Annotated in this window: 35 protein-coding genes and 1 pseudogene (2 of these 36 cut by a window edge); 16 read left to right on the top strand and 20 right to left on the bottom strand. The window is 57.6% G+C overall.

The window, feature by feature from the left end:
* From xylB to BVK86_RS03045, 11 genes and pseudogenes are all read right to left on the bottom strand, one after another.
* On the bottom strand, positions 1-1,302 hold the 5' portion of the coding sequence (xylB, locus tag BVK86_RS03100; RefSeq protein WP_075945031.1) for a xylulokinase. It extends 195 nt beyond the left edge of the window; 1,302 of the gene's 1,497 nt are visible here — the first part of the coding sequence; it begins with the start codon at positions 1,300-1,302; the stop codon falls past the left edge of the window.
* A 141-nt stretch (positions 1,303-1,443) separates the two neighbouring features.
* The gene (locus BVK86_RS03095) at positions 1,444-2,916 is read right to left on the bottom strand and encodes a mannitol dehydrogenase family protein (protein ID WP_075945030.1); all 1,473 of its coding nucleotides are present in this window, start codon (positions 2,914-2,916) and stop codon (positions 1,444-1,446) included.
* A gap of 16 nt (positions 2,917-2,932) precedes the next feature.
* Complete coding sequence (locus BVK86_RS03090) at positions 2,933-4,036, bottom strand: ABC transporter ATP-binding protein (RefSeq protein ID WP_075945029.1); 1,104 nt, start codon at positions 4,034-4,036, stop codon at positions 2,933-2,935.
* A 33-nt stretch (positions 4,037-4,069) separates the two neighbouring features.
* Positions 4,070-4,900 carry a carbohydrate ABC transporter permease gene (locus BVK86_RS03085; RefSeq protein ID WP_075945028.1) on the bottom strand — a complete coding sequence of 277 codons (831 nt, stop codon included), beginning with the start codon at positions 4,898-4,900 and terminating at the stop codon, positions 4,070-4,072.
* A gap of 8 nt (positions 4,901-4,908) precedes the next feature.
* Positions 4,909-5,835 carry a carbohydrate ABC transporter permease gene (locus BVK86_RS03080; RefSeq protein ID WP_075945308.1) on the bottom strand — a complete coding sequence of 309 codons (927 nt, stop codon included), beginning with the start codon at positions 5,833-5,835 and terminating at the stop codon, positions 4,909-4,911.
* Positions 5,836-5,985: 150 nt separating this feature from the next.
* Positions 5,986-7,296, bottom strand: coding sequence for an ABC transporter substrate-binding protein (locus tag BVK86_RS03075; protein WP_075945027.1), 1,311 nt, complete (start codon positions 7,294-7,296; stop codon positions 5,986-5,988).
* Positions 7,297-7,607: 311 nt separating this feature from the next.
* On the bottom strand, positions 7,608-8,513 hold the full coding sequence (locus BVK86_RS03070; RefSeq protein WP_075945026.1) for an AraC family transcriptional regulator: 906 nt from the start codon (positions 8,511-8,513) through the stop codon (positions 7,608-7,610).
* Positions 8,514-8,605: 92 nt separating this feature from the next.
* A pseudogene (locus tag BVK86_RS03065) lies at positions 8,606-8,812 on the bottom strand (PI-PLC domain-containing protein); the annotation flags it as partial.
* Between the two features lie 183 nt (positions 8,813-8,995).
* Positions 8,996-10,306 (bottom strand): glycosyltransferase, encoded by a 1,311-nt coding sequence (locus BVK86_RS03060; RefSeq protein ID WP_075945025.1) that lies wholly within the window; start codon positions 10,304-10,306, stop codon positions 8,996-8,998.
* 172 nt (positions 10,307-10,478) lie between these two features.
* The gene (locus BVK86_RS03055) at positions 10,479-17,993 is read right to left on the bottom strand and encodes a hypothetical protein (protein WP_139315744.1); all 7,515 of its coding nucleotides are present in this window, start codon (positions 17,991-17,993) and stop codon (positions 10,479-10,481) included.
* Positions 17,994-18,145: 152 nt separating this feature from the next.
* Positions 18,146-18,508 carry a response regulator gene (locus BVK86_RS03045; RefSeq protein ID WP_075945022.1) on the bottom strand — a complete coding sequence of 121 codons (363 nt, stop codon included), beginning with the start codon at positions 18,506-18,508 and terminating at the stop codon, positions 18,146-18,148.
* Positions 18,509-18,769: 261 nt separating this feature from the next.
* Between BVK86_RS03045 and BVK86_RS03040 the strand changes: the two genes are divergently transcribed.
* The 5 genes from BVK86_RS03040 (at position 18,770) to BVK86_RS03020 (ending at position 25,311) form a co-directional block, all read left to right on the top strand.
* Positions 18,770-22,258 (top strand): response regulator, encoded by a 3,489-nt coding sequence (locus tag BVK86_RS03040; RefSeq protein WP_075945021.1) that lies wholly within the window; start codon positions 18,770-18,772, stop codon positions 22,256-22,258.
* Positions 22,258-23,091 (top strand): CheR family methyltransferase, encoded by an 834-nt coding sequence (locus tag BVK86_RS03035; RefSeq protein WP_075945020.1) that lies wholly within the window; start codon positions 22,258-22,260, stop codon positions 23,089-23,091. The genes BVK86_RS03040 and BVK86_RS03035 overlap by 1 nt, the downstream gene beginning before the upstream one ends.
* Positions 23,088-23,681, top strand: a complete 594-nt coding sequence (locus BVK86_RS03030; protein WP_075945019.1) for a chemotaxis protein CheB — start codon at positions 23,088-23,090, stop codon at positions 23,679-23,681. Before BVK86_RS03035 ends, BVK86_RS03030 begins: the two co-directional genes overlap by 4 nt.
* Complete coding sequence (locus tag BVK86_RS03025; RefSeq protein ID WP_075945018.1) at positions 23,675-24,856, top strand: hybrid sensor histidine kinase/response regulator; 1,182 nt, start codon at positions 23,675-23,677, stop codon at positions 24,854-24,856. Before BVK86_RS03030 ends, BVK86_RS03025 begins: the two co-directional genes overlap by 7 nt.
* Positions 24,857-24,933: 77 nt before the next feature.
* On the top strand, positions 24,934-25,311 hold the full coding sequence (locus tag BVK86_RS03020) for a response regulator (RefSeq protein WP_075945017.1): 378 nt from the start codon (positions 24,934-24,936) through the stop codon (positions 25,309-25,311).
* Between the two features lie 79 nt (positions 25,312-25,390).
* On the opposite strand, the gene BVK86_RS03015 is transcribed toward BVK86_RS03020, so the two are convergent.
* The 3 genes from BVK86_RS03015 to BVK86_RS03005 all read right to left on the bottom strand — a co-directional run bounded on the left by BVK86_RS03015 (position 25,391) and on the right by BVK86_RS03005 (position 29,770).
* Entirely contained in the window at positions 25,391-27,058 is a 1,668-nt protein-coding gene (locus tag BVK86_RS03015; protein ID WP_075945016.1) for a response regulator, read from the bottom strand.
* A complete protein-coding gene (locus tag BVK86_RS03010; RefSeq protein ID WP_075945015.1) occupies positions 27,058-28,560 on the bottom strand; it encodes an ATPase domain-containing protein in 1,503 nt (500 codons plus the stop codon). Before BVK86_RS03010 ends, BVK86_RS03015 begins: the two co-directional genes overlap by 1 nt.
* A gap of 154 nt (positions 28,561-28,714) precedes the next feature.
* Positions 28,715-29,770 carry a tetratricopeptide repeat protein gene (locus BVK86_RS03005; protein ID WP_075945014.1) on the bottom strand — a complete coding sequence of 352 codons (1,056 nt, stop codon included), beginning with the start codon at positions 29,768-29,770 and terminating at the stop codon, positions 28,715-28,717.
* Positions 29,771-29,890: 120 nt separating this feature from the next.
* On the opposite strand from BVK86_RS03005, the gene BVK86_RS03000 reads away from it, so the two are divergent.
* The 4 genes from BVK86_RS03000 (at position 29,891) to BVK86_RS02985 (ending at position 37,609) form a co-directional block, all read left to right on the top strand.
* Positions 29,891-34,174, top strand: a complete 4,284-nt coding sequence (locus tag BVK86_RS03000) for a hypothetical protein (protein WP_139315743.1) — start codon at positions 29,891-29,893, stop codon at positions 34,172-34,174.
* Positions 34,175-34,313: 139 nt separating this feature from the next.
* Entirely contained in the window at positions 34,314-36,449 is a 2,136-nt protein-coding gene (locus tag BVK86_RS02995; RefSeq protein ID WP_075945012.1) for an FUSC family protein, read from the top strand.
* Complete coding sequence (locus tag BVK86_RS02990; protein ID WP_075945011.1) at positions 36,439-36,639, top strand: DUF1656 domain-containing protein; 201 nt, start codon at positions 36,439-36,441, stop codon at positions 36,637-36,639. The genes BVK86_RS02995 and BVK86_RS02990 overlap by 11 nt, the downstream gene beginning before the upstream one ends.
* Before the next feature lie 4 nt (positions 36,640-36,643).
* Positions 36,644-37,609: an HlyD family secretion protein gene (locus BVK86_RS02985; protein WP_075945010.1), complete on the top strand. Its 966-nt coding sequence runs from the start codon at positions 36,644-36,646 to the stop codon at positions 37,607-37,609.
* Between the two features lie 121 nt (positions 37,610-37,730).
* Here the strand turns inward: BVK86_RS02985 and BVK86_RS02980 are convergent, their stop codons facing one another.
* The 4 genes from BVK86_RS02980 to BVK86_RS02965 form a co-directional block, all read right to left on the bottom strand.
* Positions 37,731-39,152 carry an efflux transporter outer membrane subunit gene (locus BVK86_RS02980; RefSeq protein ID WP_075945009.1) on the bottom strand — a complete coding sequence of 474 codons (1,422 nt, stop codon included), beginning with the start codon at positions 39,150-39,152 and terminating at the stop codon, positions 37,731-37,733.
* Entirely contained in the window at positions 39,152-42,340 is a 3,189-nt protein-coding gene (locus BVK86_RS02975) for an efflux RND transporter permease subunit (protein WP_075945008.1), read from the bottom strand. Before BVK86_RS02975 ends, BVK86_RS02980 begins: the two co-directional genes overlap by 1 nt.
* A gap of 15 nt (positions 42,341-42,355) precedes the next feature.
* On the bottom strand, positions 42,356-43,609 hold the full coding sequence (gene mexE, locus BVK86_RS02970; RefSeq protein WP_075945007.1) for a multidrug efflux RND transporter periplasmic adaptor subunit MexE: 1,254 nt from the start codon (positions 43,607-43,609) through the stop codon (positions 42,356-42,358).
* A 273-nt stretch (positions 43,610-43,882) separates the two neighbouring features.
* Positions 43,883-44,800: a LysR family transcriptional regulator gene (locus tag BVK86_RS02965; RefSeq protein ID WP_075945006.1), complete on the bottom strand. Its 918-nt coding sequence runs from the start codon at positions 44,798-44,800 to the stop codon at positions 43,883-43,885.
* A 270-nt stretch (positions 44,801-45,070) separates the two neighbouring features.
* Here BVK86_RS02965 and BVK86_RS02960 point away from each other — a divergent pair, with 270 nt between their 5' ends.
* The 4 genes from BVK86_RS02960 to pgm all read left to right on the top strand — a co-directional run bounded on the left by BVK86_RS02960 (position 45,071) and on the right by pgm (position 51,363).
* Positions 45,071-46,093 carry a zinc-dependent alcohol dehydrogenase family protein gene (locus BVK86_RS02960; RefSeq protein WP_075945005.1) on the top strand — a complete coding sequence of 341 codons (1,023 nt, stop codon included), beginning with the start codon at positions 45,071-45,073 and terminating at the stop codon, positions 46,091-46,093.
* A 564-nt stretch (positions 46,094-46,657) separates the two neighbouring features.
* On the top strand, positions 46,658-48,136 hold the full coding sequence (locus BVK86_RS02955; protein WP_075945004.1) for a hypothetical protein: 1,479 nt from the start codon (positions 46,658-46,660) through the stop codon (positions 48,134-48,136).
* A 37-nt stretch (positions 48,137-48,173) separates the two neighbouring features.
* Entirely contained in the window at positions 48,174-49,574 is a 1,401-nt protein-coding gene (locus BVK86_RS02950; RefSeq protein ID WP_075945003.1) for an aminotransferase-like domain-containing protein, read from the top strand.
* 142 nt (positions 49,575-49,716) lie between these two features.
* A complete protein-coding gene (gene pgm, locus BVK86_RS02945; RefSeq protein WP_075945002.1) occupies positions 49,717-51,363 on the top strand; it encodes a phosphoglucomutase (alpha-D-glucose-1,6-bisphosphate-dependent) in 1,647 nt (548 codons plus the stop codon).
* Positions 51,364-51,495: 132 nt separating this feature from the next.
* On the opposite strand, the gene BVK86_RS02940 is transcribed toward pgm, so the two are convergent.
* Positions 51,496-52,191: a pirin family protein gene (locus BVK86_RS02940; protein ID WP_075945001.1), complete on the bottom strand. Its 696-nt coding sequence runs from the start codon at positions 52,189-52,191 to the stop codon at positions 51,496-51,498.
* 277 nt (positions 52,192-52,468) lie between these two features.
* On the opposite strand from BVK86_RS02940, the gene BVK86_RS02935 reads away from it, so the two are divergent.
* Complete coding sequence (locus BVK86_RS02935; RefSeq protein WP_075945000.1) at positions 52,469-54,946, top strand: UvrD-helicase domain-containing protein; 2,478 nt, start codon at positions 52,469-52,471, stop codon at positions 54,944-54,946.
* Between the two features lie 51 nt (positions 54,947-54,997).
* On the opposite strand, the gene BVK86_RS02930 is transcribed toward BVK86_RS02935, so the two are convergent.
* Positions 54,998-55,270: a DUF1652 domain-containing protein gene (locus tag BVK86_RS02930; protein ID WP_034148820.1), complete on the bottom strand. Its 273-nt coding sequence runs from the start codon at positions 55,268-55,270 to the stop codon at positions 54,998-55,000.
* A 263-nt stretch (positions 55,271-55,533) separates the two neighbouring features.
* On the opposite strand from BVK86_RS02930, the gene BVK86_RS02925 reads away from it, so the two are divergent.
* Positions 55,534-56,349, top strand: coding sequence for a helix-turn-helix domain-containing protein (locus BVK86_RS02925; protein ID WP_075944999.1), 816 nt, complete (start codon positions 55,534-55,536; stop codon positions 56,347-56,349).
* Positions 56,350-56,399: 50 nt separating this feature from the next.
* Positions 56,400-57,671, top strand: the 5' portion of a protein-coding gene (locus tag BVK86_RS02920; RefSeq protein WP_075944998.1) for an NAD(P)/FAD-dependent oxidoreductase. Its footprint extends 135 nt past the window's final position; the window shows 1,272 of its 1,407 coding nt (coding positions 1-1,272); the start codon lies at positions 56,400-56,402; its stop codon lies off the right edge, out of view.

Here is a 57,671-nt window from a genome sequence, read left to right as displayed (position 1 = left end):
TTCGCTTTGTTCGGTGCAAATCACTGGCGTGTTCATGATGTCGGCGACCACTTGCCGCCATACCGGACTTTTCGAACCGCCGCCGATCAGGCAGATGCTGCGGCTTTGTAAGCCATTTTGCCGCAACAGGTCCAACCCGAAACGCAATCCGAAAGTTGTGCCTTCGACGACCGCGCGACACAGGTTGGCCTGGGTCAGGTTGGTCATGGTCAGGCCCAGCACGCTGCCGGTGGCGTGGGGCAGGGCGGGGACGCGTTCACCATTGAGAAACGGCAGCATACACACGCCTTCCGCGCCGATGGGGGCTTGGGCAACCAGCGCGTTGAAGCGCTCGATATCGAGGTCGAACAATTCGCGGATAACCCCGGTGGCATTGGTCAGGTTCATGGTGCAGATCAACGGTAGCCAGCCGCCGCTGGAAGAGCAGAACGTGGCGACTGCCGCGTCCGGGCTGACGGTCGGTTGATCGGCATAGGCGTATACCGTGCCGGACGACCCGAGGCTCATGGTAATGGCCCCGGGCCGAATGTTACCGGTGCCGATGGCGCCCATCATGTTGTCGCCGCCACCGCTGGAGACCAGTGCCTTCGGATTGATACCCAACTGTTCGGCGATTGCCGGCAGGATCGTGCCGACGGCCGCGTGCGCGTCGATCAGTTCCGGCAGCGCCGATTGCAGGCGTCCGCCGGGATCGATGTCGCGCAGTATCTGCAAATCCCACTGACGGGTGCGCACGTTGAAATAGCCCGTGCCTGAAGCATCGCCGTACTCGCTGCAACTGCGCCCGGTGAGCCAGAAGTTCAGGTAATCGTGGGGCAGGAGAATGTGGGCAATTCGGGCAAACACCGCAGGATGCTGTTCCTTGGTCCACAACAGTTTGGACACGGTATAGCCCGGTGCGATGACTACGCCCAGACGCTCCAGCGAACCTTTCTCGCCGCCCAGGCGTTCGAGCAGTCGATCATTCTCTGCGCTGGTTTCGGTGTCGCACCAGAGTTTGGCCGGGCGCAGCACCTGGCCCTGATCATCGAGCAGGACCAGGCCATGTTGCTGGCCGGAAACACCGATGCCGAGGATGTCCTGGCCATCGACGTCGGCTGCGAGCAAGGCGCGTCGGGTGGCGAGGGCAAAGGCTTCCAGCCATTGAGTGGTGTCCTGTTCGCGACGGCCGTTGGCGCCGCTGATCATCGTGTGAGAGGCGGCACCGAGGCCCAGCACCTCTCCACTGACGGCGTCGAGGATGATGGCTTTGGTGCCTTGGGTGCCGCAGTCGATGCCTAGGAATAATTGTTGATTTGCCATGGAATGTCCTTGGTGTGTCAGGTCGAAATCGGTGAGTCCATTCGCGAGCAGGCTCGCTCCCACATGGGATCTTGTTTTCGCTCAAGATCTACTGTGGGAGCGAGCCTGCTCGCGAAGGCGGCAGTTGCTTCACCGCAAGTCTCAGGTCAAAACCCGCTCCAGCGTCCGCGTCACACCCACCTCCCGCAAACTGTTGCAGCACCACTCGAACGCCGCGACAAACGCCGCCGAACGCGGGATCGCCGTGCCAAAAATCTCCTCGACCTCCAGCAAACGCTGGGTGATCAACGCATCATCGGCCACCAACGCCTGGCAGAACGCCGCTCGCGGGTCCGGTATCGAATAGGTGTCGCCATTCTCATCCACACCCTTCAAATACAAGGCCCACGCCGCCACTACCAGCGCCGCTCGTTTGGTCTCCCGGCCATCGGCAATCAGGCGGTTAATAGTCGGAATGGTGAACTTGGGAAATTTCGACGAACCGTCCGAGCACACCCGCTCCAGTTGATCGGCAATCGCCTGATTGGAGAAACGCGCCACCAGCGTGTTCTTGTAATCAGTCAGGTCAATGCCCGGCACTGGCGCCAGTTGCGGGGTGACGTCCAGGTCCATGTAGGCGCGCATGTAGCGTACGAACAGCGGGTCGTTCATGGTTTCGTGGACGAAGCGATAGCCCTTCAAAAAACCGAGATAGGTCAGCGCCAGATGGCTGCCGTTGAGCAGCTTGATTTTCATGTCTTCATAAGGCGTGACGTCGTCGGTGAACTGCACACCGACCTGTTCCCAGGCCGGGCGGCCGTTGACGAACTTGTCTTCCAGCACCCACTGTACAAACGGTTCGCAGACCACCGGCCAGGCGTCGTCCACCCCGTGCTTGTCCGCCAGTTGCAGACGATGCTCAGTGCTGGTCATCGGCGTGATGCGGTCGACCATGGCGTTGGGGAAGCTGACATTGCTCGCTATCCAGTCACGCAAGCCAGCGTCACGCAGACCGGCGAAGGCCAGCAACGCCTTGCGGGTGACCGCGCCGTTGTGCGGCAGGTTATCGCACGACATCAAGGTGAACGCAGGCGTACCTGCGGCCCGGCGCCTGGCCAGTGCGGCGCATAGAAAGCCGAACACGGTTTTCGGTGCATCCGGATTGGCCAGATCGTGTTGAATTTGCGGCAAGTGGGCCATGAATTCGCCGTTGCTGTCATCGATGCAATACCCGCCCTCGGTGATCGTCAGGGAAACGATGCGGATCTGCGGTTCGGCGAGTTTGTCGATCAGCGCGGCCGCACCGTCCTCGGCCAGCAACATATTGCGGATGGCACCAATGACCCGGACTTCGGTGTCATCGGTGTCACCCAATTCAAACAGGGTGAACAAGTAATCCTGTTCTTTGAGGTCATCGCGGGCACGACGGTCTTCGGCACGCAGGCCGACCCCGCAGATCGCCCAGTCCAGGCCTTCGCCGGTGTTCATCAGGGCGTCGGTGTAATACGCCTGATGGGCGCGATGAAAACCGCCGACGCCGATGTGGGCGATGCCTTGGCGCGTGTCGCTGAGGGCGTAGGCGGGCAGGATCACTTCGGGGGCGAGGCGGTTGAGGTTTTGTTTATTGAGCTTCATCAAAAGGTCTCGCAAATCAGGCGGCAACGCGCAAAGGACGGGTCAGTGCCACGCCGTCGGCATCGAATAAATGGCAGTGCTCGGGGTCCAGGTGCAGGCTAAGGGTTTCGCCGTAACGGCTCGCCAGGTCGCCGCGCACTCGCATGGTCAGTGCTTCGCCGGAGGCTGTACGCACATGGCAGAAGGTGTCGCTGCCCAGGCGTTCGCTGACGTCGGCGGTGACTTGCAACGCGCAGTCGCCGGGTTTCGCCGGTTCCAGGTGTTCCGGACGAATGCCCAGCGTCACCGCGCCACCGACACTCAGGCTGGCGCCGTTCAGCGGCAGGCTGATGCGGGTACCGGCGTCAAGTTGTACGTCGCAACCCTGGCCGTCGACGCGGGTGATCCGGCCTTTGAGGAAGCCCATTTTCGGCGTGCCGAGGAAACCGGCGACGAACAGGTTGGCCGGCTGGTGATACAGATCCAGCGGCGAGCCGACTTGTTCGATCTTGCCGCCGTTGAGCACCACGACTTTGTCGGCCATGGTCATGGCTTCGACCTGGTCGTGCGTCACGTAGATCATCGTCGCTTGCAGGTCTTTGTGCAGGCGCAGTAACTCCAGACGCATCTGCACCCGCAGCGCCGCGTCAAGGTTGGAGAGCGGTTCGTCGAACAGGAAAATCTTCGGGTTGCGCACGATGGCCCGGCCAATCGCCACGCGTTGGCGCTGGCCTCCGGACAATTGCTTGGGCTTGCGCTCGAGCATCGGCCCCAGTTCAAGGATGCGTGCCGCTTCGCCGACTTTCCTTTCCACCTCTGCCTTGGGCACACCGGCCAGATCAAGGGCGAACGACATGTTCTTGCGCACGCTCATGTGCGGGTACAGCGCGTAGGTCTGGAACACCATCGCCAGGTCACGTTTGGCCGGGCTGACTTCGGTGATGTCGCGGCCGTCGAGTTCGATGGTGCCGCCGCTGACTTCCTCCAGGCCGGCGATCAACCGCAGCAGCGTGGATTTGCCGCAGCCTGAAGGTCCGACGAAGACCACGAATTCCTTGTCGTTCACTTCAAGGTCGATGCCCTTGATGATGGAAAATCCTTCGAAGCCTTTTTGCAGATTCTTGATTTTCAGGTTGGCCATGGTGGCGCTCCTTTTGTACTTGTTCTTTGAGGGCTATTTCACGGCACCGAACGACAGGCCGCGGACCAATTGCTTCTGGCTGATCCATCCAAAGATCAGGATCGGCGCACACGCCAGGGTTGAGACCGCCGACAACTTGGCCCAGAACAACCCCTCGGGACTTGAGTACGAAGCGATCAACGCAGTCAGTGGCGCGGCCTTCGACGAGGTCAGGTTCAGCGACCAGAACGCCTCGTTCCAGCACAGAATCAGCGACAACAGCACCGTGGAGGCCAGGCCACCTTTGGCGATCGGCAGCAGCACCCGGACCATTTCCTGCCACAGCGTGGCGCCATCGAGGCGGGCGGCTTCGAGGATGTCCTTGGGGATGTCTTTGAAGTAGGTGTAAATCATCCAGACCACGATTGGCAGGTTGATCAGGGTGTAGATCACGATCAACGCGATACGCGTGTCGAGCAGGCCGAAACTCTTGGCCAGCAGGTAGATCGGCATCAGTACGCCCACCGGCGGCAACATCTTGGTCGAGAGCATCCACAGCAGCGTGCCTTTGGTGCGCTGGGTTTCGTAGAACGCCATGGAGTAAGCGGCCGGCACCGCGATCAGCAGGCACAGGGCCGTGGCGCTGAAGGAAATCACCACCGAGTTCCAGGCGAAACTGAAGTAATCGCTGCGCTCGTTGATGTGCAGATAGTTTTCCAGTGTCGGTGCGAAAATGAACTGAGGTGGCGTGGCGAATGCGTCGATTTCGGTTTTGAAACTGGTCATCACCATCCAGAAGATCGGGAAGAAAATCACGATCGCAATGGCCCAGGCCAGGGTGCCGAGGAGCAGGCTTTGCACGCGGCGGGATTGTTGAAGAGTCATGGCAGGCCTCAGGCTTTGTCTGTCAGGTTTTTGCCGATCATCCGCACCAGCACGATGGCCGCGATGTTGGCGATCACCACCGCGATCAACCCGCCAGCGGACGCCATGCCGACGTCGAACTGCACCAGCGCCTGGTTGTAGATCAGGTAGGCGAGGTTGGTCGAGGCGTAGCCCGGGCCGCCGTTGGTGGTGGTGAAAATTTCGGCGAACACCGAGAGCAGGAAAATGGTTTCAATCATCACCACCACCGCAATCGGCCGTGCCAGGTGCGGCAGGGTCAGGTGCCAGAAAATCGCGATGGGGCCCGCGCCGTCCAGACGTGCGGCTTCTTTCTGTTCCTGGTCGAGGGACTGCATGGCGGTCATCAGGATCAGGATCGCGAAGGGCAGCCATTGCCAGGAGACAATGATGATGATCGACAGCAACGGGTAGTGCGCCAGCCAGTCCACGGGTTGCGCGCCGAACAGTTTCCAGATATAGGCGAGAATCCCCGACACCGGATGGAAAATCAGGTTTTTCCAGATCAGCGCACCGACCGTGGGCATGATGAAGAACGGCGAGATCAGCATCACCCGCACAATGCCGCGACCGAGAAATTCACTGGCCTCCAGCAGCGCGCTGATCAACACGCCGAACACCACGCTGATCAAGAGCACGCTGCCCACCAGCAACAGCGTATTGGTAGCGCCGGGCAGGAAGCCGGAATCGGTGAGGAAGTAGGTGAAGTTTTCCAGCCCGACGAACTCGTTTTCGCCGGGATTGAGCAAGTTGTAGCGAATGCTCGAGAAATAGACCGTCATGCCCAGCGGTACGATCATCCACAGCAGCAGCAGGGCCACCGAAGGACTGACCAGAAACCAGCCGGGGTTGGTTAACCGGCTTTTGCGCAGCGGTTGGGGAATGTCCATGTGAGCTTTGGCAGTTGAAGTATTCATGGCGTTAAACCAATGGGTACCGGCAATGAAGATCACTGTGGGAGCGAGCCTGCTCGCGAAAGCGATGGATCAGTCACGAAAATGCGTCGGTTGAACCGGCCTCTTCGCGAGCAGGCTCGCTCCCACCGTAGGCGAGAGCGGGGCGATGGGTTACTTGGGATAACCGGCGCGCTTCATCTCACGTTCAGTGGTTTGCTGGGCCGCGGCGAGGGCCTGGTCGACCGTGGTCTGGCCAATGAGAGCTGCCGAGAAGGACTTGCCGACCTGGGTGCCGATGCCCTGGAACTCAGGAATCGTCACCAATTGAATGCCGATGTAAGGCACCGGTTTGGCGCTCGGTTTGCTCGGGTCCGCTGCCTTCAGCGATTCCAGTGTCACCTTGGCAAACGGCGCCGCGCTCATATAGGCATCGCTGTAGGTCGAGGCGCGGGTGCCTGGCGGGACGTTGGCAATGCCGTCTTTCTCGGCGACCAGCGCGCCATATTCCTTGGAAGTGGCCCAGGCACTGAAGGTTTTCGCGGCATCTTTGGCCTTGGAACTGGTCGGGATCGCCAGTGCCCAGGAATACAGCCAGGCCGAGCCTTTGTCGGTGACTTCATGGGGTGCGTAGGTGAAGCCGACGTGGTCGCTGACCTTGCTCTGGGTCTTGTCGGTGACGAACGAACCCGCAACGCTGGCATCGACCCACATCGCACATTTGCCGCTATTGAACAGGGCGAGGTTTTCGTTGAAACCGTTGCTTGACGCACCCGGCGGGCCGAATTTTTTCATGGTGTCGACGTAGAAGTTCAGCGCGTTTTTCCATTCAGGGCCGTTGAACTCCGGTTGCCACTTCTCATCGAACCAACGTGCGCCGTAGGCGTTGGCCACGGTGGTGATCAGCGCCATGTTCTCGCCCCAACCGGCCTTGCCGCGCAGGCAGATGCCGTACTGTTCCTTATCCTTGTGGGTGAGTTTGGCGGCGAACTCGCTGATCTGCGTCCAGGTCGGGCGCTCGGGCATGGTCAGGCCGGCGTCCTTGAACAGGTCGGTGCGGTAGTAGGTAATCGAGCTTTCAGCGTAGAACGGCAGGGCATACAGCGAGCCTTTCACCGAAAGGCCTTCACGTACAGACGGGAACACGTCGTCGAGGTCATAACTGGCGGGCAAATCCTTCATCGGCTCCAGCCAACCCTTGGCGCCCCACAATGCCGCCTCGTACATGCCGATGGTCAGCACGTCGAACTGCCCGCCCTGGGTGGCGATGTCGGTGGTCAGGCGCTGACGCAAGACGTTTTCTTCAAGCACCACCCAGTTGAGCTTGATGTCCGGGTGCTCGGCCTCGAAGGTTTTCGAGAGCTTTTGCATACGGATCATGTCGCTGTTGTTGACGGTGGCGATGGTCAGGGTCTGGGCGCCAAGGCTGACGCTGCTGAGGGTCATGCAGGTGAGGGCAAGCAGAGCTTTTACAGAAGGTTGCATCGTGCACTCCTTTTCTGCACCCGGCGGGTTACAGAAGGACAGTTATTGTTTTTGTGTCTTCCGAAGGCAGGAAGAATCTGTGCTGATTACAGCCTTCAATTGCGGGCGAGACAAATCATCAGTCGCACTTTAATCGATACTTTTTTGCACTGGGGTTTTGGGGTGCAGACGCAGGGAAGGGGTTTTTAGCGCGAAGGCGATATCGAATACGTACAGGTTTGCGGGAGCGAGCTTGCTCGCGATGGCGGCGTATCAGGTTAATGAATGTCGACTGACACGGCCTCATCGCGAGCAAGCTCGCTCCCACAGGCCTAACCCAGGTTTGGTTCGGTCAACCGTTGCACCACCAGTCGCCGGTAATGCGAAGGCGTCATGCCTTTGAGTTGCTGAAAGCGCCGGTTGAAATTGGAAATGTTGTTGAAACCTGACTCGAAGCAAACATCGGTCACCGGTTTATCGCCATCCGCCAACAATTCGCAGGACTTGCTGATACGCAGACGATTGACGAACTCGATAAAGTTGCGTCCGGTCGCCTGCTTGAAGACCCGGCTGAAATAGGTCGGTTTCATGCCCAGATGCTCGGCGACTTCTTCCAGCGTCAAGTCCCGGGCGTAATGGGCAAAAATGTAATCCACCGCGCGGTTAGTGCGGTCGACGTTGTGCTCATCCGCCAGTTGCGGGGTGGTTGCGCCGGACAGCAATTGATAATCATCAGAAGCCGCAAGCAACTCCAGCAAAATGAAAAAGTGCCCGAGGCGGGTGACGCCGCTGCTATCGGCGATGCGTTGCATCAGGTCCATCGCCTTGCGAATCGTATGCTTGCCGCGAAACTCGATGCCGTACTTCGCGCGCTCCAGCAGCGGGGCCAGGGTCTTGAGTTCGGCGAACACCTGATAGCCGCTGTCGAACAACTCGTCGGTGAAGTTGACCAGCATGTCGCGCTTGGGCACGACTTCGTCTTCAGCCACCTGACTGATCCAGTTGTGGGGCAGGTTAGGGCCGGTGAGAAACAGGCTTTCGGGGTAAAAATTGCCAATGTAATCGCCGATGAACACTTTGCCGGAACTGGCGACGATCAGGTGCAGCTCGTATTCCTTGTGGAAATGCCAGCGCACCAGCGGGCAGGGGAAGCCGTGCTGGCGATAGATGATGGACAACCCGTTGTGGTCGTCCATCAACTCATAGGAAGGGTCGGTGACTCTGGCGATTCGGGTCATGGCAGGTCGCTTTTTTGTTTCTGCCTGTTGATCATGCCTCTTTCGACGCCGCAAATACCAGTTTGCAGTGCCCCGCAAACTTACTGCCGGCTTTACGGCTCATACAGGGTGTGGCCGTACACGGCCTTCATACTGGTGGCGCTCCAGCAATAACGTACGATGTCGGACTCGTCGAAAAAGTCGGTGTTTATGATGCTGCAACGGGTGACCCAGCCACCCGTGGTGCTGAACCAATGATTGAGATGACGGGTGATATTCGCGGGACCGCCCAGCAAGGAGTAGCAGGTCGCGGACAGGGACAGCCGTTGTGGTGAAAGTAGAATTGCGGTTGCGGGTTTTGCGTGTAACCGAGACGGATATCGAAAGCCCGGGCGCCGTTTCGGGTTGTTGGTCATGGCGAATCCTTTCGCTGTTCACCCAGCCGTGGGTGAGGGGCAAGTAATGGACTTACCTTATCTGACTTGAAATCACAGTGGCGGTAATTAAATACCGCAGGGTTGCTCGTTATGCCGGTTCTTGGCTTCGATCCATTGCGCCATGTATTGGGTACTTTTGTGATGGTGATGGCGCAACATGCTGCCGGTAAAATTATCCCGTCTGATATTCGCCAGATTTTCCTGGCAATCCTTCAGTTTTTGAATCAACGCCGGACCGTGCAGGGACTGCCGATAGCGATTGGCAAGCAAGGTCTTGCCATGGGTCTGTGCTTCCTGCCATCGCGCCTTGTCGGTGTGGAGCCGCACTGCGTGATCGGCGAATTCGCGAGCGGTATTGACCACTGCGCCAGGCCAGGCTTCCTCGCCGTGCATCGCTTCCGCGCCCACTGGCGTCGTGACGTTGGGCGTGCCACAAAGCATCGCATCGACAATTTTGCCCTTGATACCGGCACCGAAACGTAGTGGTGCCATGCACACGCGCGCGGCCGACATGACCTGCAAGGCATCTTCCGCCCAGTTCATGATGTGAAAGCCTTGGGCCGGATTATGCAGCGCTGTCGCCTTGGGCGGCGTATAGGCGCCATAGATGTGCAACTGAGCGCCGGGCAACTGTTCGCGAATCAGCGGCCAGATCGCGGTTTTCAACCACAGCACCGCATCCCAGTTGGGGGCATGGCGAAAGTTGCCGATATGGAGAAAGTGCGCCCGTTCTTCGAACGGCACGGGCGGACTGTCTGGAAGGTCGACCATGAGCGGACACCAGTGCAGCAGATTGCGCGCAAATCCGAACTGCTCGACCAGCAGTTCGATTTCCACCTCTGAAACCATCAGCGTCAGATCACAGCGATAAAAAGACGCGATCTCGCGTTTGGCGACATCGGTATCGGCCATGTGCTCAAACTCTTCGCGCAACGCCGGGGCGAACAGTTTGCGAAAATCATTGTTGTCGTCACTGGCCTTCAGACGCTCCTTGAGCCGTTGATGACGACTATGCCTGAGGCTTTGCAAGTCGCTACTTTCAAGTACGCGCAAGGCATCGGGGCAGTGTTTTTCCACGCGCCAGCCGAACTGTTCCTCCATCATGAACTGGTCGAACAACACGATGTCCGGTTTCAGTTCGCTGATGAACGTGTCGAAGCTGCTGTTGTTCAGCTCGATAGGTTCTTCGCGAATACCCAATGCCGTCAGGTCTGCGCGCTGTTCACCAAAGCCGGCCGGGCTGCTGAAGGTGATATCCCAGCCTTGCTGCAGGAAAACCTCGAGAATTTGCATCATATGCCCGCTGGCCGCCGAAGAGCGGGGTTCGGGCCAAACGTAGCCGATCACCAGGACTTTGGTTGCGCAGGGATGGACCATGAAGGAGAGTTCCTTGAAACGGGCAAAGAGATGCGGTGGGAAGGGGCATGATTAAAGCATAGGTCAAGTCCGTTTCGCAGGTCGGGTGCAGGCTTTGATGAGGTGCGAGATAAGCGGTGGGCGCCCCAGGGCAGGGCGCCGCGTTACAGACGTGACTCGGGTTGATCTCTCGTCAAGACGGAAATTTATCTCCTTGAATAAGCATATCCAGCCATTGAGGATTGGTCGGGAAGCCCCAGTCTTGCGTCAAAGAAGGTGCAAGCCAGTCGGTCATCAACAGCATTTTTCCGTCCAGTTCCCAAAGGATCATTTGTGCTTCCAGCTTCGTCATATACTCACTCGCCGGGCAACTGATGTCAGCCCATGGGTCCACAACCCAGGCATCTTTGAACTCGGGTTCACTGAAGTCAACGGTTTTGGCGACGGTTCCCCTGGGAACCCCGACCAACGTAAACGTATGCGCCCCCGGCATGTTCCAGATTTCAGCAGTGCCTTGGCTTTCCGTGATGATTTTCTTGGCCGCCCATGCCATTTGGTCGCAGTTCCCCGCACCCGTTCTGAGGATCTGATCAGCATAATTGGGAGCGTTTCTCCGGGTATATTCCCAAATGACCAAAGGACGGGTGAGGACCTGACGTTGCATGTCACTCGGGTCGTTCAGGATGACCTGGTTGGCGGATTTGAGCCCAGTGGCTTCAAATTGCTGATCTACCATGGCTTTTGCTGCATTGGCGTAGATCTTGTTCTGATCAGCAGAAGACAGCAGGCTGAATCCGGAGGGCTTGGCAATCGGCTCGATTTTAATCGTTTGGGCGGCGATCTCGACATTTCCAACGTTTCCCCTGTTCCATACGGCAAGAACAAATTCGCGTTGTTTCTCAGGTGTAAGGAGTGCAACTTTAGCCTTCAACGCCTCGATTTTCTGAGGTGTGAAGCCCTTTTTCAACACCAAGTCCATGTATAGAGAGTCAAGTGGAGGCAGCGCTACGAAGTCATTGTTGATCGGTACGCCTGCCGCCATCAGGATCTGGTCCTTTACAGTGTCATGCGCTTTGATGAGCTCACTGCCCAGGCTACCTCTGTACAGAGTGTCGATTTTCTTGAAAGCGATGTTATCGACAACCGCCGGGTCATAATCGCAGTAGTAGAAAAGGCCTGTGTCTGACTCCACGACCAGATACGGTTTGAGCCCGGTGTTTTTATGATCGTAATTCACCAGGAATGCTCTTGCGTCTCGCTGGTCATCGATGCCATGTACTATTCCGTCAAGCCTGACAACGCGAGTCTTCAAGGCAAGGTCAGCATCAACTTCCTTATTGGGAAGTCCAAAGTTTTTGTCATCAACGATTTTACCTTTGGTGTGGAGTCTGAACTGTAACGGTTCAGTGAGTGGCGAAGGAATCATGACTTGCGTATTGCCATTATTCGCCACAGTGTATAGACGTCGTTCATGGACGACTTTACGCGATGCGCCATTGACTGACAGTGCCGGGAACAGTCGTTTGTGCTGAACGGATTGAAGCCGCTTGAGCGGGCGAGTGTGCTGCTTCACAATTTTTGAAAAACAGAGGTTCCCTGTGCGCTTGGCTATACGACCAAAGCTGCAAACATCTTCAAATCCTTCTGCTTGTTTAAAGTAGGCCGCTGATGAAAGCTCATTGAGCACATCAGGATGTTTTTGATCCAGTCGATAAATTTTGTCTCCGACCACGACATCTGTATGCGACATACGCTGTATCGTATGCGGCTCACGATCGAAAAGTCGGGCGTTGGTATAGGCGGTTGTCCCATCACTGAACGTCGTTCGTTGCAGACCAATAGCGCTATCCGGGCGGAAATTCTTGAGTGCCGGGCCGTGGGCTCGGTTGTTATCAATATCGTAGTCATACCATTTGCCGTCCTTGAACACGGCTGTGACTTTTTCAGTCTGACCTCCGACCGGCGCAGCACCGACAGTTCCCCGGGCAATATCGGCACGTTTTGAGATGATCTGCGGATCAACTGCCTTTGTGGTGCCGTACAGGTTTTTGAGTTGCTCAATTCCGCTGTTGGCTGCGCTATAGGCTCGCGAGCCCAGTTTGCCCACTACATTGGTTCCGACTTTCAACAGATCGCCAACACCGTCAAGCGGATTGGCATTGATCACGATATTGCTGCCAGCAATCCAGGTGATTTTCAGAACTTTAGGAATGAATTTTGCGCCGGACTTTGCGACTTGGGCTATTTTGCCCGCGACGCCGATGCCGGGGATAACAAAACCCGCAGCATCGAGCGTACAGTCAAGTACCGCGTCTCCGGTTTTTCCGCTCTGAATGTTATCAATGCAGGATTTGAAAGGTATCAAACTCTCAAAAAAACGCATGACGGAAGCGGAGTATGCTTGTTGTTCTTCCCACGTTGTCACGCCCTTTGCCAGTTCGCGCAACTGTTCCCGGCCAGTAATAAAGTGCTCATTTACAGCAACGGAGGCGATATGGCTTGTCCAGGAGTGGGGGGCAAAGGCATTGGGCACGACACCGAAGGTGTAGCCAAGTCCCGGCATCTTTGCGCGGAGCGTCTGCGGAATTATTTCGTCGATGATTATCTTCGAAATTTTGCCTTCTCGTGGTGGCGCTCCTTTTTGATAGGCCTCCCAATCAAATGGTAGAAACTTTCCTGCCTCTATAGTGATGGGCTTGCCAGCATTATCTGGATACTTGACTGTTGCAGGCGTTCCCCCAAGTGGGAGCGACTCAGGCAAGTTTGCCCGTTTGCGAATCTGCAGAGACGAAGGGAATACCTCAAAGTAAGTGACCTTGTTCTCGTATTCGGAACGTATCAGGATGCCATGTCGACCTTTATGGTTATCCTTTACCTCGGGGGTCAGGTCTTCGACGATAGCTTCGCTACGCACCGAATAAAATTTTTGCGTTCCATACTCAAGGCTTCGGCGGTCGTCAATCGGCAATTGCGATACGAGGTATTTGAATACCGACTGCGAGCCGGCCAGCAAATCGTCAAAGTATTTATTGAATTCACCCTCAAACAACTGAGCGACATTTTTCAATTGTCCCAGTTTAGACTCTACAGTTGCAGTGGGTATTTCACTGTTAGACGATCTAAATTTACCGGGCTGCAAGTGACCAGTGGTGTATAGATCCAGCATTGAGTACGGCGGTTGGGGCATAGGCGAACCGGTAGAGCTGAAGCACGGCTCTTCGTAGGGCAACCCCTCACCAAAAACACGCGTCAACTCAGCCAATGCCAGCGCTTTTCGGGTGGGGGCTGGTGTTGTCAGAAAATCCCGGGCATGGGCGAGTTCTTCCCTGACGCTCTGGAATTTCTCGCCGGCGATCTTCATCTGCTGCGGTGAGTATGAATCGCTGACGTTTTTTTCGATGACCCCGTTCGCGATAGCCCAGTCGATCAGGGGGTTTACCGAAAGCGATTGAACGGCGATCTCCTGGCCCACGGAAATGGGCTCCAAATCGCCATATTTCATTATGTCCTCAAACTTCATCCCGAATGACGCACCCGGGGACAGTTGCTCTATTCGCGATACAGCGATCCTGAGCATTGTCCAAGTGTGTGTGCCGCAGATCAGGTTATCCGGTATGTTTCGAACCAGAAACTCGGGCGCACTGCCTGCCAATAAGTGATACGCCGCAACAGGCGCTGTTGCGGTGGTGACTTTGCCTTGCGCCACAAGGTACTGCTCGAGTGCCGAGACCACCGCTGAGGGTTTTGCCCCCAGGTTAGCCTGTTGTGTCAAATCGTACCCGGCCACATGGTTGCGCGGCTGGCCCGGAGTGGGATCAAGATCGAGCAGAAGCGCTGCCATCGCCCATTCAGCCGCACTGTCTGCCGTTGGTAGAGCATCGAGTTTCAACGCCAGCGTCTTGCCGAGCGTTTCCGCCTCCTCAGTGTTCAGCGCGAGCTTCAGACCCTGGGCTGGGGTGCTGAATGACGTGTCCTGCAATAGTTTTTCAAGTAGTCCGTTGGCTGCGCTTGTACCCAAAAAGCTGCGCGTTTCGCTGGTGATGATATTTCGTTGAGTGGAGGTCAACGGACGCGGATAAGCAAATGCCCCCCAGAAGTTGCCTGTCTTCGGGCTAGCGGGAATAGCGGTGCTCAGGACTTCAATCAGATTACGTGCCTGGGCGACGTTCGTTGGCACTGTCCAGCCACTGGCACTGATATACCGATGGGCACTGACCATCTTTTGGGCTTCAGCCGGGTGCTTGAGCGCGAACGTTGAATCAAACGACGGCGCCATCAAAACATCATCGAGTTTTACGCTGGCGTCATCGGACTTTCCCTGAATGAGGCTGTTCAAGGCCGTCACCAAGCGATGATGGCTGTAAATATCCCCGAGATGTTGTTTTTGGCTTTCAACTGTAGCTTCGGATCTAAGCTCTGCGGGTCTGAAAGGGTCATCAGCCGGGAGGGGGAAAAACGCCCCGTTTGCGTTCAGCTCACTGGCGCGCGACTGCGCAGTGGCCATGTCCGTCAGTTCGGTTTCTCCATGAAACGCCGCAACTAGCGTGAATGGCACGGCCCCTGCGGGAAGGGGGTACGCCACGGTGTGATGCGTGGGGCTGATGACATTGGCTGCCCTGAGTATCGGCCCAGATACGCGGGCCCAGCCGGAATTGTCCGTCAGGGTGAATTTCGTTCGTTGCCCATTGGTCATGCCGGACAGGCTATTGGTGTCGAGGTGAACCTTCACCGTCGCCAGCTCCAGCCCGACCTTGGCAGCCCAGTCTTGAAAGAACGGGTTCTTGATCGCGTCGTTATAGTTCGACCAGCAACGACCGAATGTGGAGTGTGTCGGGACCACGAGAGTGGCGTCCGTCATCGGGAACGTCAAAGACGCGAGTACCTTCTGGGTGTATCGGGACATCAGTTGCAGGTCACCGGTTGCCCGCGAGGCTTCCGCCCAAGTGACGCTTCGCCTGCTACGCAACAGCTTGACCACCTCACGTGCCGCGCTCAGTTCGGGGTCAACGGCGGTGTCGATTTCATTTTCGATGCCCTGATCCGGAGCGACGTGAGGATCGTGCAGCCCAGCCATTGTTGCCAGGTACTGATCCAGACGCTCTTCGTCACTGATGGTGCTTGCCGGAGTATCAACATCATCGGCGGCGCTCATTGCCGCCATGGCAGGTAACGGAGGAGGGCCAGCAAAGTTCGCCTCACGCTTGACTCTGACTGGTGCGAGCGCGGGTCGTGGCGTGGCTGGAGTCGTCTCTGACTGAGGAGGCAGAGTCTGGGCCGGCGAATGTGCCTGGACCGCCTGGATCAACTCTACATAGGTTTTCTCCGGGGTTGATTTGCTGTGTTGTTCCAGCAGCAATGTCACCTCATGAAGCAAGTGTTCGTCAGTGAGCAAATTATGCTCGGGTGACTGGTACATCAGTTCAAGAATGGCTTCTGACAGGGGCGGCAGGCCTTTCGCGAGGGGGGTGTCGACAATACTCTCGATTTCATCATCGATCCGTTGCTCATGCGAAGCAGCGGTTTCGCCGATGAGGAGATCATCGGCGGGTATGAAATCGACTGTCTCGACGGTCGATTCGTTTTCTGCCTGCTCTTGAGGGAGGGTCGTACGGAAGATGGGAGTGGTTATTTCGCCAGACTCTGTCGTGACGGTGTTATCAATCGTTGTCTCGCGCCCGTCAGTCGCCGGGATTGCGACGGGTGTTGGTTGAGCAACGACGGAAGTGCCTGTACCCGACTCCCATTCATCATCAATCTGTTGTTGGGTCGGCGCTGCGCCGTTTTCCAGGGGCGGTAGCGTATTGGCCGGTTCTTTATCAGCGGGCGGCTGTTCCGGGAATTGCTCCTTGAAAAAGGTCAGGTAAGTCCCGAGCGCGGTGAGGAACCCTCCGAATCCGACTATTCCCACGACAGCGGCTGTCCCCGGATTATTCCTGGCCAATTGAAAACCGGAAGCGGCAGCCCCGACGGTGTAGCCGCCAAAGGTGTTGAGTACCGCGGCTAATCGGGAGACAACCTGATTGATTGCGGGGGCAATGGCTTCTCGCCACGATGGAGAGGGTTCAACGGTATCGGCGTAGATTGGGTCAGCGTTCAGAGGATCAAAATACTCACCCGTTTCCATGGCTGCCAACGGTATGTTTTCAGTAGGCAAGGCCGAAGCCGCCGGAAATGTCAAAGCATCATCGACTCTGCTCAACACCTCACGAATCGATTGCGCCAACTGGTCCAGCATGGGCAATACGGTTGACGATGCAGGAGCGTCGGCGGCCCCCGGATCGTGGCTGACGTTTTCCTCTGAACCGGTTCCGGTTGCGGACTTTATGGACGCGATAAAGTCGTCGACTTCAGTTGCCAGTCCCTCTGCCTGCTCCTTGAGCGTGGGGGGCGTATGGACTGTTGCTGTCTTTGGCAGTATGGCAAGGGCTGTTGGTGATATCGCGGGAGAGGTAAGCGGTAGGTTTGGTAATACGTCCATCAGCCCCACCGTATGCATAGCGTTTACTGCATACAGCATCTTTGCCGCCAGGCCGTTGGGTACACCCGGTCCTGTCATGACCACTTCATTATAAAAACTGGATGTTCTTTCGATTTCTTGCATTGACAACAGCAACTTCGACGGTGACGGTCCCTGCATTTTTTCTGGGGGGGCTGGCTCAGTCTTACCGCCAAAAACAAAATCGTAAGCCATCCTCACCGCGGAACTCGCGGCGCCCCCAACGTCCTTGAGCGAAACAGGACTGAGTGCGCCAATCGCAACGATTTCCTCAAGCCAAGTGCGGTCAGGCCGGTTATCGATAATCTCAATCGTCTTTAACCGCTCGCTGAATTTTTGCACGATGGCTGAAAAATTTTCCGGCCAGCGCTGAAACTCATCCGGTCGAGGCTCATGCATGGCTTCAACAAAATCGTCCATGAGCAACATGGCTTCTTTCGGTGATGGCCTAATGTGAATGAGATCTTCGAGCTGCGTCAAAATGGCGTTCAGTTCCGCATCGCTTGAGGCTGGAATGTATTGACGGGTTTGTTGTGTGAAGTCGCGCAGCGCCTGCCATGTGTCATCGTCGAGCAGCTCGCCGTCGGCAATTTTCTGGTCTCGCTCCGCCCGTGTGGCCGTCAGTTGATCCTGGATGATTCCATGTACGCCCTCACCGTATTTGCCTCGGGGAAAGTTGACGTTTTCTCCGAAACTATCTGCCCAGCGCGCGGGTGGGAAAAGACAGATGACTTCCACAAACTCACGCAATTGTTCCTGCTTGAGGTCCCCAAGTGGCCTGATCGAACGCATGATCGACTCAATGAACAGCGGAGCCAGTACTTTTCCGGTCGGCGTTTGCAGAAACCCGGATTTGAGGGTCTGGTAGACGTCTTTCTCGGACACGTGCCCGTCTTGCAGCTGCACTACGACTTTTGACCAGCTTTTTTCCAGGGATACCTGATCGTATATCGAGTTTTTTTTCCAGCTATCAGGGATGTCTTTGGCCCCCAGGATTGAGCTGTATACCGGGCAGGGAATCGGCAGTTTCGAATCACGAGATGCTGGACTGCCCCCAGCAGGGGCTCCTTCAGGCGTTAGTTGAATGTGTCGCGCCGTCGGGCTATTGCGCAACTGCGCGCTGGAAAGCCTGTTGGCCGGTGGCGACAAAGCTGTCTGGATTGGGTTTGGAGCTGTACGGAGGGCTGTTGCAGTCGCATTGACGGAAGGCATGGGGGCTCTTATCGATTCGCAAGACGAAGAAAATCCTGGCCCCCCACGGAATCAGGCGGCCAAGGCATCAAGCGAATAAAGGTAAGCGATCCACTTTTTTGAAAGGTGATGAGACTATTTGCAAATTCTCGTGTGTCAGGCAGGCACGCTGTTTAGCGGCCAAGAATCCCTGTGACTTTGTCCCGCAACTGATCAATGGAGAACGGTTTGCCAATGACATGCATGCCTTTGGGCACATCAATGCTTTCGGCATAACCACTGGCAAACAGGATGGGCAACTCTGGACGCACGAGTCGCGCCTGAATCGCCAGCTCACGACCATCCATCACCGGAAGGCCGACATCGGTCATCATCAAGTCGATCTGTTGGTCCTCGTTATTGAGAAACGCCAGCGCCTTTTCGCTACCGTCCGCCTCAAGCACCCTGTATTCCAGCTCCTCCAGCACATCGACGATCAGCATGCGCACGATGGCATCGTCTTCGACTACTAGGATGATGGACGCGTCGGAGGACATAGTAAGGGTTCCCAAAAAATGAAATTCGCGGTTGCCGGTCGATCGAAAACGCCGGTCTCTTGCATGAGTAAGTGGCGGCTGCCGACAAGTTCCCGAGGACAGGAAAAAGAATGGCCGCGCAAGTCAGACAAGGATAACCCGCGCCCACGAACTGGAGCAGCGGAATGTAGGACCTTGGGTTAAAACATGTGAGAAAAATGGATCAATGTGCCACTTTTGGGGCAAACTCGCGGAATTCTGATAGTTCGAAAGGCCTGCCCCATGACCTCTGCGTCTTTGGTTGATGAACAACGATTCCGCAAACTCCTGAGCCGAAACATCGGCCTGCCGCTGGGTGTTGGCGCCATCAGTGCTGTTTTTTTTGTCTCGTTGATTACCTATTTGCTCTCGACGATCCAATGGGTGGAGCACACCGACCGGGTGATCAATAACGCCAATGAGGCGGTCAAGTTGACGGTCGACCTGGAAACCGGGATGCGCGGGTATCTGCTCAGTGGCGACGAAAAATTTCTCGAACCCTATGAAACGGCCAGGCCTCGTATTGAAGCCGTGCTTAACACTTTGCTCGAATTGACGGCTGATAATCCGGTTCAGACCGATCGCCTGCATCGCCTGCAATCCCTGCAGCAGGAGTGGGCCAGCTACGCGCAAAGCATGATCGACTTGCAGCGAACCCGCGGCGACTACCGTAGCGCGGTCCGGGCCGGGAAGGGCAAGCGCCTGACCGACGAGGTACGCAAACAGTTCGAAGACGTGATCGACATGGAGCAGCAACTGCGTGCAACGCGTAACGAAGAGGTGCGGCGCACCACGATCTGGAGCATCGCCCTGTATCTGCTGTTCATCGCCGGCATCAGCGCTTTACTGGCCTATATCGGCCGCCGCGACCTGATGAACCTGTCGCAAAGCTACTCCGCGACTCTGGCGGCCCAGCAGGCCAGTGCCCTGCGCCTGGAACAGCAAGCCTGGCTGCGCAATGGCCAGACCGAACTGGCCGAGCAAGTATTGGGGCAACTGTCGCTGAACTTGCTGGGGCGCAACATCCTGCAATTCTGTGCGCAGTACCTCGGCAGCGCCGTGGCGGCCATCTATGTTCGCGAAGAACACGGTAGCCTGCGACGCGTAGCGTCTTACGGCTTCTCCCGTGAACAGGAGGCCCTCGATCAACATATCTATAGTGATGAAGGCATCGTCGGCCAAGTGGCGCAACAGGCACGCCTGATTCGGCTCGACAATGTGCCGAGCGACTATTTCAAGGTCAGTTCCGGCCTCGGCGAAGGCCTGCCACGCAGCGTGCTGGTGGTACCAACCAGCGATGACGACCGGGTCAACGGCGTTATCGAACTGGGTTTCCTGCGCCCGTTGAATGATCGGGACATTGAATTGCTAGAGCTGATTGCCGGCAACATCGGCACGTCGATCGAGGCTGCGCGCTATCGCCAGCGTTTGCAGGAAGTGCTGGCCGAAACCCAGCAACTCAACGAAGAGCTGCAAGTGCAGCAGGAAGAGCTGAAAACCGCCAACGAAGAGCTGGAAGAGCAGTCGCGGATTCTCAAGGAATCCCAGGCCCATCTGGAAACCCAGCAGATCGAGCTGGAACAGACCAACGAGCAACTCGCCGAACAGGCCGAAGTGTTGGCCGAGCAACGCGACGCCATGGACCTGAAGAACACCGAGCTCAATCAGGTCCAGACCCAGCTTGAGGAGCGTGCCGAAGAGTTGCAGCGCTCCAGCAAGTACAAGTCCGAATTCCTCGCCAACATGTCCCACGAACTGCGTACGCCGCTGAACAGCTCGTTGATCCTGGCCAAGTTGCTGGCGGAAAACCCCCAGGAAAACCTAACCGCCGAGCAGGTGAAATTCGCCGAATCGATTTACTCCGCCGGCAATGATCTGCTCAACCTGATCAACGACATTCTCGATATCTCAAAGGTCGAGGCAGGCAAGCTGGAGATTCGCCCGGAGAACACCAGTGTCGCGCGTCTGGTGGACGGTCTGCGTGGTATGTTCGAGCCATTGGCGGCGGACAAGCAGCTCGAGTTCCATGTTGAGTTGCAAGACGGTGCGCCCGCCATGATGTTCACCGACCGCCAGCGTCTGGAACAAGTGATCAAGAACCTGCTATCCAACGCGGTGAAATTCACCGAGAAGGGCGGTGTCAGCCTGAGCGTCGCCGCAGCGCCGAACGATGGGATTGCCTTCAGCGTCCGCGACTCCGGGATTGGCATCGCCAAGGATCAACAAGAAAGCATTTTCGAAGCGTTCCGCCAGGCCGACGGCACCACCAACCGGCGTTACGGTGGCACGGGACTCGGGCTGTCGATTTCCCGCGATCTGGCCGCACTGCTGGGTGGCTCCATCAGCGTGACCAGCACGCCGGGGCAGGGCAGCGTGTTTACCCTGGTGCTGCCGCAACAGTACGTTGAACCAGGCGAAGAAGCCGTGGTGCCGATGCGGGCCATACCGGTGGCGACGCCATCTTATGTGGCACCCATTGCATTGGCGCCGTTGAAGAGCGAAGAGATTCCACGTTTCGACGATGACCGCGGCAAGGCGCCGTTTACCAGTCGCTGCATCCTGGTCGTAGAGGACGAACCGAACTTCGCGCACATCCTCTACGACCTGGCCCATGAACTGGGCTACCACTGCCTGGTGGCCCACGGTGCCGACGAAGGCTACGACCTGGCCCGGCAGTTCATTCCTGACGCCATCCTGCTGGACATGCGCCTGCCGGACCATTCCGGTTTGACTGTGCTGCAACGCCTGAAGGAACACGCCGAAACCCGGCACATTCCAGTGCACGTGATTTCGGTCGAGGACCGGGTCGAAGCGGCCATGCACATGGGCGCGATTGGTTATGCGGTCAAACCGACCACCCGTGAAGAACTCAAGGATGTTTTTGCGCGTCTGGAAGCCAAGCTGACCCAGAAAGTCAAACGCGTGTTGCTGGTCGAAGACGATGACCTGCAGCGGGACAGTATTTCCCGGTTGATCGGCGACGATGACATTGAAATCACCGCCGTCGGCCTGGCCCAGGATGCGCTGGACCTGCTGCGCACGACGATCTTCGATTGCATGATCATCGACCTCAAATTGCCGGACATGCTCGGTAATGACTTGCTCAAGCGCATGTCCACCGAGGATATCTGCTCGTTCCCGCCCGTGATCGTCTACACCGGCCGTAACCTGACTCGAGATGAAGAGGCCGAGCTGCGCAAGTATTCGCGCTCGATCATCATCAAGGGCGCGCGTTCGCCTGAGCGTTTACTGGATGAGGTGACACTTTTTCTGCACAAAGTCGAATCACGGTTGTCCCATGAGCGACAGAAGATGCTCAAGACCGCCCGCAGCCGCGACAAAGTCTTCGAGGGGCGCAAAGTGCTGTTGGTGGACGATGATGTTCGCAACATCTTCGCCCTCACCAGTGCATTGGAGCAAAAGGGCGCAGTCGTGGTCATCGGCCGTAATGGCCGCGAAGCGATTGAACGATTGAATGAAGTCGAAGACATCGATCTGGTGTTGATGGACGTGATGATGCCGGAGATGGATGGTTTTGAAGCCACCATCGAGATCCGCAAAGACCCGCGCTGGCGCAAGCTGCCGATCATTGCGGTGACGGCCAAGGCCATGAAGGACGATCAGGAGCGCTGCCTGCAGGCGGGCTCCAATGATTATCTGGCCAAACCCATCGACCTGGACCGGTTGTTTTCGCTGATTCGTGTGTGGTTACCGAAGATGGAACGTATCTAGTGGAACGCAATTATTCTGGGGAGCGAAGCAGCGAAATCGAATTGCGCTTGTTGATTGAGGCTATCTATCTCAAGTACAGCTACGATTTTCGTGATTACTCCGGTGCATCGATCAAGCGCCGGGTGAGCCATGCGCTGACTCAGTTCGAATGCAGCACCATTTCGGCATTGCAGGAAAAAGTCCTGCATGATCCGACGGCGTTCATGCAGCTCCTGCAATTGCTGACGATTCCGGTCAGCGAGATGTTCCGCGACCCCTCGCACTTCCTGGCCATTCGTGAGGAAGTGGTGCCGCTGCTCAAGACTTACCCCTCGATCAAGATCTGGATAGCGGGGTGCAGCACCGGGGAAGAGGTCTACTCGATGGCCATCCTCCTGCGTGAAGAGGGGCTACTGGACCGCACGATCATTTATGCCACGGACATCAATCCGCGCTCGCTGGAAAAGGCCAAGCAAGGGATTTTCTCGATGGAAAATGTTCGCGCCTACACGTCCAATTACCAGCAGGCCGGAGGCAAGCGCTCGTTCGCCGACTACTACACGGCGGCCTATGGCTACGCAATATTCGACAAGTCGCTGTGCGAGAACGTGACCTTCGCCGATCACAGCCTGGCGACCGACAGTGTCTTTTCAGAAACTCAATTAATTTCATGTCGCAATGTATTGATTTATTTCAATAAAAAGCTTCAGGATCGAGCTTTCGGTTTGTTTCATGAGTCGCTGTGCCACCGCGGCTTCCTGGTGCTGGGCAGCAAGGAAACCCCGGATTTTTCAGCCTTCGGCAACCAGTTCGAACCGCTGGTCAAGCAAGAACGGATCTATCGCAAGTCATGAACAGTGCAACGGATTTGCCTTCTGTGGAAGCTATTGTGATTGGCGCCTCGGCCGGGGGCGTCGAGGCGTTGCTCAACCTCCTGGGCCCGCTGCGTGCAGGCTTCGTGCTACCGATCATTGTCGTGTTGCACCTGCCGGATGAGCGGCGCAGCCACCTGGTCGAAGTGTTCGCCAGGCGTGTGTCGATGCCGGTTCTCGAGGCCAGCGACAAGACGCCGGTCGAGGCCGGCACCCTGTATTTTGCCGCACCGGGTTATCACCTGTCGGTGGAGCACGACCGCAGTTTTTCCCTGAGCCTGGAAGACCGCGTGCACCATTCGCGGCCCGCCATCGATTATCTCTTTGAGTCTGCCGCCGACGCATACGGCCCCTCCTTGGCGGCTGTTTTGCTCACTGGCGCCAATCGGGACGGTGCCAGCGGGCTGGCGCAGGTCAAACAGCGCGGTGGGCTGACCATCGTGCAAGACCCGCAGGAAGCGCAAGTCGCAACCATGCCCCAGGCAGCGCTGGATATTCACCAGCCTGACCACATTCTCCCTATCCGCGGCATCGGCCGTCTGCTTGTCGAGCTGGAACGAATCGCATGCTAAGTAATATCCAGGCCAAACTGCTGATCGTCGACGATCTGCCGGAGAATCTGTTGGCACTCGAAGCGCTGATCAAGCGTGAAGACCGTACCGTGTACAAGGCGCAATCTGCCGACGAGGCCTTGTCGCTGTTGCTGCAGCACGAGTTCGCCATGGCCATTCTCGACGTGCAGATGCCCGGCATGAACGGCTTTGAACTGGCCGAATTGATGCGCGGCACGGAAAAGACCAAGAACATTCCGATTGTGTTTGTCAGTGCCGCCGGCCGTGAGCTCAATTATGCGTTCAAGGGCTACGAAAGTGGCGCCGTGGATTTCCTGCATAAACCGCTGGATATCCACGCGGTCAAGAGCAAGGTCAACGTCTTTGTCGAACTGTTCCGCCAGAGCAAGGCGATGAAACAGCAGGTTGAACAGCTGGAGCAAAGCCGCCGCGAGCAGGAAGCGCTGCTCAATCAATTGCAGAGCACCCAACTGGAGCTGCAACAGGCGGTACGCATGCGCGATGACTTCATGTCGATTGTCGCCCACGAAGTGCGCACACCGCTCAACGGCCTGATTCTCGAAACCCAGCTGCGCAAGATGCACCTGGCTCGGGATAACGCCGCCGCCTTTACCCTCGATAAAATGCACGCGATGGTCGATCGCGACGAGCGGCAGATCAAAAGCCTGATCCGGCTGATCGAAGACATGCTCGATGTGTCGCGCATCCGCACCGGTAAGCTGTCGATCCGCACCTCGATGTTCGATCTTTCAACCCTGGTTCGCGGCTTGTTGGAGAACTTTGCGCAGCAGATTGATGCCGCCGAAGCGAGCGTGTGCCTCGAAGCCGAGCAACCAGTGATCGGGAACTGGGACGAGTTTCGCATTGAGCAGGTGATTTCCAACCTGCTGACCAACGCCCTGCGTTACGGTGCCAAGAGTCTGATCAGTGTGAAGGTATTCAGTGAAAACGGCGAGGCGCGGGTTGAAGTCCGTGATAGCGGGATTGGCATCAGCGAAGAAAACCAGCAACGGATTTTCCAGCAGTTCGAGCGCGTATCGGCCAAACACGCCGTCGCCGGGCTGGGTTTGGGATTGTTTATTTCTGAACAGATTGTCACCGCCCATGGCGGTACCATTACCGTCGAAAGCCGGATTGGCGAAGGCGCCCTGTTTCGCGTTTGTCTGCCGCTGTAGGAAAACAGCCAGATAAACGCAACCTCTGATCGACCCCACGGTCGTATCAGCAGCTATTGACCGAACAAAGGCTTCCCATGAGTGAAGATGCACAAGACGTGGTATTGATCGTCGAAGATGACCCCTCGATTCTGATGGTTCTGTCGGCCTATCTGTCGGGGGAGGGCTACCGGGTATTGCAGGCTGAAAACGGTGAGCAGGCTTTTGCAATCCTCGCCAGCAAGCCGCATCTGGACATGATGATCACAGACTTCCGCCTGCCGGGCGGGATCTCCGGCGTGCAGATCGCCGAGCCCGCGGTGAAACTACGACCCGAGCTCAAGGTGATCTTCATCAGCGGTTACCCGCAGGAAATCCGCGAGACAGACAGCCCGATCACCCGCACGGCACCGATTTTAGCCAAGCCGTTCGACCTGAATGTGTTGCAGGAAATCATGCAAGACATGCTTTCCTGATCCGGTAGGCACTGCCGAAGAATGCGATCCGGCAAAGTCAAAAGATCGCAACCTTCGACAGTGCCTGCACGGTCGGGTTTCAGGCGCTGATCATTTCCCGCACCTTGGCCGTCAACAGGTCGAACGTGAACGGTTTGGTGATCATCTGCATGCCCGGATCGAGGAAACCGCCGCGCACGGCCGCGTGCTCGGCATAACCGGTGATGAACAATACCTTGAGGCCGGGGCGATACTGCCGACCGATTTCCGCCAGTTGCCGTCCGTTCATGCCGGGCAGGCCGACGTCGCTGATCAACAGGTCGATGCGTTGCGCGGAGTCGAAGATCGGCACCGCGCTGTCGGCATCGCAGGCTTCGACAAAGGCGTACCCCAGATCACTCAGCACCGTGCTGACAAGTGCCCGCACTGCCGGGTCGTCTTCCACGATCAGGACGGTTTCGCCATTTTGTGCGAACAGCGGATGCTGACTGTCGGCCGGCTGGTCCTGCGGCAGGTCGCCACCGTAGCGCGGCAGATAAAGGCTCACCGTTGTGCCTTCGCCCACTTTACTTTGAATGGCGACATGGCCCCGTGATTGTTTGCTGAAACCATAGATCATCGACAAGCCCAGGCCCGTGCCCTGGCCAATCGGCTTGGTGGTGAAGAAGGGGTCAAAGGCGCGGTTGATGGTGCTCTGCGGCATTCCACAGCCACTATCGCTAACGCTGAGTTTCACGTAATCGCCGGGGCTGAGATTACTGTGCAGGTCGGTGAAGGGCTTTTCCAGACGTTGGTTCGACGTGGTCACCACCAATTTACCGCCATCGGGCATGGCATCGCGGGCATTGATGACCAGGTTGAGCAGGGCGCTTTCCAGTTGATTGGGGTCGGCTTCCGCCACCCACAACTGTTCGCTCAGCTGCATCTCCAGGCGAATACTTTCATCGATGCTGCGTTGCAACAGCTCACCCATTGAAACCACCAGCGTATTCATTTCCACGGGTTTGGAATCAAGCGACTGGCGACGCGAGAACGCCAGCAAGCGGTGGGTCAAGCCGGCCGCACGATTGGCTGAGGTCACACCGAGATCGATCAGGCTGTCCAGGTCGTCGGTGCGGCCACGGGCCAGACGCCGACGTAGCAGTTCCAGGCTACCGATGATGCCGGTCAGCATGTTGTTGAAGTCGTGGGCGATACCGCCAGTCAGTTGACCGACCGCCTCCATTTTTTGCGACTGGCGCAACACTTCTTCGTTGTGGCGCAACTGAGCGGTGCGCTCTTCGACCTGTTGTTCCAGGGTTTCCAGGGTGTTTTGCAGGCGTAGTTCGCTTTGACTCAGGTCGACCAGCCGATCCCTGGCTTCGTACTGTCGTCGACGCCCACGCAGGGCAGTGGCCACCAGGCTGATCAATGTCTCCGGATGAAACGGTCGCTCGAGGAAGGTCACATTGCCCAGTTGCGGGCCGAAGCGTGACGCGGGATTTTGCTCCGGGCCACCGTGGTGCGTCAGCAGGACGATTGGCAGGTCCGACCATGCCGGCTGTTGATCGATCAGCGCCAACAGCGGACCTAAATCACTGCGCAACAAGGCTTCGGAAGAGATCAACAGCAAGCCGGCACCTTGTTCCAGTTCGCTGCACAAGTGCGGCAAGTCCGCGCTGATGACTCCGTCGAAGCCTGCCTCATTGAGCAACATCATCGCAATCTGACTGTCACGCCCCAGCGGCGCGAGAATGAGTGCGCGTTCGGATGTCGCCGGCTGGATCATCACAGGCCTTCATCCCCAAGCAACGGAATGGCCGCGCCCATGTAAGTGGGCACACCGCGCAGTACACCCTGGAAGGCTTCCAGCGGCTTGCCGATGGTCATGCCATTGCCACTGATGCGGTATTCGCGGATGGTCGATTCATGGCTGCCGGTGCGCTTCTTGATGATTGAAATGGCCCGGCGGACCTTGCCCAGGGCCTCGAAGTAACGCAACAGAATCACCGTGTCGGCCAGGTACGTGATGTCCACCGGGGCCTGCATGTCGCCGACGAGGCCATGCTGGGCGACGGTCATGAAGGTCGCGGCGCCTTTGCGGTTGAGATAAAGCAACAACTCGTGCATGTGCAGCACCAGGGCATTTTCCTCTGGCATCGCGGCCTGGTAGCCGTTGATGCTGTCGATTACCACGGTTTTGATGTTGCCTTCATCGACGCAGCGGCGCACTCGGTGGGAAAACTCGCCAGGGGACAATTCGGCGGCATCCACCTGCTCGATCATCAGATTTCCACCCGCTTGCAACGCCAACAGGTCGATGCCGATGTTTTTCATGCGTTCGAACAGCAATCCCAGCTCTTCATCGAAGATGAACAGCGCGGCCTTCTCACCCCGCGCTACAGCGGCGGCGGCGAAGATCATCGATATCAGCGACTTGCCCGTACCGGCCGGGCCGAGAATCAGCGTGCTGGAGCCGGTCTCGATACCGCCACCCAGTAAGGCATCCATTTCGGCAATGCCGCTGGTCAATTGCTGCCGGAGGTAGGCGCCGCGATGTTCGGCGGCCACCAGTCGCGGGAACACGTGCACGCCATCGGCCATGATGGTGAAGTCGTGAAAGCCGCCACGGTATTTCTGGCCGCGATACTTCACCACGCGGATGCGCCGACGCTCGGCGCCGTAGTTGGGCGTCAGCTCCTCCAGCCGAATCACGCCGTGGGCCACGCTGTGCACGGTTTTATCCAGCGATTCGGTGGTCAGGTCGTCAAGCAGCAGCACGGTGGCGTCATATCGCACGAAATAATGCTTGATCGCCAGAATCTGCCGACGGTAGCGCAACGAGCTCTGCGCCAGCAGGCGGATTTCGGAGAGGCTATCGAGGATCACGCGGGAGGGTTTGACCCGCTCGACCACTTCGAAAATCTGCCTCGTGGCTTCACCCAGTTCGAGGTCGGACGAGTAGAGCAGCGATTGCTGGTGCTCGGCATTCAGCACGCTTTCAGGGGGGGTGAGCTCGAAGATGTTGACATTCTCTCCCAGCTCCCAGCCGTGGGAGCGGGCGCCCTGACGCAACTCGCGCTCGGTTTCCGACAGGGTGATATACAACGAACGCTCGCCGGCTTCAGCGCCAGCCATGAGAAAGTGCAATGCGACGGTGGTCTTGCCGGTTCCCGGCTCACCTTCGAGCAAAAACACGTGACCGCGGGACAGTCCGCCATCGAGGATGTCATCCAGACCTACGATACCGGTTGCGGCTTTTTCGCTGATGAACTCGTTAGATGTAGACAAAAAATGCCCTCTCTTGACTAGGGGAAGCGAGGCAGGTGACACGATGGCCACTATGGGTTGCCTGTTTCACTTGACCGCTGGCCGAGACGACGGTTCAACCCTTTATGCTCCACGTGGTTGATGCGCATAAAAACAATAGCAAAAGATCGCGGCCTTACAGACCCTGCTGCAAGGCGGGATCGTCCGGATTCAGTTGTTCGAGTTGGGCCAACAGAATCTGCACGTTTTGCAGTTGGCCGCTTTCTTTCCAGTAATTAATCAGCAGCACCCGCGCCCGGCGATCATTGGGATGACGCTGGACGATTTCCTGCAATTGATTTTGCGCCGCCTGCAATTCCTGTTCACCGTACAGTGTGGTGGCCAGGTCATAGCGGTAATCCTTGTTGTCCGGTTCCAGTTCCACGGCTTTGGACAGGCCGAGCAGGGCGAACTCGCTTTGGCCGTGGTGCAGCAGCCACAGCCCCAAGGCGTGTTGCAAATAGGCCGAATCCGGTTGAGCCTTGAGCTGTCTGGCCAGCAGTTGGCGGGCCGCATCGTTTTGCCCGAGTTTGTCCAGCACCTCAATCTGCATCACCAGCGCCGGTAGATTGTCCGGGGCAAGGCGCAAGGTGTTTTCCAGGGCCTGCTGCGCCTCTTTGAACTCGGCATTGTGCAAGTACAAGCGGGCCAGTTGATACTGGTTGTCGGCGTTCTGCGTCTCACGCTTGAGTGTTTGTTGCCAGGCATCGATGGCCTGCTCCAGTGGGCCGAAATACAAGCCAAGATCATCCGGCGAAAGCCCGAGCAACGCGTTGACGGCGGCCAGGCGTACGCTCTGCTCGGCGTCATCGAGCAACGGCCCCAACAACAGACTGCGTTGCCCGCTGGGGACCAATCCGCTGATGCTTTTGATTGCGGCAATGCGCACGTCTGGTGATTCATGTTGCAAATCCGCATCGGCCAGTTTCAGCGCGACAGAACTCGGATAGTTGGGCAACTCGGCATGCAGCCAGACGCGCCGTTTCGGCGAAATGTCAGGCCGGGCCAGTTGCTGGTAAAGCACCCGCGCCGCGCCCGGTTGGCCGGCACGGGCCTTTTCCAGCGCTTCGCTGTAACCGCGCTTGATGGCCTCAGGTATAACGGGCGTTGCACTGCGCAGATACATCCATACAAGGACGATGGCGAGCAGGGCACAGAGGCTCATTAGCAGATAACGGCGGGACTTGGGCATGCAGAATCCGGGCTGGCAAGCTTTTACAAAGTGATCAGCTTCGGTCAGGCAAGGCTTTGAGTCAAACCTTGGGCTGTTTTTGAAAGAGGATATTACGGCGGCCAAGTAAGGTGGCCAGATTTGCCCCTGACGGATTTGAAACAAATACTACCTGCTTTTAACGTGAGCTCTGCAAGCAGTTCAACGCCGACGTTGTCGTTCAACCCTGAATCAAAAAATCAAAACGCGCTTTCTGGAGGCCTTTTAGGCTCTTGGCAAGGCACGTATTGCATGCAAAACGTTAATGTCAGTCCATCGACGGCTCGCATTGCGCAGCATGGCATCGCCCCTCCGGTGCTTGATTGTTCTTCGTTTGCGCGCACGCCAAAATTTTGTAGCCAGGCAGAACTTGACCAGCAGTGGACAGCACTCATTGAGTACTTAAGCGGTGCAAGGCTTTGCGAGCAGGAAATAGTTGATGTCTTAAGTTCCGGCATTCTCCAGAAAGAAACTGGAAAGGCTGTCCGCGATATATTTGCCGATGCAATGCTGCGATCGATCAAGCGTGGCGGGACGCCTTCTGGATCAAGGTTGAAAGAAATTGTAGATGTAGTTTGCCATCTGCCGCACGGTCAATGGCACGCTGCGCTGGGAGAGCAGGTTCTGTTTACGACCAGGCCAGACGCCAAAGGTGTCATGGCGTTCATCCAGTCCATCCTGGATGGTCAGCGTGCAGAACGAGAGCAGAAAATCAGCGACAAACAGTTGGTATCCAATACCCAGTGGGATGCAATCAAGGGCATAGCCCAGGACACCAGGAAGTTCGTTCGTCAAAGCCATGCCGCTCTTGACGATGCATGGCAGAGGCTCAATGAGAGCTGCGAAGTGCGACCCGCTCCCAAAGAAGCACAAAAGCAGGTGGCGCAAGTGATTTCTGCGCTACGCAACCCATCACCTGATGAGCGAGTTCGTTGGACTGACCACTTGATCGATAAGCTCGAGGCCGTCTACAACCAGCTCGATCCGGAGTATCAATGGGCACCGCCAATGGCAGTGGAGACTAAGCCAGAAGTAATTTCGCTCAAGTTTTTCAATCCGCCGACATCGCAAGCTCCGACTCTATTGGCACAATTGACGGACTTTGAGCGATACGCAAATTTCTATTCGAGCGTCGACACCGCGGGACCGATTATTCCAGACAGTTTTTTCGGCAAGGTGTTGTACGTCTGTAACGCTCTGGACACCGTCGGCGCCTTGAAACTGGACAGTAGCCACATAACAACCCGCCCCGTTCCACCGCCAAACAGTGATGCGTGGAAAAATGGAGCGTCGGATTTTTCACGAGCGCCGTTAGAGGTTGCTTCGCAACGACCGCAAACCGCCTATACAGAACCACTCGCCACTTGGTGGGAGTTCGCTACCCAAGTGGACGAGATTCTTAACCAGATCACCCGCAAGGTTGTGCCTTGGGACAGCGTTTCTGCTGTCGATGAACTTGAACTGCAGGAAATTCTGCAGAGTGTTCGGGTGGACCAACCTTTAAATCCAGGAGGCGAGCCAAATGAACACCCGCAGCACTTGATGAATGATGTCGGCGTCCAATTGAGTAGCTGGTTGGCCCGAATGAGCGGCCGTCTAGTCAGCGCTGGCGTAGCTGTTGTGGGCCGCACGGGGGATTTGTTAGAGCGAAATCCGGGTAAGGCAGCCGGTCTGTTTGCTACCTACATGGCTGTCAGCACCTTTTACACCCACTGGTTTCTGCCTGAACCCGAACGCATGGTTGATCCTTTGCGAGGCCTGGAACTCACTCCCGATGCCACGCCGGATCAAAGCTCGCTGGTTGATGAATACGTCGTCGAGCGCATTGAAGATCTATTTGAAATTCAGCCGGATTTTGCAAGTGAAGTAGAAGCACTGATCAGCGAGTCCGATTATCCAGATCCCGTAGACGATCCCCAGCTGATCGAGAAGCTTGAGACACTCTTGCGGCAGCCAGTACCGGCCAGCCAATATCTGACCTACCAGGATTACCTCGATGAAATCGCCGAATTGGCGGAGGTAGAAGTAGAAGCAGGTGATGAGCTCGAAGACGATGGGGCGAATGGATCGACCTCCGAGCCAACCCCTACCACGGAGCGCGACCGGTCGATAGCCGCTATGTCCGTAAACATTCGTCCCAAGCGCAGCGTTGATGGCCATGGGGCGTCACTGTTTGATGTTCAAGGTTCTGCAGGCGGCGTATCTGCACACGCTTGCGTCCGCTTGCTGGTTCGGGCGGCACAACGTTCAGTAGATGAAAAAAGCTCTATCCGGCCGGGCGAAGTCATCGCACCAGGAGTCACCATAAGTCAGGCCGCAGATCTGTTTATCAAGGATTTTGTCGAGTTGCAGACTGTACTGAATCCGACATTATTCATTTTGTCGTCTGTAGAACAGCTGATCACCGACTCGGACTTGCCTGCTGATCTTAAAGCACAGTTAACGTATAAAACATCCATCAGAGTCGATTACGACCTACCGCCCCCGAATGGAAAGCATGGTGGATATTTTCAACACACCAGCAGGTATGAAATGTTCACCCTGGCCGATCTGGTAATGGGTCAGCATGAAAAAAAGAAAAAATCACGCGAGGAGGTAAAAATCAGTTGGCCTTCCTCCTATACAAGTGACTTCAAGGCGTCGCTGGAAGGGGCAAACCTTTGGGCGGATTATAAAACCCTGTCGGAAAAGGTTTTATCCAAGCCTCAGACGTACGAATTATGGAAAAGCAATCTCGACTTTAAACTGAAGCATTTGGTCAGTGATTATCTCGGAGGAAATAGTACTTCGAAAGAAGGTAAAGAGGTCGCTGGAAAATTTTTGGCGGGGGAAATTCGGCTTAGGCCTATCAGCATCAAGCAGGGCAAATACAGCGATATGTTTCGAGTGTCAAATGCTGTGTTTTTAACCAAAAATCGTGGGCCTGAGGGGTTGTTTGTTTTCCTGGGCGGGAACGAGACTGTTATCGAGAGCCCTGTGGAGCTATTTCAGAAAGATGGAAAGTCCATAGAGCAATTTCCTGAGTTAAGAAACGAGTTGTCAAACCGCATACCGCTCAAGGATTTTTTGGCTCGTGACGATGATGATTTCAATTACAGTCAGGGGAAATTCGAATGGGGATGGAACCCCGTTGATATGTTCAACGACTATAAATGGCCTTATACCCCCATTATCTTTGGTCGTAAAGACGGCCCCACTTACTATGGGGAGGAACATGACGCTTTTAAAGTCATGTTCGAGGACGCAGTTGATAAGGCCAAATCCGATATGGACATATTGACCTCAACGTGGGGGGAACGCACTGTTGACAAGCTATTGGAGGTGTTCACCAATTCGTTGATGGGGCTGGCGATGATTTTGGCGCTGCCAGGAGCACCCACCGCCGGGCTTGCCTTTATGATGGGGGCAAGTTCTTCGTCAGTGCAGTATTTGCGGGGGCAGTTAAACGAGGACCCCCTCGAGTCCAATCGACATAAATCCAATGCGGTAATAGGTATGGTTGCCCAAATTGCCGGTCCGCACATCGGGAAAGTACTCGGGAAGGCATTTTCCAAAGCCATAGATTCGCGCGTCGCGGGTAAGATTTTTGAGCGACTTCGGTATTCTGGTTACTTTCCCGAGGCCATTTCCAAACATCTTCCGAAATACGGGCATGTCGCTTCGCCGATGGCTACTACGGCTGGAAAAATAGAAAAATGGATTGCGCCCAGGGTTAGAAATCCCTGGAGTATTCAAGATAAAGTAAACCGAAAACTGTCCAATAATGTGCTTGCGAGTCGATTGAGGTCTCTGGATAAAGGGCCGCAAATTGCTCAAAAACTCATGGATCGCTCCCGGGTTTTATATTTTGCCGGGCCTAAGGAGGGTTACGTACATCGGGGTTTCGTGATGCGTGGAGATGTGCGATCCCCACAAGACGTTTTTACGAGTGGCTTCAAATCCAATGGGCCAGTAAACAATGTCAATAACATTAACGGCGTTAACCCCAAGAGTGGGGCGGACGCCGGTGTGCAAACGTCAGGTTACTACGATAACAACGGGATGGGGGCGTTTTACCAAGGAGGAAAGCAGGGGGGATACACCTATTTGATTGATGGCAGAAGTGTCAATGGCTATGACGTGCTAAGGAATAAAAACTGGATGTCTGCATCAGGAGCAAGATTAGGCTCTAATCCATATCAAATTAATTATGCAAAAGATATTCCGGGTTCAAAGGTGCTTGGTGCCTACGACAGCGCTGGTCAGTTCATACCTAATCCGAAAGCGCTGAATCGCGCCATTGAAAAGAGCATTCCAAATCCTTTTGTAGAAGCAGTGCCTTTTCCAATAAAGAAACTTGTCCAAAATCAAAACGCAACTCTAGTGTCGGGCGGGTTGCCCCAGTAAAGGATTGGCTGATCAGCCAGATAAGTCATAGTCAATCTCCGTCCCGGCATTTCACGGCTTGCGGACGGAGTGGCAGACAAAACCTTCCATCAATCCATGCAGTGACTACGCTTGCTGAAGATGAGTCAGCGAGCACTGCATGCAAGCGCTACTGCAATACTTCAAAGCCATCCTCCACCCCGGCCCTGGGGTATTGCTGTTCGCCTTGAGAACCATTGCGGCCGGGCTGCTCACGTTGTACCTGGCCTTTGTGTTTGACCTCGAGCAACCCAAGTGGTCGATCATGGCGGTGGTCATCATCAGTCAGCCCTTGGCGGGCATGGTTTTGGCCCGCAGCTTTGGCCAGGTCATCGGCACCACCCTGGGGGCGGCGGTGGCCGTGGTGATCATGGCGATCTTTCCCCAAGCGCCGGTACCGTTCCTCATTACGCTGTCCCTGTGGCTGGCGTTGTGTACCGCAGGTGGCACCTTGTTGCGCTACACCAGTTCCCAGGCGTTCGTGCTCAGCGGTTATACGGCGGTGGTGGTGGGGCTGCTGGCGGTGCCGGAACCGGACGGCACGTTTTTGCTGGCCGTGACCCGGGTCACCGAAACACTGCTGGCGGTGGCCTGCGTTTGTGTCGTCAGCCTGTTGACGGCACGCCCGGAGGCCGTGGCCAAGGATTACTTCGCCCGGATCGATCAGGTGATCAAGCTGCTGGCTACCCACGCCAGCGCCGTGATTCGTACCGAGGAAAGCGAGGCCGAGTTCCACCGTCGACAAATGCAGTTGCTTGGGCAGATTGGCGCATTGGAAGGCGTCCGCCGGCACCTGTATTACGACGCGCCGCGCTTGCGCAGTGCCGATGATCTGGTGCAATTGCTGGGCAACCAACTGGTGCTGTTGACGGCACGGCTCACCGCATTGCGCCATCAGCGCGATCTTTTGCTGGAACGCTGGGAGGGCGAGATCCCTCTGGAGATTCGTGAGCTGCTCACGCAAGAACTGGCGTTTCTCGATGAATTGGCCCGGCAAGGGCGTGCGCTTCCGGCAGAGCAACGGCGACAGTTTGCGGACCTGCAAAAGCGCTTTGATGCACTGGCCTACCGCTCGGAACAGCTCACCGAGCCCTTGAAGGCGACGTTGCGCTCGCTGTCCTGGTCAGTGCGCTGGGAACAGGCGCGAATGCTGCAGCAGATGGAAACCATTCTGGAATTGAGCGACGCGATCCAGAGCGGACGCGGTGCCAGCAGCATGTTTCGCGGTCGGAAGAATCCCTTGCATCTGGATTACACGCTGGCGGCAATGAATGCCATCCGCGCCTACAGTGCGTTGATGGTCGCTGGCCTGATCTGGATCGAAACCGGCTGGGATGGCGCCCGGGGCGGGATGATCGTGACTGGCATCCTCTGTTCGTTGATGGCGACGTTTCCCCGGCCATTGCTGGCGGTCCAGAGTTACGCCCGGGGGTTGGGACTGGCGCTGGTGGTGTCGGCGCTCCTGCAGTTTGCCCTGGTGCCGATGATCAGCAGCTTCGAAATGCTGGCGTTGCTGCTGGTGCCCTTGCTGTATGCGGTCGCCGTGGGGTTGTCCAGCCCACCCACCACAGGGACCGGAATTGGTCTGGGGCTGACGACGTTTTTGCTGTTGGGACCGCAAAACACCGGGTTGGGACAGAACACCGCGATCCAATGGTTCGAATTTGCCGGCGCTTACGTGTGCGCCGCCGCATTGGCCTTGAGTGTCTATGCGCTGATTTTCCCCTTCAGGCCCGGTCTGCGCCTACGGCGGTTACACCAGGAAAACTGCGAGCAGGTTTACGCTTTGCTGAAAATGCCGGCCACCGATGAAAACCAGTTCGCCTTCGAAAGCCGCATGGTCGATCGCCTCACCATGATGCTGGGTCTGCTGCCAGCCATTGAAGACACGTCTGCGCGAGATCTGTTTGAAGTCAGTCTCGGCAGCATGGCCCTGGGCATCGCTTTGAATCAACTCAGGCAGCAAGCGCAGAACAACAGCCTGTTGAGTCCGGACACGCAAAGTCGGGTGCTGGCCACGGTGCGCGAAACCGGTCGGTTTGTCGCAGCCCGGCCCGGCATAGAAGTCGACAGCCTGCTCGACAAGTTACGTGCCCTGGGCGATGAACTGGACGCGTTGCATTCAAGTGTCCATGAACACCTGTGGTCGGTGTTTCGCATGCGCGTGGCGTTGTTGATCGTCGTGTCGTTCCTGGAGCGACACCGCGGCCACTTTGAACCTGCGCAATCCCAAGGAGTGCCAGCACTTGCCCATTGATCTGGAAATAGGCGGTGTCTACCTGCCGCCGATTGCCCAGGCGCTGTTGCTGGGCCTGCCCATTTTTTTGCTGCTGGACTGGATACTGCGGCGCCTCGGCGTGCTCCGGTTCGTCTGGCATGAAGCCTTGTTCGAAGGCGCGTTGTACGCCTGCGTGTGCGCGACCTTGATTTTGTTGATGGGAGCCTGATGCCTTGAAGACGATTCTTGCCCGACTCTCGACGGTCGCCGTGGTGGTGCTGGCGTTTGTGCTCGGCTGGTTTGCCTGGGAACACTACACCCGTGCGCCATGGACCCGGGATGCGCGGGTGCGCGCCGATGTGGTGACGTTGTCTGCCGATGTCGCCGGACGCATCGTCAAACTCAACGTGCAAGATAACCAGCACGTGGACAAAGGCCAGTTATTGCTTGAAATCGATCCTTCACGCTACCGCCTGGCGGTTGAACACGCCAAGCGTGCGGTGGAAGTGTCCAAGGCTTCATTGGGGCAATCGCAAGCGACGATTGTCGCCAGCCAGGCATTGCTCAAGCAGCGGCAAAGCGAGGAACGCCGCCGGCGGACCCTCAAGGAGCGCTCGGCGATTTCCGGCGAAGAGTGGGAGAAATCCAACACCGACGTGTCGGTGGCCGAAGCCGACTTGTTACGCAACCAGGCCAACCTGGGGTTTGCCCAGGCCAACGTGCAACTGGCGATCGCCGCGCTGGCCGAGGCTGAACATGATCTTGAACGCACCCGGGTGCTCTCACCGATCAGTGGCTTTGTCACCAATCTGTTGACCCGACAGGGCGACTACGCGACTGCCGGTGGTCCGTTGGTGGCGTTGGTGGACAGCGATTCGTTTTATGTCAGCGGCTACTTTGAAGAAACCAAATTGCCGAGAATCGGGGAGGGCGACCGGGTCGACATCGAGTTAATGAGTGGCGAGCGATTTGGCGGCACCGTGCAAAGCATCGCCTCCGCCATCGCCGACCGGGAAAACCTGCCCGGCGGGCGATTGCTGGCCAACATCAACCCCAGCTACACCTGGGTCAAACTGGCGCAGCGGGTGCCGGTGCGAATCAGGATTGACGATGAATATCCCGGCAAAGACAAATTGCGCGCCGGTACGACGGCGACCGTGACGGTGGAGGAAAACCACGATGCTGAAGAGCACCGCTAATCGTGCGGGAGCGGTGAGTTCAACCTTTCGTGCAGGCGAAAAAAACCCCGCGACCGAAAGGTTCGCGGGGCAAAAAATTGGTTGGTTGCGGCCAACCAAAGGAGCTCTTTAGAAAACCGTGTTACTTGCTGGCCACCGTCTCCGGCTGCCAACCGCCACCAAGGGCCTTGTAAATCGCGACGATGCCGCGATACAGATCGATCTCGGCCTGGGCCTGGGTATCTTCTGCCGCGAGACGTTCGCGCTGCGCATCCAGCAGCACCAGGAAATCGGCGGTGCCTTCGCGGTAACGGATCTCGGCGAGATCGGCCGCAGAACGGCTCGATTCACTCTGACGAATCAGCGAGATCAGCCGCTGCTGGCGTTTGCCGTAGTCGCTGAAAGCGTTCTCCGACTCTTCAAGCGCCAATAGAACTTGTTGCTCGTAGCTCGCCAGTGCGCCTTCGGCATCGGCATCGGCGCCACGCAAACGGGCACGCACGCTACCCAGATCAAACGCGGCCCAAGTGATGCTCGGGCCGAGCGCCCAGGCGTTGGCCGCCGAGGAACCGATCTGCGAACCGCGCCCGGCGGTGAAACCGAGGAAACCGCTGAGGCTGACGCGAGGGAACAGATCCGCCTTGGCCACGCCGATCCTCGCCGTGGCCGAAGCCAGTTTGCGCTCGGCGCTGAGAATGTCCGGGCGACGTTGCAGCAGTTCACCCGGATCACCGATCGGCAGCGCCTTGGCAATGGCCGGCAAGTCTTTCGGGCTCAGGTCCACGGTCAACTTGTCCGGCCGCTCGCCCAGCAAGGTAGCGATGCGGTTTTTCTGCCGTACCTGTTCAGCCTGCAATTGCGGCACGCTGGCTTCGACCGAGGCCAGGCGAGCGTCCGCGCGCTCCACATCGAGCTGATCGCCGACGCCGGCATCACGCAGACTGATGGTGATCTTTCGCGATTCCTGTTGGTTGTTCAGGTTGGCCAGGGCAATTTTTTCTCGCAACTGAGCGCCGCGCAGTTGGCCATAAGCGTCCACCAGTTCGGCAATCATGGTCACTTGCAATTGATACAAGTCAGCCTCAATCGCTTGTTGCTCGGCGTCGGCCGATTCCAGGTTGCGCTGGATGCGACCGAACAGATCGATCTCCCAGGCCATGTCCAGCCCCAGGTCATAGCGCTCGCTATTGACCCGTTTGGTGGTCTCGCCGGGAATCTGCCCTTTGCCCAGATCACTGCTGGCCCGGCTGGTGATGGTCGGCATGGCGTCATTGCTGACATCGTCACGGATCGCCCGCGCGGCTTTCCAGCGGGCGAAGGCGACGCGCAAATCACGGTTGCCCTTGAGCGATTCGGTCACCAACTGGTTAAGCGTCGGATCTTCGAACTGCTGCCACCAGATGCCTTCGAATCGCGAACGGTCAAAGTTCTTCTGACCCGCCGCACCCTCGGTGGCGGTGGTGATGTTGGCCGGTTCAGTGGCTGGGGTCTTGTAGTCCGGGCCGACGGCACAGGCGCTCAGCGCCAGTACCAGCAGGCTTGGCAGGAAAACTTTCAAAGTCATCAATGCGACTCCAGCTGATTTTGCAGTTTCAGCGTTTTGGCGGCCTTGCGGGCTTCACCGCGTTCGACGAAGTTACGGATCAGTACGTAGAACACCGGCGTCAGCAACAGACCGAAGAACGTCACCCCGAGCATCCCGGAGAACACCGCCACACCCATCGCGTGACGCATCTCGGCACCGGCTCCGCTGGAGAACACCAGTGGTACTACACCCATGATGAACGCGAAGGAGGTCATCAGGATCGGCCGCAGACGCAGACGGCAAGCCTCCAGTACCGCAGCCAGGGGGCTGAGGCCTTCCTGTTGTTTATCCTTGGCGAATTCGACGATCAGAATCGCGTTCTTACAAGCAAGCCCCACCAGTACGATCAGGCCGATCTGGGTAAAGATGTTGTTGTCGCCGCCGGACACGATCACCCCGGTAATGGCCGACAGCAGCGTCATCGGTACGATCAGGATCACCGCCAGTGGCAAGCTCCAGCTTTCGTATTGAGCGGCGAGCACCAGGAACGCCAGCAATACGCAGAGCGGGAACACGAACAGCGCAGTGTTGCCAGACAGGATCTGCTGGTAGGTCAGGTCGGTCCATTCGTAGGTCATGCCGTTCGGAAGTTCTTCCTTGAGCAGTTTCTCGATGGCTTTTTCCGCCTGGCCGGAGCTGTAGCCGGGGGCTGCGGCACCGTTGATTTCAGCGGTGACAAAACCGTTGTAGTGCGATACGCGGTCGGGGCCTGACGTGTCGCTGACCTTGATGAAGGTAGCCAACGGGATCATCTCGCCCTTGTTGTTGCGCACTTTCAGCTGGCCGATCTGATCCGATTCGAGACGGAACTGTTGTTCTGCCTGAACGTTGACCTGATAGGTGCGACCGAAGCGGTTGAAGTCGTTGGCATACAGCGAACCCAGGTAGATCTGCAGGGTGTCGAAGATGTCGCTGACCGCCACGCCGTGGGTCTTGGCTTTTTCCCGGTCGATGGCGGCATCGACCTGCGGCACGTTCACGGTGTAGCTGGTGAACAGGTTGGCCAGTTCCGGAACGTTATGGCTCTTGGCGATGACGTTCATGGTTTCCTTGTACAGTTCTTCGTAACCCAGGTTGCCCCGGTCTTCGATCTGCAGGCGGAAACCACCGATGGTGCCCAGGCCTTGTACCGGAGGCGGCGGGAAGATCGCCATGTAGGCTTCCTGAATCTCGGCGTACTGGCCGTTCAAGGCACCGGCAATCGCCCCGGCGGACATGCTCGGGTCTTTACGCTCGTCAAACGGTTTCAACGTCACGAACACGATGCCGGCGTTCGGGCTGTTGGTGAAACCGTTGATCGACAGGCCAGGGAAGGCCACGGCACTTTCCACGCCAGGCTGTTTCAGGGCCAGGTCGGACATGCGCTTGATCACGTCTTCGGTACGGTCCAGGCTAGCGGCGTCCGGCAATTGCGCGAACGCTACCAGGTACTGCTTGTCCTGGCCGGGCACGAAACCGGTCGGGGTGCTCGAGAAACCGAAGAAGGTCAGGACCATGAGGCCGGCGTACAGCAGCAGGGCGATACCGCTTGAGCGGATCACACGGCCGACGGTGCCGACATAACCGTGGCTGGCTTTCTCAAAGAAACGGTTGAACGGACGGAACAGCCAGCCGCCGAAAACCTTGTCGAGGATTTTCGAAAAACGATCTTTCGGCGCGTCGTGGCCTTTGAGCAATACCGCGGCCAGGGCCGGCGACAGGGTCAGCGAGTTGAAGGCCGAGATCACCGTCGAAATCGCAATGGTCAGGGCGAATTGTTTGTAGAACTGCCCCGTCAGGCCGGAGATGAACGCTGCCGGGACGAAGACCGCACAGAGCACCAGCGCCGTGGCGATGATCGGGCCGGTTACTTCGCCCATGGCTTTTTTGGTCGCTTCGACCGGCGTCAGTCCGAGCTCGATGTTGCGCTCGACGTTCTCCACCACCACGATCGCATCGTCCACCACGATACCGATCGCCAATACCAGGCCGAACAGCGACAGGGCGTTCAACGAGAAGCCGAACAAATGCATCACCGCAAACGTACCGATCAACGATACCGGCACCGCCACCAACGGAATGATCGAGGCGCGCCAGGTTTGCAGAAACAGGATCACCACCAGTACCACGAGGATCAGCGCTTCGAAGAGGGTGTGAACCACCGCCTCGATGGAGCCGCGCACGAAGATCGTCGGGTCATAGACGATGCTGTAGTCCATGCCTTGAGGGAAGTTTTTCTTCAGTTCATCCATCTTGCCCCGAACCTGGTTCGAGATGTCGATGGCATTGGAGCCCGGACGCTGGAAGATCGGGATCGCCACCGCCGGCTGATTGTTCAGCAGCGAACGCAGCGCATATTGGCTGGAGCCCAACTCGACACGGGCGATATCTTTCAGGCGAGTGATTTCACCATCGTCGCCTGAGCGAATGATAATGTTCTCGAACTCCTCCTCGGAAACCAGGCGACCTTGAGTGTTGACCGACAGCTGGAAGCTTTGGGCATTCGGTGCAGGCGGAGCGCCCAGGGCACCGGCCGCTACCTGACGGTTCTGTTCACGAATCGCGGACACCACATCCGTCGCCGTCAGGTTACGTGAAGCGGTCTTGTTCGGGTCGAGCCACACCCGCAGCGAGTAATCGCCCATGCCGAACAATTGCACGTCACCGACACCGCCCAGACGCGCCAGCTCATCCTTGATGTTGAGCAGGGCGTAGTTGGACAGGTAAAGCATGTCGTAGCGTTTGTCCGGCGAGGTCAAGTGCACCACCATCGTCAGATCGGGCGACGCCTTGTCCACGGTGATACCAATGCGCGTCACTTCCTCGGGAAGTTTTGGCTCGGTCCGGGTCACGCGGTTCTGCACCTGCACCTGAGCGTTGTCCAGGTCAGTGCCCAGCGCGAAGGTGATGGTCAGGGTGATCTTGCCGTCAGCGGTCGACTGCGAGGACATATAAAGCATGTTCTCGACGCCGGTGATCGCTTGCTCCAGCGGAGCGGCTACGGTTTCACCGATGACTTTAGGGTTGGCACCCGGGAAGTTGGCGCGGACCACAACAGTCGGCGGCACGACTTCCGGGTATTCGCTGATCGGTAACTGGAACAGCGAGATCGCACCGGCGATCAGGATCAACAGCGATAGCACCGCTGCGAAGATCGGCCGTGAAATGAAGAATTGGGAAAAATTCATCGGAGTCGTTATCCCTTAACCGCGTGGGGTCGCTGCAGCCAGTTTCACAGCCGTACCCGGCGCGGCCTTGGCAGGCGCGACTTGGGGCAGGTTGCTGGCTTCCAGCGCTTGTCGTTGTTGTGCAAGGGCCGCGAGGGTTTGTTCGCTGGCCATCGGGATGACTTCAGGCGTGACGGGCGAGCCTGGGCGCACTCGTTGCAGACCCTTGACGATGACGGTGTCGTCCTTGTTCAGGCCATTGCGCACAATGCGCAAACCTTCGATTTTCGGACCCAGCTCGACCGCGCGGTAAGCGGTTTTGTTGTCGGCGTCCATGACCAGTACGAACTTCTTGCCCAGGTCGGTACCGACGGCTTCGTCATTGATCAGCATGGCGTTGTAGGTGCCGCTGCCCACCAGCTTCAGGCGTGCATAGAGGCCAGGGGTGTAGCTGCCGTCGCTGTTATCGAACACGGCGCGACCACGGATGGTGCCGGTTTTCGGGTTGACCTGGTTGTCGACGAAGTTCATCACACCCTGGTGCGGGTTGCCGTCTTCATTGGACAGGCCCATGTAAACCGGTGTGGTGGCGCCGCGTTTGCCCTGGCGGGCGAGCTGGGTGTACTTGAGGAACACACGCTCGTCAGCATCGAAGTAGGCGTAGACCTTGTCGGTGGACACCACACTGGTCAGCGGGGTGGTGTCGGCGGTCACCAGGTTGCCGGCGGTGATTTCGGCACGGCTGACGCGGCCGCTGATGGGTGAGGTGACGCGGGTGAAGCTCAGGTTCAGCTTGGCGAGGTCCAGTTGCGCTTGCAGAGCACCGACAGCGGCACGGGCTTCTTGCGATGCGCTGGTGCGCGAATCGGCCAGTTCGGCGGAAATCGCGTTGCTGGCGCGCAGGCGCTCGCCGCGCTGGGCTTCGTTTTCACTGCGGGTGGCGTTGGCGCGAGCCTGGGCCACCAGCGCTTCGAGGCGGCGGACCTCGGCCTGGAACGGACGCGGGTCGATCTGGAAGAGCAAGTCGCCTTTCTTGACCAATGCACCTTCAGTGAAAGCCACGTCATCGATCTGGCCGGAGACCCGTGGACGAATCTCTACGGTTTCCGGCGCTTCAAGGCGCCCGGTGAACTCGTCCCACTCGTTGACCGGTTGCACCAGCACCTTGGCGACGCTGACTTTCGCTGCTGGCATCGTGGCGGCGGTTTCGGGCGCCTTGCCGCAAGCGCTGATCACCACCATGGCCAATAAAGCCAGCGGGAAGCGCAAATGTTTGAATGACTGTTCCATGGATGCATCCGCCAATGTGTTGAGATTGGCGAATGATGCTCGGCAGGGTGGTATCGCACGAATCGAATGAGGCGAAGGTAACTATCATCCGGAATGATATAAGACCTGATTCAGCCCTCTAGCTTGCGCCTCTGGTTAGCGGACCATCAATTGGCCTGATGTAAATTGTGTGTTGCCGAAAACGCACGAATGAGACTTGACACCGAGGTGTGGTCATCGCTGGCAGGCTGACCTGCTAGCGATCGGGTCATCAGCCTCACCGCAAGATCCGGATCAGGCCAAACTATCCGGATCGCCAAAGAACATCTGAATTCGCGACCGCAACCATCGCTCGCCCGGGTCGTTATCCTGCGACCCGCGCCACGCCATGTGCAATTCAAAACTGCGCACCGGCAACGGCGGTTCTTCCGCTCTCACACCGCCAGCTGCCGTGAGGGCTTCGGCTGTGTAGTCGGGAACGGTGGCAACAATGTCGGTACCGCTCAACAACGTACTCAGCCCGTTGAACTGCGGTACGGCGAGAACCACGTGGCGTTTACGCCCGAGTTTTTCCAGCTCTTCATCAATGAAGCCGCTGAGGTCACCGGCGAACGACACCAGTGCATGGGGCCGCGCACAGAAGTCATCCAGGCTCAACGGCCCCGGTACGGTATCGGCGCGCAGCAGCTTGGGCGAACTGCGGCGCAGGACTTTGCGCTTGGCGTTCGCCGGCAGGTCGGTGGTGTAGCTGACGCCGATGGAGATTTCGCCGGACGCCAGCAACCCCGGCATCAGGATGTAATTGACGCGCCGCACCACCAGTACGATCCCCGGGGATTCGGCGCGCAGGCGCTTGAGCAACATCGGCAGCAGGGCGAACTCGACGTCGTCTGACAGACCGATACGGAACACCGCGGTGCTGGTGGCGGGATCGAACTCGGCGGCACGGCTCACGGCGGTGGAAATCGAGTCCAGCGCCGGAGAGAGCAGGGCGAAGATCTCCACGGCCCGGGCAGACGGTTCCATGCTGCGGCCGGTACGCACAAACAACGGATCATCGAACAGGCCGCGCAAGCGCGAGAGCGCCGCACTGATGGCCGGCTGGCCGAGAAAAAGCTTCTCTGCAGCGCGGGTTACGCTGCGCTCGTGCATCAGGGTTTCGAATACGATCAACAGGTTGAGGTCGACACGACGCAGGTCATTACGATTCATCTGGAGTCCTGGCAGAGTCAGTAAACTTGACGTGAGCGGCCATATGAGAACAATGGCCAGCAGGAATATTACGGGGAAAGGCTGGTACTCTGCACCGAGTAATTTCAGATTTCCTACATAAGCTGCTGCGGTTTCTTACGACATCTGACGATGTTGCCGCTTATGCGGAATCAATGACAGGCATGTCGACTATTAATAGCCACAGATAGTGTTGGGTTGAAAGCCCAGCTAGAGTTCATGGCATTAGAGGTTCAATTGGCGAGGTTTGCGATGTCCCGCACGATCCGTTTTCACAAGTTTGGTCCGGCCGAGGTGCTCAAATGCGAAGAGCATGCGGCCGCTCTGCCTGCACCGGGTGAAGTGCAAGTGCGCGTCGAAGCGATTGGTATCAGCTGGTATGACACGCTCTGGCGTCAAAACCTGGCGTCGTCCCGCGCTCAGCTGCCATCCGGCCTTGGCCAGGAAATGGCGGGTATCGTCACCGCTGTTGGTGACGGTGTCGAAGACTTGGCTGTTGGTGACAAGGTCGCCAGCTTCCCGGCTCAAAGTCCGAACGATTATCCAGTGTATGGCGAGTTGATTGTGCTGCCACGTTCGTCGCTGACCCGCTACCCGGACGTGCTCAGCCCGATTGAAGCCAGCGTGCATTACACGCCGTTGTTGATTGCCTATTTCGGCTATGTCGATCTCGCACGGGTCAAACCCGGGCAATTCGCCCTAGTCACTGACGCCAGCCACTGCGCCGGCCCTTCGTTCGTGCAACTGGGTAAAGCCTTGGGTGTACGGGTGATTGCCGCGACCAAGTCGGCGGATGAACGTGAGTACCTGTTATCGCTGGGTGCCGAGAAAGTGATTGTCACCGAGGAAGAAGATCTGCTGATGCGGATCAACAAAATCACCGACAATCGCGGCGTGGATGTCGTGTTCGATGGTCTGGGCGGTCCTCAGATGTCGCTGTTGGGCGACGTCCTTGCACCGCGCGGCAGCCTCGTTCTGTACGGCCTGCAAGGCGGTAACCAGACGCCATTCCCGGCCTGTGCGGCGTTCCAGAAGAACATTCAGTTCTTCGTGCACTGTATCGGTAACTTCACCGGCAAGCCGGAACTGGGCATTATCCAGGACCAGGTCGCAGTGCAACGTGCCTTGCGTGACATCAACCAGCTGACCGCCGATCGTGTACTGCTGCCGCTCAAGACTCGGGTGTTTCCGTTTGCCGAGTTTGTCGAAGCTCATCGCTACATGGACGAATGCCCATGCCGCGAAAGGGTTGCGCTTCAGGTCGAGCCAGTCTGACGTTCTTAAAGAGTCCGTGGCTTCACGGACTCTTTTGCTTTCAGTACTTTCCTACATGAGACCTTCCATTGATCGCTCAGTGGAGCCGTTCAGCAACTGAACTGGTTTTTGCTCTCAATCTGTAGCTTCTAATCAGCATCTAAGCCCTGATAATTGAATGATTACTTTCATCTCAAGGAATGAGCTATGGGCCGCTATCAGGCTGATGCTTTTCAATGTTCGTTGCTGATAAATATCCATCGATTAATAGGCGTTTGTGCACTTGCCGGACAGTTGTTAGCTACTTCTTTCCTTATTTCTTGTGTTAAACGTCTGTGGGACGCTGTCGGACATTTCCTAGGACAGCGAAGGCCATGCAGTAAGCCCCAGTCAATGCGGGCTGCAAGGCTATCCGACAGTGGGCGGCGTCAGCATGGTCACCCACGCACCCAAGTGTTGATATGAACATTTAAGTGCTAGCATTTCTCCATATAACCAGTATTCAAATCATGTTCAGGTCAATCTCCTGCGCTGCGCGTTCAGCTATGTGCGCGATATTGAACTACGAGTATCAGGTACATAAAGATGACCAATATCCATGAACAAGCCATGAGCAATGTCTACCAACAAGTGCTGCAACGGCTGTTGAGTTTCTTTTCCCGGGCTGAACGCACGGCGCTGCAGTTGTTGATTCAACGCTTGGGAGTGGCCGCTGGCGGCATGGAGCAAATCGGTGACTTCAAGGTATTGGCGATTCAGACCGGCTCGCGCGACAGTTGTTTCTCCCTGGCGTTGCTGCGTGCCGCACAATTGACCATCGCCAGTCGGTCGCCGGCAACGTTTCACCTGCGCGTGGCGACCTTGCGCCTGAGCAGCACCAGCCCCGTGGCCCTGGACAACATTCATCGCACCTACAGCGCCTTGTTCGTCTACGACGATCCCCGGGTTGAAGTGTTAATGGTCGATAACCGCGAGGTCCTGCCGTTTGACCCCTTGGCGCCGATGACCATCGAGGGCCGCGAGGTCGAACGTACCCACCTGCTGATGGTTGGCCATGTGCGGGCCCTGGATGGACCGCTTGACCTGTGGGACAACGGCTACCTGGCCACCGGCGAGTTCTGGGGACAGATCACTCGCTGGAAACATGGCGTCGACGCCTTGATCTGTCACGACGCACCGCGCCAACAGAAACGATTTGTCGAGGGCCTGAAACGGGCTGCGGCGAAGGCCGGTCATGACGTGTCGAGGCATTACGCTCCCGGCTATGAAGGATTGTTTCCCCTGCTCGACGACCTCGGTGCACATGGCTATCGTCGCTTTTATTCGGAGCCGGGCTGCCAGCCCTGGCGCCCGGCGCAAGACTTTGAAACCTGCCGCCGCGCAACGCTTATTGATATGCACGACCTGCTGGTCAGCAATCTGGAGGAACGATGGCCGTTACTGACTGAGTTTCTCGGCTTCCGGGCGGACGAACTGGCAGCCCACCTCTGCGACAATGACTACAGCAGTCTCCCGGTCAGCGCACACGTGCGAGGGCTGCACGCCAGTTTCGTGCAAGGGCGCACCTATGAAGAGGGTGTTGGCGAATACCTGCAACGGGCCTTGGTGATGATGCGCCGTAAACAATTGCCGGAGCGCTTGTGCGATCAGGCGGTGGAAACATTTGGCAGCCCAGTGGCATTTACCGGGCAGCGGGCACGGACTGTCATTGAACTGCAACGCAACATGGGTTTGAGCGAAGCCCAGTTGGTGTGCCTGCTGTTTGCGCCTTTTGTCGACAGCGGCACAAACCTCGAGCGATTCCTGCGCCACTGCCACCCGGGGATGATGGTGGGATTGCCTGATTTGCATCGGGCCATGCAGGGACATCAGGTTGCCGATCAGGTCATGCAGTGGCTGACCGATGTCAGTGGTCTGCCGGTCAATCTGGTCCGCGCGCTGTATCGCATGAAATCGTTGGCTGTGGATGAGGGCAGGGTGGCCCGACCGGCAATCGGCGATGCCGCTCCTGATCCAGCCAAAGATCACTCGTCCGTGCCGGGTGAGACGTCAGCCGGTGGTTGAAAGTGAACCTTTGTCACCACACATGCGGCCCTCGCCCATGAAAAGGCCGCGTGAAACCGACTTCGCTTACCAGGCTGTATATCGTTACCTGACCCATCTCATTGGCGAGACAGCCAGCGATGCGCGTGTACGTCTGCCTTCGTTGCGGCAACTGGCGCAGCGGCTGAATGTATCGATCTCGACCATTCAGTACGCCTACGCACTGCTGGAGAAAGAAGGGCGGGTGTACTCAATGGCCAAATCCGGCTACTTCGCGCAGCCGATGTCTGCTGCGAACACGCTACACAGCGGCAATGACTTGCTCGAAAGCCTCTACGTCAACGCGCGCCGCCCAGGCATGCTGGTGCTGAGCTCAGACGATCCCGCGATGTTGCAGCCCATCGACAGCCCGCTGTTACTGCTGGAGAGAGAATTGCTGCGCCAGTATCCACGGCAGCCGCACGCGCACTCGCAACCCTGCGGCGAGCTCGAGCTGCGTATGGCATTGGCCGCGCGCTACACCACGTCACCGGTGCGTTGCTGGCACGCTGACGACATCTACATCGGGGCAGACTTGCGGGGTGTACTGGAAATTCTGATCGCGGTGCTGGGCCTCAAGGAAGAGACGGTCGTGGTTGAATCGCCGTGCGACTGGGGAATCCTGCGCCTGTTGGAAGCGGCAAGCGTTCGTGTCATCGAGTGGCCAGTCATGGCCGATGGCGGCCTGGACCATGATCTTCTCAAGGATCTGCTGGACACTGAGCCCGTACGCCTGGTGATGGTTTCATCCGGCCTGAATATGCCCAGGGGCAGCCAGGCGCCGGATGATAGCCGTGAGGCCATCGCGCAGTTGTTGAAGGCGCATGACTGCTGGGTCCTGGAGAACGACTGCTACGGAGAGCTTGAATTCGAACCCGTCGGGCCGAGATTCCGGGAGCTGCTGGCTCCGGAACGTCTGATCGTGTTTTCCACGTTCGAAAAAATCATGGGACCGGAGGCGCCCTTTGGTTATCTGCTTTCACGCCACATGGGCATGGAGTTGCAGCGCCATTTTCTGCTGCGGGCGTTTCGCTTGTCTGCCATCCGCCAGAAAGCCATTGCCCGCTTGTACAGCAACGGACGCATCGACCAGCACCTGCAATTGCTGCGGCGTCGACTCAAGGACGGCAAGGTGCAGATGATTCAGCTGCTGCAGGAGCGACTGGCCGATGCCTTGCATTTCGTCGAGCCACAAGGAGGGACAACCATCTGGGTGCGCCCGTTGCGACGGGTCAGCGTACGCCGCGTGTTCCAGCGGCTGCTCAAGCAGCAAGTGGTCATCGCGCCGGGTGAATTGTTCAGTCTGCAAGGTTTGCATGCACAACACCTGCGTTTGAGTCATAGCGTCGGCGCTGAGCAGGACCTGGCGAACGCCCTCGGTCTGCTGGCGGATGCGCTGCGTTTGGAGGCGGTCGATTGAGTGCAACTCCCTCTCAGGCGCAATGCTCGACTTTTATAACATTGTGCTTGCGCCTGGGACGGGATCGATAACGTCGCGCGGCGGTCAAACTGCCAGTAAACTGCGTTCCAACTCCTGAACCCTTCTATTCCAGAGGTTTTGCATGACACTCAGTCAATATGCGGGCAAACCGGCACCGGCAGAATTGTTGGTCGACATCCCGCGACTGGTTACGGCGTATTACACCGGCCAGCCAGATGCCGCCATTTCGACCCAGCGCGTGGCGTTCGGTACGTCAGGGCACCGAGGCAGCTCCTTCGACCTGAGTTTCAACGAATGGCACGTTCTGGCCATCAGCCAGGCCATCTGCCTGTACCGCGAAGCCCAGGGCATCGATGGCCCGCTGTTCGTCGGCATCGACACCCATGCGCTGTCCACTCCAGCCGGCGCCAGCGCCCTGGAAGTGCTGGCCGCCAATGGCGTGACCGTAATGATTGCCGAGGGCGACGAGTACACACCGACGCCGGCAATTTCCCATGCGATTCTCTGCTACAACCGCGGGCGCACCGCGGGCCTGGCCGACGGCATCGTCATCACGCCGTCCCACAACCCTCCGCAAAGCGGTGGCTACAAATACAACCCAACCAACGGCGGTCCGGCCGATACCCACATAACCAAGTGGATCGAAGCCAAGGCCAACGAACTGCTGGGCAACAAGCTCGCCGGCGTCAAACGCATCAGCTATGAACAAGCGCTGAAGGCCAGCACCACCCATCGTCACGATTATTTGAACACCTACGTTGCCGACCTGATCAACGTCATCGACTTTGACGCGATTCGCGATGCCAAGCTGCGTCTGGGCGTTGATCCGCTGGGCGGAGCAGGGGTGCGCTACTGGTCGGCGATTGCCGAACATTACCGCCTGGACCTGGACGTAGTGAACAAGGAGGTCGATCCGACTTTCCGCTTCATGACCGTCGACTGGGATGGCCAGATTCGTATGGACCCGTCGTCGACCCACGCCATGCAGGGCCTTATCGGCCTCAAGGAACGCTACGACGTGGCATTCGCCTGCGACCCTGATCACGATCGTCACGGCATCGTTACGCCGTCCGGTGGCTTGCTGGCGCCGAACAACTACCTCGCGGTGTCCATTGATTACCTGTTCCAGAACCGTCCGCAGTGGCGCGCCGATGCCGCCGTCGGCAAAACCGTGGTCAGCAGCGGCCTGATCGATCGTGTGGCCAAGCGCCTGGGTCGTCGCCTGTACGAAGTGCCGGTCGGCTTCAAGTGGTTTGCCGATGGCCTGTTCGATGGTTCGTTGGGCTTTGGTGGCGAAGAGAGCGCCGGCGCATCGTTCCTGCGCAAGGACGGTGGCGTCTGGAGTACCGACAAGGACGGGTTGATCCCGGCATTGTTGGCCGCCGAGATGACCGCTCGCACCGGCCGCGATCCAAGCCAGGCCTATCGTGCGTTGACCGATGAGCTGGGCGAGCCGTTTTCGGTGCGCGTCGACGCCAAGGCCAACCCGGAACAGAAAGCGCTGTTGAGCAAGCTGTCGCCGGCTCAGGTTACGTCGACCGAACTGGCAGGCGAGGCAATCCAGAGCATTCTCAGCCACGCGCCAGGTAACGACCAGGCGATTGGCGGCTTGAAGGTCATGACTGAGAATGGCTGGTTCGCGGCGCGCCCGTCGGGCACCGAAGACATCTACAAAATCTATGCGGAAAGCTTTGTCAGCGACGATCACCTCAAACAATTGGTGGCCGAAGCGCAGAACTTGGTGGATGGCGCCATCTCCACCCAATAGCCGAAGTCCTGAGTAGCCGAGGACCGATGTGGCGAGAGAGCAAGCTCCCTCGCCACAATTGAAAGGGCAGGCCTACAAAAAAAGGGGCGACCATTAAAACGGTCGCCCCTTTTTTTTCCGGCAATTACCGAATCAAGCCAGATCCACCAGCACGATCTCGCTGTCCTCGATCGCCGTCACCCGCAATACCTGCTCATCGGCAACCGCAACACCGTCTCGAGCTTGTGCACGCAAACCATTGACTTCAATGACGCCAGTGGCCGGAACCAGGTACGCGCGACGACCGCTGTCCAGTTGGTATTCCGCGGTTTCGCCGGCTTTCAGGTTTGCCGCCACCAATCGCGCATCGGCGCGAATGCGCAGGCTTTGATCATCGCCGGCTTTGCCGCTGGCCAGGGTGACGAAACCTTCGCGCTGACCTGCAGGGAACGGCTTGGCGCCCCAGGACGGTGCCAGTCCGGATTCATTGGGAATGATCCAGATCTGGAAAATCTTGGTCGGCGTCGCTTCCAGGTTGTATTCGCTGTGGGCGATCCCGGTGCCCGCGCTCATGACCTGAACGTCACCGGCTTCAGTGCGACCCTTGTTGCCCAGGTTGTCCTGATGGGTAATCGCGCCTTCACGCACGTAAGTGATGATCTCCATGTCCCGGTGTGGGTGCTGGGGGAATCCGGTGCCGGGGGCGATCACGTCGTCATTCCATACCCGCAGATTGCCCCAGTTCATGCGTTTGGGGTCGTAATACTCGGCGAACGAAAAGTGGTGATGGGCATCCAGCCAGCCGTGGTGGGCGCCGCCCAGCGAGTTGAAAGGTCTGAGTTCAAGCATGATCGTCTCCTGAAAGGTTCGTCATGGCGCCTGACGCGCGAGCCATGAAGCGAGGCCGGTGGTTGATGACGGGCATCATCCAACAGGCAATCATCGATAAAAAGCGTAAAAAATGCCTCATAACAATCGAATGGCTAGATATAAAACTTTCCAAAACGTTTTCATCGAGCCTTCACTTCATCGCATAAGCCAATGAGTCATAAGCATTTCACTAGAACTCAACGGTAAATGCGGACACCATAGCCCTCAACAGTCTCAGACCCTGGAGTCCGTCCGCGTGGCGCAACACACCCCCGATCTTCCACCTGAACTTCGCCCCCTGGCCGAGATGCCGCTGCTCAAGCGCCTGGCCGCACGGTTTTTTGGTCATGGCTTGACCCGCTTGCGCGCACAGCACCGCGCGTCCTGGCTACACGGCCAGGCGGACGGTTTCCGCAGCGGGCACAGCGCCGGGGTGGATTACGGTTACAAGGAAGGCAAGCTTGAAGGGCTGGAGGAAGGCCGTCAGGTGTTGCTGATACGTGACTCGCGCAGCACCGAACATCGGCCACCCAACATTGATGACCACTTGTTCGATGATTGGCGCCTGCCGCTGTCCGCCGAGCTGAAAAAACGCATGAAAGCCGACGTTGCGCGACTCCTGCCGTCGCACGCGCAACCGAGCACTGCGCAATGGAAGATGATTTTCAGTGATACGCCGTCTACATCGGTAATTGCCGGCGCCGGTGCGGGCAAGTCGACAACGCTGGTGCTGCGCATTGTGTTGCTGACGCAGTACCTGGGGTTCGAGCTGAGTTCGATGACGGTGGTGACCTTCACCCGCGAATCGCGCAAGGATTTCATCAATAAACTGATCGAGTTGTTCGCGCTCTGGGGGCGAGCGCTCAGCTTCAAGGAGGCGCGCGACCTGGTGCGAACCTTCCATTCGCGAATCCTGCCCATGGTGCGTAGCCTGCCGGGTTTCGAGCGTCTGCAAGCCTTTGAAAACCTCAGCCACAGAACTCAAGACGCCGATGAGGAGGTGGACAGCAACCCCTTCGACCTGCGCATCAACGATGCCCAGCGTCAGCAACTCAATGCCTGTTATCACGCCTTGCACACCCGCGATGAACGCTTTCGCGAGCTGATCAAGCCATTATCGCGCCATTCCCTGCAACTCAAGGAGCTGGAGCGCGATCACCCGGATGTACAAAAACGCGTGGCGGTGACCGAGTTGGCTGCCAAGCGTGATGAAGAACTCTGCGACACCATCGAGGACCTGTGGTTTCGAGCCAAAGCCTGGCCGATCAAGGGGATAGAGCCTAATCGTCAGACGTTTGATATCAATGGGTCGACGTTCCATTGCCACGGCTATATTCCGTCGCTGGACGCCTGGGTGGTGCTGGGCTTTGATCCCCGGGAAAACCCGCAGGTGACGCGTCCCAATGCCAAATTGAGCGTGCGCGCGGAATGGGCGGTAAAACGCACCCTGTTTCAAGCTTTCTGTCATAAGCCATTGATATGGCTGGATAGTTACGAGTCGTCAAAGCGTGTTCTGGCTTCGCTGGCAGGGGATGCGAGTGCCGGGCCGGGCTTCGATTACAAGGTCAAAGGAGAACTCGCCAGCGCACCGTTGCTCGACTGTTTTGTCGCGGCCGCCGGGTTTATCGAAAACCTAGGCCTGGATGTATCGACTGCCGTCGGCCAGATGAGTTTTGGCAAAGACGACCCGGATCGGTTCTTCTTCGAAGCCTTGAGTCTGTACTGGCGAGCGCTGGAAGATCACTTGCTCGACCAGAAGCCTCCGATCATGACGTACAACCGCATGTTCGCTTTGTTCAGCGAGCACTCGCCGGAAAACCTCAAGTTGCTCAGTGATGAGATGCTGCGGCCGCTGTCGCATTTGATGATCGATGAATTCCAGGACGTATCACCGCAAATCGTGTCGTGGATCCGCGCCAGCCTGGCGGAAATCCGCAGTCGTGGCCCGGCCATGCATGTCGGGCGTGGCGCGCAACGCTCGTCGTTGCTTTGCGTGGGCGACGACTGGCAGTCAATCTACGGATGGCGCGGCAGTTCGCCGAGCTACTTCATGGAGTTCAACAAGGCGTTCTCGTCACCGAGCACCACCAAAGTCATGCTCAGCGATAACTACCGCAGCCATCAACATATCATCGACGCCGCCGAACACATCGTGCGCGCCGCGCCGGCAATCCCCGGCAAGAAGGCCAAGGCCAGTGGTGAGCCAAAGCCGTTGCTGCCGGTCAATGTACTGGATCGGGATGACCAAGGCATGGCGCAAAGGCTAATGGAGCATTATCGAAAGGGTGATTCAATCTTGATGCTTTATCGAAAAAGTAGCGATAAGTTATTGATTGAAGAGCATATTCAGCCAGTAGTTAATGTTGATTCTAGCTTGCCGTATGAAGCCAGGCGCTTGAAACAGCTGACCTATCACAGCGCCAAGGGGCTACAGGCCGACGCGGTGTTCCTGCTCGGTGATTGCCAGCACTTGACCAGTTCGCCCTACAAGAATCAGGTGTACCGCATGGCGGGCCTAAGCAAGGCTGGTGACAGCGAACCCTACGACAATGCGCAGAAAGACGAAATTCTGCGCCTGGCTTACGTGGGCATTACCCGGGCGGTGAGCCATTGCTATTGGTATGTCGATGGACAGGATGGCCAGGCGGTGAATATGCCGAAGGCTTCGGACCGGATCGGTAAGGGCAAGCCCTTCTTTTTCGATCATCGCCAAGGGAAGGCTGCGACCCTTTGATTCACCCAACAAAAAGCCCACATCAAGTGGGCTTTTCATGAGTGTGTACCTTCAGGCATAACTCCTGAGCGCCACCGGGGGAATGAATGCCTCAAGCTCATCCTCCACGGCTTCGATTATTCGTTCCACATCGGCGGCATTCATCACCGTCGCACACGGGATACCGGCAATGGCGATCATGGTTTCGCCAGTGGCTCGATCAAACAAACGGGCGATCATGCTGCCCGGCGCATCCATGCTCGCCTCGAAACCCATGGGATGAAAATGCCAGCGCATCAGCTGGCAGGCGTTTGGAAACGTGACCTTACTGAACCCTTTATTCATGTGTTGCCCGCCTTCTTCATCGAGCGCTTCCTTTAGCTCACGTTAGGAGGGAAGAGCCTTCAATGGCTCAACCGATGACAGACCTTAAAAGTAGCAGCTTGATGTGAAAATAATGTGTAATTTTCAGGCCATTTGGCGATTGCTTCTCAATTTTTATTCACACCCGGCTGCGCAAACGTTTACGCAATACCGGCGGCGTCTGTTTAGCGATTGATGCATCAGCCGAAGTTGGGCAAGCTCGGCTTTTTCACGTCGAGACCTTTATGCACGCCGAGGATGATGGCCCGCAGCAAACCCAGGCCACGGGCGATACGGTCATGCGTTATCACTTGCGCTGGAAACACCGGGATCTGGACGGCGTCATGGCGCTGTATCACCCCGAGGTCCAGTACAACGACTTTTTCCAGAACCGGGTCATGGGCCTCGAGGCGCTGCACGAGTACGTGCGCAACAGCATGCCCCGCGATCCGGACGAAGCGCTGGAGCACTCCGACCGCATTCGCCTGGATGGCAACACGGCCTTCATTCAGTACCGCATCACCTTGCGCGGCGGCGAGGGGTTGGTGTCGTTTCGTGCCAGTGAAGCGATCACCGTCAAGGACGGGCTGATCTGGCGGGTCAACGAATATGCCTCGCTGGTGCATGAGCAACCCACCCGTAAAAGTAGCGGCACTCAGCGGCCGGCGGTCAGTCGACTCGGCTTGTCACCGCGGCAGTTGAGTTTCTTGGCCGACGACCTGCAACAGTATTTCCAGCGCCAGCAACCCTATCTCGACCCTGAGCTCGACCTGCAACGGGTGGCGAAGGAGTGTGGCTACAGCCGCAACCAGATCTCCTACTTGCTCAACCAGGTGCTTGGGCAGAGCTTCTATCGCTACGTGAACCAGGCGCGCCTGCAACACCTGCTCTCGGCGCTGGACCAGGCTGCGTCACCCCTGCGCATCGACGAGCTGGCGTTCGCTGCCGGGTTCAATTCGCTGTCGGCGTTCTACAGCTGTTTCCGCCAACACACCGGGCAGTCGCCCAAAGCCTACGCCAAACAAATTTCTTTGCGTGCACGCGCGCAAGACAACGCCTGAGCCATCGCACTAGGATCAGCGCCAACGAAGTTTGATTGGCGGAGTCTTGCATGCCGGCGTGGCGCACTATCAGTTTGTGGATGGACCAACTCGACGAGCCATTGCTGGCGCGTCCGGCTCTGGAACAGGATCTGGACATCGACGTCGCGATCATCGGTGCCGGGTACACCGGCCTGTGGACAGCGTATTACCTCAAGCGTCAGGCCCCTGACCTGAACATCGCCATCATTGAGGGGCAAACCGCCGGTTTTGGCGCATCGGGTCGCAATGGCGGCTGGTTGATGGGTAATTTGCTGGGCGAGGACCGGCTTCTGGCTGGCCTGTCGCCCGAGCAACGACGGGCTTCTTACGATCTATTGCACGCCATTCCGGATGAAGTAGAGATTGTCCTGGAACGTGAAGGCATCGACTGCGATTACCGCAAAGGTGGCGCCCTTTACTGCGCCGCTCGCTACCCGGAGCAGGAAGCCAGCCTGCGTCAGTACCTGGACAAGCTCTACAAGCAAGGGCTCAACGAAAGCGATTACCGCTGGCTCAGCCCGGAGCAATTGGCGCAGCAGATCCGGGTCGCCAAACCCTACGGCGGCATTTACGCTCCGCACGTGGCGACCATTCACCCAGCCAAACTGGTACGCGGGTTGGCGCGCACGGTGGAGCGCATGGGCGTGCGCATCTATGAGAACAGCCCGGTGACCCAATGGCAGTCCGGCAGCTTGCGCACGGCGAAAGCCTCGGTGCGCAGCCGTTGGATTGTGCCGGCGGTAGAGGGCTACTCGGTGACGCTGCCGCCGTTGGGGCGTTATCAGTTACCGGTGCAAAGCCTGATCGTCGCCACCGAGCCACTGACCGCCGCCACTTGGGACGAAATCGGCCTGAGTCGTGGCCAGGCGTTCAGTGAAAGCAGCCGTCAGGTCACATACGGCCAGCGCACAGCGGACAACCGGCTGATCTTCGGCGCCCGGGGCGGTTATCAGTTTGCCGGCCAGTTGCGCCATGACTTCGACCTGACGCGCAGCGAAATCGAGCTGCGGCGCTATCTGTTCGGTGAATTGTTCCCGCAACTGAAGAATGTACAAATCACCCACGGCTGGGGCGGCAACCTTGGCATGTCGCGACGCTTCAAGCCACACATGCTGTGCGACCGGGTCAGTGGCATTGCTCTGTCCGGCGGTTATGGCGGGGAGGGCGTGGGCGCCAGCAATCTGGGCGGACGAACCTTGGCCGACCTGATCCTGCAACGCGATACCGAACAGGTCTGTCAGCCATGGGTCATTCCCCAAAGCGGACTGGACGCGCTGCGGGCCTGGGAGCCCGAGCCCTGC

The organism is Pseudomonas reinekei, from assembly GCF_001945365.1.
In the GTDB taxonomy this organism is placed as follows: domain Bacteria; phylum Pseudomonadota; class Gammaproteobacteria; order Pseudomonadales; family Pseudomonadaceae; genus Aquipseudomonas; species Aquipseudomonas reinekei.
Note: the sequence above shows the minus strand (reverse complement) of the source record. Positions and strands in the feature narration are given on the sequence as shown.

Excerpts from the sequence above, each read along its gene's own strand:
- BVK86_RS03095 (WP_075945030.1), bottom strand. The coding sequence starts at position 2,916 with ATGAAGCTCAATAAACAAAACCTCAACCGCCTCGCCCCCGAAGTGATC.
- BVK86_RS03090 (WP_075945029.1), bottom strand. The coding sequence starts at position 4,036 with ATGGCCAACCTGAAAATCAAGAATCTGCAAAAAGGCTTCGAAGGATTT.
- BVK86_RS03085 (WP_075945028.1), bottom strand. The coding sequence starts at position 4,900 with ATGACTCTTCAACAATCCCGCCGCGTGCAAAGCCTGCTCCTCGGCACC.
- BVK86_RS03080 (WP_075945308.1), bottom strand. The coding sequence starts at position 5,835 with ATGAATACTTCAACTGCCAAAGCTCACATGGACATTCCCCAACCGCTG.
- BVK86_RS03075 (WP_075945027.1), bottom strand. The coding sequence starts at position 7,296 with ATGCAACCTTCTGTAAAAGCTCTGCTTGCCCTCACCTGCATGACCCTC.
- BVK86_RS03070 (WP_075945026.1), bottom strand. The coding sequence starts at position 8,513 with ATGACCCGAATCGCCAGAGTCACCGACCCTTCCTATGAGTTGATGGAC.
- BVK86_RS03060 (WP_075945025.1), bottom strand. The coding sequence starts at position 10,306 with ATGGTCCATCCCTGCGCAACCAAAGTCCTGGTGATCGGCTACGTTTGG.
- BVK86_RS03055 (WP_139315744.1), bottom strand. The coding sequence starts at position 17,993 with ATGCCTTCCGTCAATGCGACTGCAACAGCCCTCCGTACAGCTCCAAAC.
- BVK86_RS03045 (WP_075945022.1), bottom strand. The coding sequence starts at position 18,508 with ATGTCCTCCGACGCGTCCATCATCCTAGTAGTCGAAGACGATGCCATC.
- BVK86_RS03040 (WP_075945021.1), top strand. The coding sequence starts at position 18,770 with ATGACCTCTGCGTCTTTGGTTGATGAACAACGATTCCGCAAACTCCTG.
- BVK86_RS03030 (WP_075945019.1), top strand. The coding sequence starts at position 23,088 with ATGAACAGTGCAACGGATTTGCCTTCTGTGGAAGCTATTGTGATTGGC.
- BVK86_RS03025 (WP_075945018.1), top strand. The coding sequence starts at position 23,675 with ATGCTAAGTAATATCCAGGCCAAACTGCTGATCGTCGACGATCTGCCG.
- BVK86_RS03020 (WP_075945017.1), top strand. The coding sequence starts at position 24,934 with ATGAGTGAAGATGCACAAGACGTGGTATTGATCGTCGAAGATGACCCC.
- BVK86_RS03015 (WP_075945016.1), bottom strand. The coding sequence starts at position 27,058 with ATGATCCAGCCGGCGACATCCGAACGCGCACTCATTCTCGCGCCGCTG.
- BVK86_RS03005 (WP_075945014.1), bottom strand. The coding sequence starts at position 29,770 with ATGCCCAAGTCCCGCCGTTATCTGCTAATGAGCCTCTGTGCCCTGCTC.
- BVK86_RS02995 (WP_075945012.1), top strand. The coding sequence starts at position 34,314 with ATGCAAGCGCTACTGCAATACTTCAAAGCCATCCTCCACCCCGGCCCT.
- BVK86_RS02980 (WP_075945009.1), bottom strand. The coding sequence starts at position 39,152 with ATGACTTTGAAAGTTTTCCTGCCAAGCCTGCTGGTACTGGCGCTGAGC.
- BVK86_RS02975 (WP_075945008.1), bottom strand. The coding sequence starts at position 42,340 with ATGAATTTTTCCCAATTCTTCATTTCACGGCCGATCTTCGCAGCGGTG.
- mexE (WP_075945007.1), bottom strand. The coding sequence starts at position 43,609 with ATGGAACAGTCATTCAAACATTTGCGCTTCCCGCTGGCTTTATTGGCC.
- BVK86_RS02965 (WP_075945006.1), bottom strand. The coding sequence starts at position 44,800 with ATGAATCGTAATGACCTGCGTCGTGTCGACCTCAACCTGTTGATCGTA.
- BVK86_RS02960 (WP_075945005.1), top strand. The coding sequence starts at position 45,071 with ATGTCCCGCACGATCCGTTTTCACAAGTTTGGTCCGGCCGAGGTGCTC.
- BVK86_RS02955 (WP_075945004.1), top strand. The coding sequence starts at position 46,658 with ATGACCAATATCCATGAACAAGCCATGAGCAATGTCTACCAACAAGTG.
- BVK86_RS02950 (WP_075945003.1), top strand. The coding sequence starts at position 48,174 with ATGAAAAGGCCGCGTGAAACCGACTTCGCTTACCAGGCTGTATATCGT.
- pgm (WP_075945002.1), top strand. The coding sequence starts at position 49,717 with ATGACACTCAGTCAATATGCGGGCAAACCGGCACCGGCAGAATTGTTG.
- BVK86_RS02940 (WP_075945001.1), bottom strand. The coding sequence starts at position 52,191 with ATGCTTGAACTCAGACCTTTCAACTCGCTGGGCGGCGCCCACCACGGC.
- BVK86_RS02930 (WP_034148820.1), bottom strand. The coding sequence starts at position 55,270 with ATGAATAAAGGGTTCAGTAAGGTCACGTTTCCAAACGCCTGCCAGCTG.
- BVK86_RS02925 (WP_075944999.1), top strand. The coding sequence starts at position 55,534 with ATGCACGCCGAGGATGATGGCCCGCAGCAAACCCAGGCCACGGGCGAT.